This is a genomic window from Clostridium sp. J1101437_171009_A5 (assembly GCF_015547905.1).
Taxonomy (GTDB): domain Bacteria; phylum Bacillota; class Clostridia; order Oscillospirales; family Oscillospiraceae; genus Pseudoflavonifractor_A; species Pseudoflavonifractor_A gallinarum.
The window spans coordinates 114,091-168,506 of record NZ_JADMVY010000006.1 but is presented as its reverse complement, the minus strand read 5'-3'; the positions used below and the strand labels follow the sequence as shown (position 1 = coordinate 168,506).

General features: G+C 58.1%; 62 protein-coding genes, 6 tRNA genes and 1 riboswitch (3 of these 69 cut by a window edge). Of the genes, 20 read left to right on the top strand and 48 right to left on the bottom strand.

Annotated elements, in window-relative coordinates; all coding sequences use genetic code 11:
• Nucleotides 1-2, top strand: partial view of a glycerol-3-phosphate acyltransferase gene (locus tag I2C21_RS10230; RefSeq protein WP_101692942.1) — a 2-nt sliver only. It extends 709 nt beyond the left edge of the window; only 2 of the gene's 711 nt are visible here; the start codon falls outside the window, past its left edge; its stop codon straddles the left edge of the window (only 2 of its three bases are visible, at nt 1-2).
• On the top strand, nt 1-1,000 hold the 3' portion of the coding sequence (locus I2C21_RS10225) for an NAD(P)H-dependent glycerol-3-phosphate dehydrogenase (RefSeq protein ID WP_101692943.1). 2 nt of this gene lie to the left of the window's left edge; only the last 1,000 of its 1,002 coding nucleotides appear in the window; its start codon straddles the left edge of the window (only 1 of its three bases is visible, at nt 1); the stop codon is at nt 998-1,000. Before I2C21_RS10230 ends, I2C21_RS10225 begins: the two co-directional genes overlap by 4 nt.
• A gap of 72 nt (nt 1,001-1,072) precedes the next feature.
• On the opposite strand, the gene I2C21_RS10220 is transcribed toward I2C21_RS10225, so the two are convergent.
• Nucleotides 1,073-2,350, bottom strand: coding sequence for an adenylosuccinate synthase (locus I2C21_RS10220; protein WP_101692944.1), 1,278 nt, complete (start codon nt 2,348-2,350; stop codon nt 1,073-1,075).
• A 145-nt stretch (nt 2,351-2,495) separates the two neighbouring features.
• Nucleotides 2,496-3,164, bottom strand: a complete 669-nt coding sequence (locus I2C21_RS10215) for an RsiV family protein (protein WP_195279216.1) — start codon at nt 3,162-3,164, stop codon at nt 2,496-2,498.
• Nucleotides 3,165-3,355: 191 nt separating this feature from the next.
• Between I2C21_RS10215 and I2C21_RS10210 the strand changes: the two genes are divergently transcribed.
• The 9 genes from I2C21_RS10210 (at nt 3,356) to I2C21_RS10170 (ending at nt 9,169) form a co-directional block, all read left to right on the top strand.
• Complete coding sequence (locus I2C21_RS10210) at nt 3,356-3,667, top strand: YerC/YecD family TrpR-related protein (protein WP_101692946.1); 312 nt, start codon at nt 3,356-3,358, stop codon at nt 3,665-3,667.
• Complete coding sequence (locus I2C21_RS10205; RefSeq protein ID WP_195279215.1) at nt 3,654-4,406, top strand: class I SAM-dependent DNA methyltransferase; 753 nt, start codon at nt 3,654-3,656, stop codon at nt 4,404-4,406. Before I2C21_RS10210 ends, I2C21_RS10205 begins: the two co-directional genes overlap by 14 nt.
• 5 nt (nt 4,407-4,411) lie before the next feature.
• A complete protein-coding gene (hslO, locus tag I2C21_RS10200; RefSeq protein WP_186963635.1) occupies nt 4,412-5,290 on the top strand; it encodes an Hsp33 family molecular chaperone HslO in 879 nt (292 codons plus the stop codon).
• 150 nt (nt 5,291-5,440) lie between these two features.
• Nucleotides 5,441-5,516 (top strand) — tRNA-Val (locus tag I2C21_RS10195).
• Nucleotides 5,517-5,520: 4 nt separating this feature from the next.
• A tRNA-Asp gene (locus I2C21_RS10190) sits at nt 5,521-5,597 on the top strand.
• Nucleotides 5,598-5,600: 3 nt separating this feature from the next.
• Nucleotides 5,601-5,676: transfer RNA gene (locus I2C21_RS10185), tRNA-Phe, on the top strand.
• 55 nt (nt 5,677-5,731) lie between these two features.
• Nucleotides 5,732-5,807, top strand: a tRNA-Gly gene (locus tag I2C21_RS10180).
• Between the two features lie 47 nt (nt 5,808-5,854).
• Nucleotides 5,855-5,929 (top strand) — tRNA-Cys (locus tag I2C21_RS10175).
• A 651-nt stretch (nt 5,930-6,580) separates the two neighbouring features.
• A complete protein-coding gene (locus I2C21_RS10170; RefSeq protein ID WP_207730616.1) occupies nt 6,581-9,169 on the top strand; it encodes a LamG-like jellyroll fold domain-containing protein in 2,589 nt (862 codons plus the stop codon).
• A 70-nt stretch (nt 9,170-9,239) separates the two neighbouring features.
• On the opposite strand, the gene I2C21_RS10165 is transcribed toward I2C21_RS10170, so the two are convergent.
• The 28 genes from I2C21_RS10165 to I2C21_RS10030 form a co-directional block, all read right to left on the bottom strand.
• Nucleotides 9,240-9,695 (bottom strand): MarR family winged helix-turn-helix transcriptional regulator, encoded by a 456-nt coding sequence (locus I2C21_RS10165; protein ID WP_195279213.1) that lies wholly within the window; start codon nt 9,693-9,695, stop codon nt 9,240-9,242.
• A 36-nt stretch (nt 9,696-9,731) separates the two neighbouring features.
• Nucleotides 9,732-11,027 carry a M18 family aminopeptidase gene (locus I2C21_RS10160; RefSeq protein ID WP_195279212.1) on the bottom strand — a complete coding sequence of 432 codons (1,296 nt, stop codon included), beginning with the start codon at nt 11,025-11,027 and terminating at the stop codon, nt 9,732-9,734.
• Nucleotides 11,028-11,191: 164 nt separating this feature from the next.
• Nucleotides 11,192-11,268, bottom strand: a tRNA-Arg gene (locus tag I2C21_RS10155).
• Nucleotides 11,269-11,580: 312 nt separating this feature from the next.
• Nucleotides 11,581-12,321, bottom strand: coding sequence for an N-acetylmuramoyl-L-alanine amidase (locus I2C21_RS10150; RefSeq protein ID WP_193538414.1), 741 nt, complete (start codon nt 12,319-12,321; stop codon nt 11,581-11,583).
• A 51-nt stretch (nt 12,322-12,372) separates the two neighbouring features.
• Nucleotides 12,373-13,086 (bottom strand): formate dehydrogenase accessory sulfurtransferase FdhD, encoded by a 714-nt coding sequence (locus I2C21_RS10145; protein WP_195279211.1) that lies wholly within the window; start codon nt 13,084-13,086, stop codon nt 12,373-12,375.
• A gap of 248 nt (nt 13,087-13,334) precedes the next feature.
• Entirely contained in the window at nt 13,335-16,049 is a 2,715-nt protein-coding gene (fdhF, locus tag I2C21_RS10140) for a formate dehydrogenase subunit alpha (protein WP_207730615.1), read from the bottom strand.
• A gap of 17 nt (nt 16,050-16,066) precedes the next feature.
• The gene (locus I2C21_RS10135; RefSeq protein WP_195279210.1) at nt 16,067-17,941 is read right to left on the bottom strand and encodes an NADH-ubiquinone oxidoreductase-F iron-sulfur binding region domain-containing protein; all 1,875 of its coding nucleotides are present in this window, start codon (nt 17,939-17,941) and stop codon (nt 16,067-16,069) included.
• Complete coding sequence (locus tag I2C21_RS10130; protein WP_186963624.1) at nt 17,938-18,417, bottom strand: NADH-quinone oxidoreductase subunit NuoE family protein; 480 nt, start codon at nt 18,415-18,417, stop codon at nt 17,938-17,940. Before I2C21_RS10130 ends, I2C21_RS10135 begins: the two co-directional genes overlap by 4 nt.
• Before the next feature lie 187 nt (nt 18,418-18,604).
• Nucleotides 18,605-20,377, bottom strand: a complete 1,773-nt coding sequence (locus I2C21_RS10125) for a phosphoenolpyruvate carboxykinase (GTP) (RefSeq protein ID WP_193538411.1) — start codon at nt 20,375-20,377, stop codon at nt 18,605-18,607.
• 145 nt (nt 20,378-20,522) lie between these two features.
• Nucleotides 20,523-21,386 (bottom strand): 16S rRNA (adenine(1518)-N(6)/adenine(1519)-N(6))-dimethyltransferase RsmA, encoded by an 864-nt coding sequence (gene rsmA / locus I2C21_RS10120; RefSeq protein ID WP_193538409.1) that lies wholly within the window; start codon nt 21,384-21,386, stop codon nt 20,523-20,525.
• Between the two features lie 158 nt (nt 21,387-21,544).
• On the bottom strand, nt 21,545-22,078 hold the full coding sequence (locus tag I2C21_RS10115) for a nitroreductase family protein (RefSeq protein ID WP_101692959.1): 534 nt from the start codon (nt 22,076-22,078) through the stop codon (nt 21,545-21,547).
• A 135-nt stretch (nt 22,079-22,213) separates the two neighbouring features.
• On the bottom strand, nt 22,214-23,050 hold the full coding sequence (locus tag I2C21_RS10110; RefSeq protein WP_101692960.1) for a DegV family protein: 837 nt from the start codon (nt 23,048-23,050) through the stop codon (nt 22,214-22,216).
• A gap of 106 nt (nt 23,051-23,156) precedes the next feature.
• The gene (gene trmD, locus I2C21_RS10105; protein WP_101692961.1) at nt 23,157-23,951 is read right to left on the bottom strand and encodes a tRNA (guanosine(37)-N1)-methyltransferase TrmD; all 795 of its coding nucleotides are present in this window, start codon (nt 23,949-23,951) and stop codon (nt 23,157-23,159) included.
• A complete protein-coding gene (rimM, locus tag I2C21_RS10100) occupies nt 23,952-24,449 on the bottom strand; it encodes a ribosome maturation factor RimM (protein ID WP_186963616.1) in 498 nt (165 codons plus the stop codon).
• A gap of 61 nt (nt 24,450-24,510) precedes the next feature.
• Nucleotides 24,511-24,741, bottom strand: coding sequence for a KH domain-containing protein (locus I2C21_RS10095; protein WP_101692963.1), 231 nt, complete (start codon nt 24,739-24,741; stop codon nt 24,511-24,513).
• A gap of 17 nt (nt 24,742-24,758) precedes the next feature.
• A complete protein-coding gene (gene rpsP, locus I2C21_RS10090; RefSeq protein WP_101692964.1) occupies nt 24,759-24,998 on the bottom strand; it encodes a 30S ribosomal protein S16 in 240 nt (79 codons plus the stop codon).
• Nucleotides 24,999-25,066: 68 nt separating this feature from the next.
• Nucleotides 25,067-26,419 (bottom strand): signal recognition particle protein, encoded by a 1,353-nt coding sequence (gene ffh / locus I2C21_RS10085; protein ID WP_186963614.1) that lies wholly within the window; start codon nt 26,417-26,419, stop codon nt 25,067-25,069.
• A gap of 3 nt (nt 26,420-26,422) precedes the next feature.
• Nucleotides 26,423-26,794, bottom strand: coding sequence for a YlxM family DNA-binding protein (gene ylxM / locus I2C21_RS10080; protein WP_101692966.1), 372 nt, complete (start codon nt 26,792-26,794; stop codon nt 26,423-26,425).
• A gap of 188 nt (nt 26,795-26,982) precedes the next feature.
• Complete coding sequence (locus tag I2C21_RS10075) at nt 26,983-27,393, bottom strand: cytidine deaminase family protein (protein WP_195279209.1); 411 nt, start codon at nt 27,391-27,393, stop codon at nt 26,983-26,985.
• Nucleotides 27,394-27,588: 195 nt separating this feature from the next.
• Nucleotides 27,589-28,140: a hypothetical protein gene (locus tag I2C21_RS10070; RefSeq protein ID WP_101692968.1), complete on the bottom strand. Its 552-nt coding sequence runs from the start codon at nt 28,138-28,140 to the stop codon at nt 27,589-27,591.
• Nucleotides 28,133-28,576, bottom strand: a complete 444-nt coding sequence (gene bilQ / locus I2C21_RS10065; protein WP_286167264.1) for a bilirubin utilization transcriptional regulator BilQ — start codon at nt 28,574-28,576, stop codon at nt 28,133-28,135. Before bilQ ends, I2C21_RS10070 begins: the two co-directional genes overlap by 8 nt.
• A gap of 165 nt (nt 28,577-28,741) precedes the next feature.
• Complete coding sequence (locus I2C21_RS10060) at nt 28,742-29,251, bottom strand: P-loop NTPase family protein (protein WP_101692969.1); 510 nt, start codon at nt 29,249-29,251, stop codon at nt 28,742-28,744.
• Complete coding sequence (locus I2C21_RS10055; protein WP_195279208.1) at nt 29,251-30,468, bottom strand: RtcB family protein; 1,218 nt, start codon at nt 30,466-30,468, stop codon at nt 29,251-29,253. Before I2C21_RS10055 ends, I2C21_RS10060 begins: the two co-directional genes overlap by 1 nt.
• Nucleotides 30,469-30,555: 87 nt before the next feature.
• Nucleotides 30,556-30,786: an Imm17 family immunity protein gene (locus tag I2C21_RS10050; RefSeq protein WP_195279207.1), complete on the bottom strand. Its 231-nt coding sequence runs from the start codon at nt 30,784-30,786 to the stop codon at nt 30,556-30,558.
• A 282-nt stretch (nt 30,787-31,068) separates the two neighbouring features.
• The gene (locus I2C21_RS10045) at nt 31,069-31,488 is read right to left on the bottom strand and encodes a DUF2871 domain-containing protein (protein WP_195279206.1); all 420 of its coding nucleotides are present in this window, start codon (nt 31,486-31,488) and stop codon (nt 31,069-31,071) included.
• Between the two features lie 13 nt (nt 31,489-31,501).
• A complete protein-coding gene (locus I2C21_RS10040) occupies nt 31,502-32,167 on the bottom strand; it encodes a hypothetical protein (protein WP_195279205.1) in 666 nt (221 codons plus the stop codon).
• 3 nt (nt 32,168-32,170) lie between these two features.
• Nucleotides 32,171-32,623, bottom strand: a complete 453-nt coding sequence (locus I2C21_RS10035) for a hypothetical protein (protein ID WP_195279204.1) — start codon at nt 32,621-32,623, stop codon at nt 32,171-32,173.
• Nucleotides 32,624-32,692: 69 nt separating this feature from the next.
• Nucleotides 32,693-33,250, bottom strand: a complete 558-nt coding sequence (locus tag I2C21_RS10030) for a TetR/AcrR family transcriptional regulator (RefSeq protein ID WP_101692975.1) — start codon at nt 33,248-33,250, stop codon at nt 32,693-32,695.
• 140 nt (nt 33,251-33,390) lie between these two features.
• Here I2C21_RS10030 and I2C21_RS10025 point away from each other — a divergent pair, with 140 nt between their 5' ends.
• The 3 genes from I2C21_RS10025 to I2C21_RS10015 all read left to right on the top strand — a co-directional run bounded on the left by I2C21_RS10025 (nt 33,391) and on the right by I2C21_RS10015 (nt 35,062).
• Entirely contained in the window at nt 33,391-33,783 is a 393-nt protein-coding gene (locus tag I2C21_RS10025; protein WP_101693970.1) for a pyridoxamine 5'-phosphate oxidase family protein, read from the top strand.
• Nucleotides 33,784-33,918: 135 nt separating this feature from the next.
• Entirely contained in the window at nt 33,919-34,269 is a 351-nt protein-coding gene (locus tag I2C21_RS10020) for a DUF2200 domain-containing protein (protein WP_101692976.1), read from the top strand.
• Nucleotides 34,270-34,402: 133 nt separating this feature from the next.
• Entirely contained in the window at nt 34,403-35,062 is a 660-nt protein-coding gene (locus tag I2C21_RS10015; protein WP_195279203.1) for a CatB-related O-acetyltransferase, read from the top strand.
• A 93-nt stretch (nt 35,063-35,155) separates the two neighbouring features.
• Here the strand turns inward: I2C21_RS10015 and I2C21_RS10010 are convergent, their stop codons facing one another.
• Nucleotides 35,156-35,605 (bottom strand): helix-turn-helix transcriptional regulator, encoded by a 450-nt coding sequence (locus tag I2C21_RS10010; RefSeq protein ID WP_186963606.1) that lies wholly within the window; start codon nt 35,603-35,605, stop codon nt 35,156-35,158.
• 153 nt (nt 35,606-35,758) lie between these two features.
• Between I2C21_RS10010 and I2C21_RS10005 the strand changes: the two genes are divergently transcribed.
• Nucleotides 35,759-36,286: a pyridoxamine 5'-phosphate oxidase family protein gene (locus I2C21_RS10005; protein ID WP_195279202.1), complete on the top strand. Its 528-nt coding sequence runs from the start codon at nt 35,759-35,761 to the stop codon at nt 36,284-36,286.
• Nucleotides 36,287-36,346: 60 nt separating this feature from the next.
• On the opposite strand, the gene I2C21_RS10000 is transcribed toward I2C21_RS10005, so the two are convergent.
• The 16 genes from I2C21_RS10000 to I2C21_RS09935 all read right to left on the bottom strand — a co-directional run bounded on the left by I2C21_RS10000 (nt 36,347) and on the right by I2C21_RS09935 (nt 48,262).
• A complete protein-coding gene (locus I2C21_RS10000; RefSeq protein ID WP_195279201.1) occupies nt 36,347-36,805 on the bottom strand; it encodes a metallophosphoesterase family protein in 459 nt (152 codons plus the stop codon).
• 14 nt (nt 36,806-36,819) lie between these two features.
• The gene (locus tag I2C21_RS09995; RefSeq protein ID WP_195279200.1) at nt 36,820-37,458 is read right to left on the bottom strand and encodes a Vat family streptogramin A O-acetyltransferase; all 639 of its coding nucleotides are present in this window, start codon (nt 37,456-37,458) and stop codon (nt 36,820-36,822) included.
• A 13-nt stretch (nt 37,459-37,471) separates the two neighbouring features.
• Nucleotides 37,472-37,786 (bottom strand): TIGR04076 family protein, encoded by a 315-nt coding sequence (locus I2C21_RS09990; RefSeq protein ID WP_101692982.1) that lies wholly within the window; start codon nt 37,784-37,786, stop codon nt 37,472-37,474.
• The gene (locus I2C21_RS09985) at nt 37,783-38,193 is read right to left on the bottom strand and encodes a peptide deformylase (protein WP_101692983.1); all 411 of its coding nucleotides are present in this window, start codon (nt 38,191-38,193) and stop codon (nt 37,783-37,785) included. Before I2C21_RS09985 ends, I2C21_RS09990 begins: the two co-directional genes overlap by 4 nt.
• Nucleotides 38,194-38,298: 105 nt before the next feature.
• Entirely contained in the window at nt 38,299-39,870 is a 1,572-nt protein-coding gene (locus I2C21_RS09980) for a hypothetical protein (protein ID WP_195279199.1), read from the bottom strand.
• Nucleotides 39,863-40,570 carry an ABC transporter ATP-binding protein gene (locus I2C21_RS09975; RefSeq protein WP_195279198.1) on the bottom strand — a complete coding sequence of 236 codons (708 nt, stop codon included), beginning with the start codon at nt 40,568-40,570 and terminating at the stop codon, nt 39,863-39,865. Before I2C21_RS09975 ends, I2C21_RS09980 begins: the two co-directional genes overlap by 8 nt.
• Before the next feature lie 42 nt (nt 40,571-40,612).
• The gene (locus I2C21_RS09970) at nt 40,613-40,816 is read right to left on the bottom strand and encodes a hypothetical protein (protein WP_195279197.1); all 204 of its coding nucleotides are present in this window, start codon (nt 40,814-40,816) and stop codon (nt 40,613-40,615) included.
• A gap of 18 nt (nt 40,817-40,834) precedes the next feature.
• Nucleotides 40,835-41,776 (bottom strand): hypothetical protein, encoded by a 942-nt coding sequence (locus I2C21_RS09965; RefSeq protein ID WP_195279196.1) that lies wholly within the window; start codon nt 41,774-41,776, stop codon nt 40,835-40,837.
• Between the two features lie 77 nt (nt 41,777-41,853).
• The gene (locus tag I2C21_RS17600; protein WP_286167263.1) at nt 41,854-41,976 is read right to left on the bottom strand and encodes a hypothetical protein; all 123 of its coding nucleotides are present in this window, start codon (nt 41,974-41,976) and stop codon (nt 41,854-41,856) included.
• A 178-nt stretch (nt 41,977-42,154) separates the two neighbouring features.
• Nucleotides 42,155-42,619 carry an XRE family transcriptional regulator gene (locus I2C21_RS09960; RefSeq protein ID WP_286167262.1) on the bottom strand — a complete coding sequence of 155 codons (465 nt, stop codon included), beginning with the start codon at nt 42,617-42,619 and terminating at the stop codon, nt 42,155-42,157.
• Nucleotides 42,620-42,812: 193 nt separating this feature from the next.
• Nucleotides 42,813-42,995, bottom strand: a complete 183-nt coding sequence (locus tag I2C21_RS09955; RefSeq protein WP_328821074.1) for an imm68 putative immunity domain-containing protein — start codon at nt 42,993-42,995, stop codon at nt 42,813-42,815.
• Between the two features lie 86 nt (nt 42,996-43,081).
• Nucleotides 43,082-43,624, bottom strand: coding sequence for a hypothetical protein (locus I2C21_RS17595; protein WP_286167261.1), 543 nt, complete (start codon nt 43,622-43,624; stop codon nt 43,082-43,084).
• Between the two features lie 133 nt (nt 43,625-43,757).
• Complete coding sequence (locus tag I2C21_RS17590) at nt 43,758-44,561, bottom strand: glycosyl hydrolase family 79 N-terminal domain-containing protein (protein ID WP_286167260.1); 804 nt, start codon at nt 44,559-44,561, stop codon at nt 43,758-43,760.
• A 59-nt stretch (nt 44,562-44,620) separates the two neighbouring features.
• Complete coding sequence (locus I2C21_RS09945; RefSeq protein ID WP_195279195.1) at nt 44,621-45,745, bottom strand: AI-2E family transporter; 1,125 nt, start codon at nt 45,743-45,745, stop codon at nt 44,621-44,623.
• 304 nt (nt 45,746-46,049) lie between these two features.
• The gene (gene cls / locus I2C21_RS09940; RefSeq protein WP_195279194.1) at nt 46,050-47,585 is read right to left on the bottom strand and encodes a cardiolipin synthase; all 1,536 of its coding nucleotides are present in this window, start codon (nt 47,583-47,585) and stop codon (nt 46,050-46,052) included.
• Complete coding sequence (locus I2C21_RS09935) at nt 47,582-48,262, bottom strand: TVP38/TMEM64 family protein (RefSeq protein WP_195279193.1); 681 nt, start codon at nt 48,260-48,262, stop codon at nt 47,582-47,584. The genes cls and I2C21_RS09935 overlap by 4 nt, the downstream gene beginning before the upstream one ends.
• A 330-nt stretch (nt 48,263-48,592) precedes the next feature.
• A riboswitch (NiCo riboswitch) is annotated at nt 48,593-48,676 on the top strand.
• 106 nt (nt 48,677-48,782) lie between these two features.
• Here I2C21_RS09935 and I2C21_RS09930 point away from each other — a divergent pair.
• From I2C21_RS09930 to I2C21_RS09920, 3 genes are all read left to right on the top strand, one after another.
• On the top strand, nt 48,783-49,712 hold the full coding sequence (locus I2C21_RS09930; RefSeq protein WP_195279192.1) for a cation diffusion facilitator family transporter: 930 nt from the start codon (nt 48,783-48,785) through the stop codon (nt 49,710-49,712).
• Nucleotides 49,713-50,122: 410 nt separating this feature from the next.
• Nucleotides 50,123-50,698, top strand: coding sequence for a TetR/AcrR family transcriptional regulator C-terminal domain-containing protein (locus tag I2C21_RS09925; RefSeq protein WP_193538371.1), 576 nt, complete (start codon nt 50,123-50,125; stop codon nt 50,696-50,698).
• Nucleotides 50,699-50,834: 136 nt separating this feature from the next.
• Nucleotides 50,835-51,701, top strand: coding sequence for an EamA family transporter (locus tag I2C21_RS09920; RefSeq protein WP_195279191.1), 867 nt, complete (start codon nt 50,835-50,837; stop codon nt 51,699-51,701).
• A gap of 93 nt (nt 51,702-51,794) precedes the next feature.
• Here the strand turns inward: I2C21_RS09920 and I2C21_RS09915 are convergent, their stop codons facing one another.
• Nucleotides 51,795-52,823 carry a hypothetical protein gene (locus I2C21_RS09915; protein WP_195279190.1) on the bottom strand — a complete coding sequence of 343 codons (1,029 nt, stop codon included), beginning with the start codon at nt 52,821-52,823 and terminating at the stop codon, nt 51,795-51,797.
• A 230-nt stretch (nt 52,824-53,053) separates the two neighbouring features.
• Here I2C21_RS09915 and I2C21_RS09910 point away from each other — a divergent pair, with 230 nt between their 5' ends.
• Nucleotides 53,054-54,331: a radical SAM/SPASM domain-containing protein gene (locus tag I2C21_RS09910; RefSeq protein ID WP_195279189.1), complete on the top strand. Its 1,278-nt coding sequence runs from the start codon at nt 53,054-53,056 to the stop codon at nt 54,329-54,331.
• 6 nt (nt 54,332-54,337) lie between these two features.
• On the top strand, nt 54,338-54,416 hold the beginning of the coding sequence (locus tag I2C21_RS09905; protein WP_193538367.1) for a DegV family protein. The gene runs 794 nt beyond the window's last position; only the first 79 of its 873 coding nucleotides appear in the window; the start codon lies at nt 54,338-54,340; its stop codon lies off the right edge, out of view.

Here is a 54,416-nt window from a genome sequence, read left to right as displayed (position 1 = left end):
GAAGACGGCGGTATTGGGCAGCGGCGGCTGGGGCACGGCTCTGGCCATGGTGCTGCTGGAAAACGGAAATGAGGTCACGCTCTGGTCCTATCAGGAGGCCGAGTCCCGGGTCCTGCGGGAGACGGGCGAGAATCCCATGCTCAAGGGCGTGCCTCTGCCCCGGGAGCTGGCGCTGACCAGCGACCTGAACTGCGTCCGCGGATGTGCCATGGTGGTCCTTGCCACCCCGTCCTTTGCGGTGCGGACCACCGCCCGGAGCCTGAAGGGCGTCCTGGACCCCGGAACCGTGGTGGTATCGGTGTCCAAGGGCATTGAGAAGGACACCTCCCTGACCCTCACCGACGCCATCGAGCAGGAGCTGGGGCCGGACCATCCGGTGGTGGCCCTGTGCGGGCCCTCCCACGCGGAGGAGGTGGGGCGGAAGGTGCCCACGGCGGTGGTATCCGCCTCCCGGAACCAGAAGGCCGCCGAGCTGGTGCAGGATCTCTTCATGAACGAGCGCTTCCGGGTTTATACCTCTCCCGACATCGTGGGCGTGGAGCTGGGCGCCGCCCTCAAGAACATCATCGCCCTGTGCGCCGGCTGCTGCGACGGCATGGGCTTCGGCGACAACACCAAGGCGGCCCTGATGACCCGGGGACTTACCGAGATCGCCCGCCTGGGCGTGGCCATGGGCGGCCGGAAGGAGACCTTTGCGGGCCTCACCGGCGTGGGCGACCTGATCGTCACCTGTACCTCCATGCACTCCCGCAACCGCCGCTGCGGCATTCTGATCGGGCAGGGCGTCCCGGTGCAGGAGGCCATCCAGCAGATCGGCGCGGTGGTGGAGGGTTACTACGCCACCGCCACCGGAAAGGAGCTGGCCGAGAAGATGGGGGTGGAGATGCCCATTACCGAGGCGGCCTACTCCGTTCTCTATGAGGGGAAGGATCCCCGTAAAGTCATTACCGAGCTGATGACCCGAGCCAAAAAGCATGAGATCGAGGACAGCTGGCTGTAATAGCCTCCTGTGATAGAGAAGAAAAAGGCAGACAGCCTGTGGCTGTCTGCCTTTTTGATCCTCGCGTTTTGATTACTTGCGCAGGGCGATCTCGTGGCGCTTGGGGCCGGTGGAGACAATGGAGATGGGGTAGCCGATGTGGCGCTCCAGGAAGTCCACATAGTCCTTGGCGGCCTGGGGGAACTGGCTGTAATCGGTGATGCCCCGCATGTCGCACTTCCAGCCGGGCAGAGTCTCGTACACGGGCTTTGCCTTCTCCAGCAGAGCGGGCACGGGGAAATCCGTGGTGACCTTGCCGTCGATCTCGTAGCCGGTGCAGACCTTGATCTCATCCAGGTAGCCCAGGCAGTCGATGGCGGTCAGGACCACCTGGGTGGCACCCTGGACCATGCAGCCGTACTTGGTGGCCACGGCGTCAAACCAGCCCACCCGGCGGGGACGGCCGGTGGTGGCGCCGTACTCGCCGGCATCGCCGCCCCGGCGGCGCATCTCCTCGGCCTCCTCGCCGAAGATCTCGCTGACGAAAGCGCCCGCGCCCACGGAGGAGGAGTAGGCCTTGGTGACCACCACCACGTCGCGGATGGCCGTGGGAGGCACCGCGCCGCCCACCGTGCCGAAGCCGGCCAGGGTGTGGGAGGAGGTGGTCATGGGGCAGATGCCCAGGTTGGGGTCCTTCATGGAGCCCAGCTGGCCCTCCAGCAGGATCTCCTTGCCCTCGGCCAGGGCCTGGTGGACATAGGTCACCGCGTCGCCCACATAGGGCTTGAGGCCATCCCGATAGCCCATCAGCTCTTCAAAGAGGGCGTTGGGATCCAGGAGGGGCTTGTGATAGAGGTGCTCCATGAGCACGTTTTTCAGGGTGCAGATGTGCTCCAGCTGCTCCTTCAGGCGGGCCTCGTCGTAGAGATCGGCCACCTGAATGCCGATCTTGGCATATTTGTCCGAGTAGAAGGGAGCAATACCGGACTTGGTGGAGCCAAAGGCCTTTCCGGCCAGGCGCTCCTCCTCATAGGTGTCCAGCAGAATGTGGTAGGACATGAGCAGCTGGGTGCGCTGATCCACGATCACGTGGGGAGCGGGGACGCCGCCGTCCTCCAGGGTCTTGAGTTCCTTGAGAAACGCGGGGACATTCAGCGCCACGCCGTTTCCGATGATGTTGGTGGTGTGGGGGTAAAAGACGCCCGAGGGGAGCTGATGCAGGGCGAATTTACCGTAGTCGCAGATGATGGTGTGGCCGGCGTTGGCACCGCCCTGAAAGCGGATGACCACGTCGGACTTTTCGGCAAAGAGGTCGGTGATTTTTCCCTTACCCTCGTCGCCCCAGTTTGCGCCAACAATTGCTTTGACCATAATGAGCCTCCTGCCGCGGGGATTCGCGCATTGGCCTTTTCCCGCGCGCAAACGTCGCTGCCTGCGGACGTTGTCCCCAAAACAGCGGTGATATTATATCGCGTTTTTTCTGGGATGACAAGGCGTAAAAGTCGAAAAAATCACCTTATTTTTTCGTGACAGCAGCAGAAAAGGAAAAGCGCGGGGCGCCGGCCGAGGGGGCCGCGAGGGTGTCCGGCGCGAACCAGACGGTCACTCCTTCCGGGGTGAGAAAGAACTGCTCCGGCTGAAAATACCGGCGCAGCATGGCTGCGGAATCGGGGCGGAAGGGCTCACCCGAGGCGGTCCGGGCGGCCATTTGATTCGAAATCTCTTCCAGCAGTCGATGCTTCCAGCGGCGTCCCCCCGGCAGGAAACCGCGCAGGGGAAGGGGGGACCCATCCAGGAAGGACCAGGTATCCCCGTGCTGCTGGGCGCGTTGGACCCCGGACCGCTTCTCCTCCACCTGCCAGGTCAGACTGAGGACTTCCGGAGTTTGCAGGGTGAGGGTATAGTCCAATGTGGCCTCCCACGGGGAAAAGGAGGCCCCCTCCGCCAGGGCGGCCTTCTGGGCGGCGCAGGCCCGGGTATAGAGGACGCCGGTCCAGCGGCTTCGCCAGGCGTCGGAGAGCTGGCGGTAGTAGCGGTTGATCCTGCGCGCGCCCCGGCTGTCGCTCACCAGGCGGGGCAGACAGCAGGAGATGCGCAGGACGGGCGCGCCATTCAGCTTCAGCTGCTGCACAAAGCGGCTTGGCTGTATGGGGATCTGTCCGCCGTGGATGGATATGGAAGTCATGGGTCAGGCCCCCTTTTCTCATTCAAACAAACTCTGTACGCAGTATATGGGAGGAGATGTTAAAAGGTGTTTCTGTGAAAAAAATCGGAAAACCTGTTTACTTTGCCGATTCACTTTGGTAAAATACATATGGCCCTGTTGTTGAGCCGATCCGGTACGGGGCAAGCTTAAAAAAGCGGGAGGTAACCGTTTTGCCTAAAAACATGAAAAAGGAGCAGGGAGACCTGCTTTATGAGACCATTTTGTCTCTCAAGGATCTGGATGAATGCAAAAAGTTCTTCTCCGACCTGTGCACCATGGCGGAGCTGCGCGCCATGGAGCAGCGCTTTGAAGTGGCGCTGCTTCTCAGCGATGGAATGATCTACAACGACATTCTGGAGCGCACCGGCGCCAGCAGCGCCACCATCAGCCGTGTGAACCGCTCGCTCCAGTATGGCGCGGACGGCTATCAGACCGTTCTTCCCCGCGTCAAGGAGAAGCTGAAAGCCAATGGCCAGCTATGAGTTTTTGGCCGGGTGCTATGACGAGCTGACCACCGATGTGAAATACGCCCAGTGGGCTGACTATTTGGAGAAGCATTTTGCCCGTGCCGGGATCGGGATCCATACGGTATTGGATCTGGCCTGCGGCACGGGCAGTCTCACCTGGGAGCTTGCCCGCCGGGGCTATGAGATGATCGGCGTGGATCTCTCGGAGGAGATGCTGGCCCAGGCCAATGAAAAGGGCGTGGAGCAGGAAGTGGCCGAGCGGCCCATTTTCCTCCATCAGTCCATGGACCGGCTGGACCTCTACGGGACCATCGACGCCTGCGTGTGCTGCCTGGACAGCGTGAACTATGTCACCCGTCCGGCGCTGCTGCGCAAGGCCTTTGAGCGGGTCCATCTCTTCCTGATGCCGGGGGGCATGTTCATCTTTGACATCAACACGCCCGAGAAGCTGCGTGGACTGGACGGACAGGTCTTTCTGGACGAGACGGAGGACACCTACTGCGTCTGGCGGGCGGAGTACTCCAAGCGGAGAAGGATCTGCACCTACGCCATGGATCTCTTCTGCCGGACGGAGGACGGCCTCTGGGAGCGGGGCGAAGAGCTCCACGAGGAATATGCCTATGAGCCCGACGAGCTGGAGGAGATGCTCCGTGCCGCCGGGTTCCGGAAGATCACACGCTATGGAGAGCGGATCATGCGCCGGCCCCGGTCAGGGGAAGAGCGGATCTTCTTTGTGGCACGAAAGGAATTATAAGGAATATGTCAGATCAAATTGTACGGGTGCTGGCCAAAGATGCACCGATCAAGGCCAGTGCCATTTCAGCGCGGGACCTGGTGGAGCGCTCCCGGCAGATCCATAAGACCCTGCCGGTGGCGACCGCTGCCCTGGGCCGGGCGCTGATGGGCTGCTCCATGATGGGCAATCAGCTCAAGGAGGAGCACGGCACCGTCACCTTGCAGATCAAGGGCGGCGGACCGCTGGGCTCCATCACGGTCACGTCGGACAGCGAGGGAAATGTCCGTGGCTATGTCCAGAACGGTGAAGTGGAGCTGATGGAGAAGGTCCCGGGCAAGCTGGACGTGGGCCAGGCGGTGGGCGTGGACGGCACGCTGACCGTCATCAAGGACATCGGCCTGAAAGAGCCCTATGTGGGCAGCATCGGCCTGCTGTCGGGGGAGATCGCGGACGACATCACCGCCTATTTCGCGGAGAGCGAGCAGATCCCCTCGGCCTGCGCCTTGGGCGTGCTGGTGGACACCGACCAGAGCGTGCTGTGCGCGGGCGGATATCTGATCCAGCTCCTGCCCGGCGCGGATGACGAGGTCATCAGCAAGATCGAGCGGGGCGTCCATGCGGTGGGGCCGGTCACCACGGCGCTGAAGGAGGGCATCTCCGCGCTGGAGCTGGTCCGCCGGGTCCTGAGCGATTTCGAGCTGGAGGTCCTGGAGGAGTCTCCAGTGGAGTACCGCTGCTATTGCAGCCGGGAGCGGGTCAGCCGCGCCCTGATCAGCATGGGGCGGGAGGAGCTGACCGCCCTGCTGGAGGAGCAGGGGAGTGCGGAGCTCACCTGCCAGTTCTGCGATGCGGTCTATCATTACAGCCGGGAGGACCTGGAGAAACTGCTCTCTGAGATCTGACCGGACAGGCCGCCGGACGGGATTTTTACCCGGCCCGGCGGCCTGTAAAAAGGCCTTAAAAAAATATGAAAAAAGTGGTTGACATCTCGGGGAAAGCCTGCTATAATAACATCCGTCGTGTGAGGCACGACAGCGAAAGAGAATGAATGAGGGAGCATAGCTCAGCTGGGAGAGCGCATGCCTTACAAGCATGATGTCACAGGTTCGAGCCCTGTTGTTCCCACCAGTATGGCGCGGTAGTTCAGTTGGTTAGAACGCCGGCCTGTCACGCCGGAGGTCGAGGGTTCAAGTCCCTTCCGCGTCGCCATATGCCTCTGTAGCTCAGTTGGTAGAGCAGGGGACTGAAAATCCCCGTGTCGCTGGTTCGATTCCGGCCGGAGGCACCAAAACCCTCTGAGATACATATCGTATCTCAGAGGGTCCCGAAAGAGTCTGCACGATGCAGGTGTAGCTCATCTGGTAGAGCGCCACCTTGCCAAGGTGGAGGTAGCGAGTTCGAGCCTCGTCACCTGCTCCATGTACGAAAGTACATACAAAAGAGAACAGTTCCGCTGTTCTCCATATGGCGCCATAGCCAAGCGGTAAGGCAGAGCTCTGCAAAAGCTTTATTCCCCAGTTCGATTCTGGGTGGCGCCTCCAAAAAAAGAAGCACCTGCAAAGCAGGTGCTTCTTTTTTTGGATACCTGGGGAATTTGAAATGCTCGGGGCAAGTGAATTGCCCCTGCGCCAAGGTTTTGCCTGCGGCAAAACGCTTGTACGGCGCAAAAGCGCCGCCCCGCTGTGCGGGGCCCCGGTCTTGTCCGGCATCTATAGTTAACGGACAAGACAAAGAAACACCAGCCAATCGGCTGGTGTTTCTTTTTGTGCATGGGAATCTTAAAATGTTCGTTTAGCCAAAACGTTTATAAGGGACATCGGTCTGCTGACCGGTGTCCCTTGCTGTATTTTGGTGATTTGTTCCGGGCGGAAAGTCGCATGTAAAGTGGAGTGAATCAGAAGCTGCCCCCAGTTCTAGCTCTGTTTTCAAACCATGCCTTTTATTTACAGTGCGATCGAAATTTCCATTCTGAAAAATAGAAGAAAACCAAGCGGAAAAGCTGGACAAACGGCATAAAATGCGGGGGAATGCAATTCTGCGGCGGGATATGCGCCACGGCGCTGATTTTACAGGTGTTTTGCATAAGATGCGTTGTACAGTTTACACGGAGTTTTTAGAATAGTAGATGGACCGAGCCACGGGCGAGATCTCCCGGTTGGAGCGGTAATCTATAAAAAGGGATGGATAGAGACATGCACTGGAAACGCAATTTTTCTGGTATGCTGGCTGCGACTTTGCTGATCGGCACGATGCCTGCGGCGATGGCCTGGGAGGCCCCCGCGGTGGACGGCTGGCAGGAGGCCGGAAGAGAGGGCGTCGCCGCGCGCTTTTTTGTGGGCAGCGATACGCACATCGGCCGGGGCGGCGCGGATGAGAAGGTCGCCAATGCGCTGGATGTGTTTTATCAGGTAGACCCCCAGGCCGACGGAGTGCTCTTTGTGGGCGACCTGACCGACAGCGGCTCGGAGGCACAGTATGACCGGCTCATGAGCATCATCAATGAGAGCGACCTGGGCGCGGCCGGAAAAGTCGTTCTCTCCATGGGCAACCACGACATGGGCGGGGGCATTGACCGTTTTGAGTCCAAGACCGGGCAGGAGTCCAGCGAAGTGCTGGACCTGGGCGGGATCACCGTCATCAAGATGACGCCGGTGGGCGGAAGCAATTACACCGGAGATTATGACATGGTCAAGGCGGCGCTGGAGCAGGCCGATCCCGATGAGCCGGTCATCGTCATGGGCCACCACGGCATCCGCGATACCGCATATGTGACCAACGAGTGGTACGGCAACTACGGGGAGGGCACGGACCGGGACCTGACCCAGCTCTTTGAGCAGTATCCCCAGGTGATCCACATCTCCGGTCACTCCCACTCCACGCTGGAGGACGCCCGCTCCATCTATCAGGATGACGGCTATACCGCCATTCAGGACAGCACCATCGGCGCCTATTTTGAAAATGAGAGCGGCAAGGTGGACCCGGTCACCGGACAGGCCTCTACCTATCCCTACGATGCGGAGTACTCCTCGCAGGCCCTGCGGGTGGATGTGATGGAAGACGGCACGGTGGAGATCTACCGGATGGACCTGACCGAAGGGACGTATATGTACGAGTCTGAGCCCTGGGTCTTTGACGGCGGAAACGATGGCGAGCGTCCCTACACCGAGGAGCGCACGTCTTCCGCGGCGCCCTCCTTTGCGGAGGGGTCTGTGGTGACCGTCAGCGATGTGACCGGCGACTCCATGGTGGTGCATTTCCCCACTGCCGCGGAGGCGACCGGGGACAATGCAGACATGATCCATGAGTACTGGATCACGCTGACCAACACCGCCGATCAGAGCAAGGTGGTCCGCAAGGTGTTTTCCGACTACTATAAAGAGGACCGCCAGAGCGAGATGTCCGTGAAGATCACCGATCTGAATGGCAACACCACCTATTCTATCCAGGTGGAGGCGGTGACCTCCTTTGATGCCATCAGCAATCCCATCGTGGCCGAGGAGGATGTGACCACCGGCGCCGGTTATGTGCCCACCTATCCCGCCGAGGCCATCTTTGACGTGGACTTTGCAGAAAAGGACAATGGCGCCGATGCCGCCGGCCACACCCAGACCGTGTTTGGCGAGCCCTCCTACCGCGTGGATGAGGAGCTCAACCGCACCGTGGCTGTGTTCGACGGCCAGAACGACGGCCTGCGCTACTCCATGACCAGCGAGGACTACGCCAAGCTCACCAAGAACTACACGGTGGAGCTCTTCTATAAGCCTCTGGACAACAAGAACAACAACCCCATGGGCAATACGCAGGTCTCCGGCTTCTGCTTCGAGCAGAAGGGCGGCACCAACACCCTTCAGTTCTGGTCCCATATCGGCGGCAGCTACAAGACCCCCGAGGTGGATGTGGCGGCCAATGAATGGAACCACATCGTGGGTACCTATGACGGAGAGAACGTCAAGATCTATCTCAACGGCGAGCTGAAGGACTCTGTTCCCGCCTCCGGCAGCATGAAGGAGCCCCCTCACTACCTCTTCCTGGGCGGCGACACCACCTCCGGCGGCGAGCTGGAGTACCAGGCAAACTGTGAGATCGCGCTGGCCCGAGTGTACACCGGCACGATGACGGCGGAAGACGTGCAGAAGGCCTATGAGGCCGCTGTGACCCCCGTGGAAGAGCCCGAGGAGACCGCTGTGACCGTCTCGGTCAGCGGCCCGGAGAAGGCGGGCCAGAACGCCCGCGTGCCCTACACCTTCGCACTCAACGGCGATGTGACCGGGCTCAAGACCGTGCATCTGACCTTTGACATCCAGGGACAGGGCATGTTCACCGACACCCAGGCCCTGGAGGCCGCCGAGGGCTTCCAGCTGCTGGGCCAGAAGAAGACCGCTCTGGAGGATGGCGTCCGGTATGACGTGGTTCTCAGCTACGGCCTGTCCGATGCGGAGGCCATGGCGGAGCTGAAGGAGATGCTGGAGCTGTATGTCCGCACCACGGAGCAGAGCGGGGAGGTGCAGGTCACCCTGCGCAATGTTCTGGTCAACGACGGCGTTCAGGCTCAGGTGGATGCGGCTGCGTCCGCGGTACACACGGCGGTGAGCGACCTGTTCGATGTGGACGGCGACGGCGATCTGGATCTCAACGACATCGCGGCGGCTCAGGACTACTACCAGGCCAAGGAGGGCGATGCCAACTGGACCGAGGCCCAGAAGGCGGACGTCAACCAGGACGGCGCAGTCAACCTGCAGGACCTGGTGGAGCTGGCCAAGGCCTACCTGGACGTGGTGTAAGGCCTGCTTATCTCCAAGAGAACGCATAAAAGATTCCCCCTGCCGCAGTCGAGCGGCAGGGGGAATTTGTCTATGGGGCGGAGGACTGCATCTCCTCCAAAGTCTGGCAGGAGCACTCGGCCAGGATTTGCAGGGTGTGGAGCAGCTGCTCCTGGGTCTCGGGGGGGAGTTCCCGGGTCAGGGAGTCGGTCCAGTGGTCCCGCAGGCGGTAGACCCGTTCGATCAGGGGACGGGCCTGCTCTGTGACATACAGGTGGCGTACCCGCCGGTCGTGGGGGTCGGGCTCCAGATAGACATAGCCCTGCTCACTGAGCTTCTGCACGGCCTTGGTGACCGTGCCCTTGTCGAAATGCCCCAGCTTGGCCAGGTCATACATGGTAATGCCCTCGTGCTCCGCGATGCGCAGGAGAAAAAACTGCTGCCCGCTGCCGATCTGATCGGGCTCCAGGGTGAGATCAAAATACCGGTTGGTATTGCGCTGCAAGATGGAGATATACCGCAGGATGGTAATAGACTCGTGTTTCATGGATTTGCCTCGTATGGATGGAGCGTCACGGCCTGCTCAGAGGGAGTAGAGGCCGTCCCCACAGCAGGTGAAGGGACGCTGGTAGAAGGCGCGGACCGCGGCGGTCATGTGGGCGATATCCTTGGTGCCGGCCGTCTCCACGGCGGAGTGCATGGCCAGCTGGGCCAGGCCGATGTCCAGCATGGGGGAGGAGATGCTGTGGCCCTGGAGATTGCCCAGGGTGGAGCCGCCGGGCATATCGGCCCGGTTGGCAAAGCGCTGGACGGGGATCTGGACCTCCCGGCAGATCTGCTCAAAGAGGGCGGCGCTGACGGCGTCCGTGGTGTATTTCTGGGAGGCGTTGACCTTGATGACCACGCCGCCGTTCATGCGGGGCGCATTCTGGGGGTCGGACTTTTCCGGATGATTGGGGTGGATGGCGTGTCCGTTGTCCGCCGAGAGGATGAGGGAGTTGGCGGCGATCTGCCAGGCGTCCTGGGCATCCTGTCCCAGACAGTGCAGGATGCGGTGAAGGGTGTCGGACAGGAAGGTCCCCTCCGCGCCCTGGCGGCTGGAGGAGCCCACCTCCTCGTTGTCCAGCATGCCCCACACACCGGCAACAGCGGGCTGGGGCTCACTCTCCAGGAAACCCAGAAGGGTGGTGGCGGCGCACTCCAGATCATCGATCCGGGGACTCATGAAAAAGGCCCCGTCCGGTCCGATCCGGGTGGCCTTCTGCCGCACGGCCAGGCAGAGATCCCAGGTCAGGATGTCGGCGGGCGCGACGCCGGCCTCTTGGGCAATCAGCTCCAGCAGGGCCGGACAGCCGGCCTCGCCGTAGAGGGGCTGGAGATCCACCTGGGGGTCCCATTTGCGCCCGTCGTTGACGCCCCGATCAAAGTGGATGGCGACGCTGGGGATGGTGAGAAGATCCCGGTCCAGATAGACCAGGCGGCTGGCCAGACCCTCCGCTGTGCGGACCACCACCCGTCCGGCCAGGGTGAGGGGACGGTCCAGCCAGGTGCCCATCAGCATACCGCCGTAGCCCTCGGTCTCCAGCTTGGTGTACCCGGCCTGCTCCACACAGGTGTTCTTGACCCGCCAGGTGGGGGCGTCGCTGTGGGAGAGGGCAAGGCGCCAGCCGCGGATGGGCTGGACAGGGAGCCGGAAGGCCAGCACGGCCGAGCCGTTTCGGGTGACATAGTAGGAGCCGCCCGGCGCGAGGGCCCAGGGAGCGGATTCCTCCAGCCGGAGAAAACCCGCCTCCTCCAGGCGGCGGACGGATTCCGCCGCCGCGTGCCAGGGGCTGACGCCTGCATCCAAAAAGGAAAATACAGAGGAGATATGATCCATCAGTTCCAGATCCTTTCTAACAGAGAAGGTGATATCCGCTTGGGAGCGGCCCTGGAGAGGGCCGCTTTTTCTATTATACAGGGGATACTTGGAAAGAGCAACGTGTGGGCAGGGAACGGAGGATAAAACAAAAGAGAGACATGACTCACGTCACATCTCTCTTTTGGTACGGCTGAAGGGATTCGAACCCCCGACCTTTTGGTTCGTAGCCAAACACTCTATCCAGCTGAGCTACAGCCGCATACCGTTTCGCGATCACTTATCGCTGACAGCTCAATTATATTAGCACATCATTTGGAAAAATGCAAGCCTTTTTTGCAAAAAAATAAAAAAAGAAAAAGCACGTACTCCGACGTGCCCGCTGAGATGGTCTGCCCCTGCGGCGGGGAACCGCTGCTCCCCGCCGCAGGACAGTGTGAATAGAAAAGAGAGGGAAGAGAGAGGAGGAGTTTTTTCTGTGTCATTTGCTTCCTGACGAGGATATCTTACCAGCTTTGCGCGGGAAATGGATGGACAGTTTGCAAACGGTATATGAACTTTCTGTGAACGTCAATCAGACCAATGTAATGAAATCGGAACTGGCCCATCCCACCATCCCGTCAAACCGGACGGAATACCAGTCCTGCCACTGCCCCAGAACGGTGAGGGGCGCGCCGTCGTAGGCCTTGGCCAGGACAGAGGAGGCGGTGTCCGGGCGGTCCCGGATGTTGAGATAGCCCCAGTTCACATCCACCACCGCCGGTCTGGGGGGCTGCGGTTCCAGAAAGGGGAGGGAGAAGTACTCGGTCAGAGCCAGCACGATACTGCGGGCGATGGCGTCCAGATTGCCCTTGACCCAGGCCGCGTCGTCGGGGTTGTCGTGATACCCCAGCTCCAGGAATACGGAGGGGGCCCGGACCCGCCGCACTTCGCCAATGGAGGTGGTGGGCTCCGCCCGGACCTTGTTGGGGAGGGGGTAGACCGTCTTCAGGTTATCGGCAATCAGATTGGCGACCTCCTGGCCCTGGATGCTGCCGGGGAAGTAAAAGACCAGCACGCCCCGGACCTGTCCATAGCGCCCCTCCGGCGCCGCGTTGGAGTGGAGGGCCAGGTGCAGGTCATAGGTCCCGGCGTTGGAAGCGCGAATGGAGGAGAGGGCGGTCATATCCGGCGTATTGCGGACATAGCGGATGCCGCTGGCCGAGAGATAGGGCACCATGGCGTCGGCCAGACGGTTCATCCACTCCTCTTCGGTGCCCCCGGTGACATACAGGTTGTTCTCCTGGGTAGAGGGGGAGAGATAAATGATGGGCATAGGAACAGACCTCCTTTTAGCCCATCCTATGAATCGGGGGAGAAAGCGGTGCTAACGGGCGGGATCGATGCGCTCCGGGCAGGCGTAGAGGTTCATCCGCTCCCCGCGGATAAAGCCCGCCAGAGTGATCCCATGGGCGCGGGCCAGCTGGATGGCCCGGTCGGTGGGGGCCCCCTTGGAGAGCACGATGGGGATGGCGGCCCGGGCGGCCTTTTCCATCATATCGGCGGAGAGGCGCCCGCTGACCGCCAGAACACAGCGGCACAGGGGGATATGGTGGAGCAGGGCGTGCCCGATGATCTTGTCCACGGCGTTGTGGCGGGCCAGATCCTCCCGGGAGATGAGAGAACCGTCCGGGAGGGAGAGGGACACGCAGTGTACCCCGCCGGTGCGCTGGAAGAGGGCGGAGGCACTCAGGTTCCGTCCCATGATGGCGTAGGCCGCCGAGGCGGGCAGGCGGATGTCCTCCGGACGGTCCGGGACTGAGGGCGCGGCCGCGGGGGTACGCGTCACATAGGCGGTGTGCCGGTCAGGGGAGAAGGAGAGGGTATGCAGCTCCCCGGCCGACGACAGATAGCCCCGGCAGAAGAGGTTCCCGGTCACCAGTTCCTCCAGGTGGGCGGGGGAACAGGAGAGGAGGAGGGAGTCAGTCCCGTCGATCTCCACCCGAAGGGGGTGCTCGACCACCACCTCGTCCTGCCCAGGGGTGTCGGTGGAGCGGGAGACGTGGACCACGTCGCACAAAACAGAGAGAGCGTCAGTCATACAAAATCCTCGTAGAAAAAAGGGGCGGCCATGGGAACTCCCGTGGCCACCCACAGACGGTCAAAAGGTGTACTGCTGCGATCAGTGCTGCAAGAGCCTCGCAGAGTTCCGCCGTCCGCAGACGGCGGAAGAGAGTCAAATCGTGTTTTCCGGCGGCGTGTACGTCGGAAAACACTCTGCTCAGGCCACAAGTGTACGAGCGTCAGCGAGTGCATGCGGTGGCCTGTATCCCCAGGGTGGGTTGGTGGTTATGCCTTTGTGATCTGGATGGCGCAGACCTTGTACTCGGGGGCCCGCGCGATACGGTCCAGCGCCGCGTTGGTCAGCCAGTTGCAGTTCCCCTCCAGGTAGTGGAAGGGCATCCAGCACTCGCCGGGGGAGGTCTTGCCGCTGACCCGGGCCGTGGTCTCGATGGTACCCCGGCGGGAGGAGACCCGGATGGTGTCGCCGTCGGCGATGCCCAGGCGGCTGGCGTCCTGGTCGTTGAGCTCCAGGAAGGAGCCGCCGGCGATCTCCACGATCTCGGGCGTCTTGTCCGTCATGGCACAGGCGTTGTAGTGGTAGAGGATGCGTCCCGTCATCAGGAGGAAGGGATAGCTCTCATCGGGCAGCTCCATGGAGGGGACATAGGCGTAGGGGGCGAAGAGGCCCCGTCCGCGGCTGAACTGTCCCACGTGGAGGATGGGGGTGCCGGGATGCTCCGGCGAGGGGCAGGGCCACTGGAGACCCTGGCCGTGGAGCTCCTCGCTGTCCAGCCGGGCGTGGCTGATGCCGCCGTAGCTGGGCGTGAGGGAGGAAATCTCCTCCATGATCTGAGCGGGGGTGAGGTGGGGCTGGGGATATCCCATCCGGTTCATGAGCTCGGTGAAGATCCAGGTGTCGGGCTTGGCATTCCCCGGGCTGGGGACCGCCTTGCGGACCCGCTGGACCCGCCGCTCGGTGTTGGTGAAGGTGCCCTCCTTCTCGGCGTAGCTGATGCCGGGCAGGACCACGTCGGCCAGCTTGGCGGTCTCGGTGAGGAAGAGCTCATCCACCACCAGGAAGTCCAGCGCGCTCAGGGCGCGGCGGACGTGGTTGGTGTCGGGATCGGTGCGCATGGGGTCCTCACCGAAGATGAACAGGCCACGGATGGTCCCCTCCAGCATGGCGGGGAAGCAGTCGGTGGCGAACATGCCCGGCTCGGCGGGGAGGGAGACCCCCCAGGCCTGCTCGAACTTGGAGCGCACCTCGGGGTTGGTCACCTTCTGATAGCCGGGGAAATCGGTGGGGGAGGCGCCCATGTCGCAGGCGCCCTGGACGTTGTTCTGTCCGCGGATGGGATTGACGCCGCAGCCGGGACGGCCCAGCTTGCCCACCAGCATGGCCAGGTTGGACAGGGACATTACGCCCTCGGTGCCGCTGGAGTGCTCGGTCACGCCCAGGCAGTAGAGGATGGGGGCACGGTCAGCCTTGGCGTAGAGCCGGGCGGCGGTGCGCAGATCCTCGGGATCGATGTGGCAGATCTCGGCCACCCGCTCGGGGGTGTAGTCCTTGACCAGATCCCGCAGGGCCTCGAAGCCCTCGGTGCGCGACTCGATGAAGGACCGGTCCTCCAGGCCCTCCTCCAGAATGACGTGCATCATTCCATTGGCGAAGGCCACGTTGGTGCCGGGCTTGAGTTTCAGATGGACGGCGGCCTGCTTGGACAGGCCGATGTTGCGGGGATCGACGACGATCAGCTTGGCGCCGCGCTGAAGCGCCTGGCGGATCTGCATACCGAAGACGGGGTGAGCCTCCTCGGGATTGGAGCCGACGAGCAGGATCACGTCGGACTCACGGGTCACATCGGCGATGGTGTTGGTCATCGCGCCGGACCCCAAAGTGGTTGCCAGACCGGCAACTGTGGGGGCGTGTCACACACGTGCGCAGTTGTCGGTATTGTGATTACCGAAACAAGTGCGCACCATCTTCTGAAGCATGTAGATGTCTTCGTTGGTGGAGCGGGAACAGGCAAAGCCGGCCAGCGCGCCGTTGCCGTACTCCCGCTTGATGGCCTGGAACTTGGAGGCCACCAGGTCCAGCGCCTCCTCCCAGGAGGCTTTGCGGAATTCTCCGGTGGAGCGATCCTTGATGAGGGGATCGGTCAGACGTCCGTTGGAGTGGATGAAGTCATAGGAGCCGTAGCGGCCCTTGACGCAGAGGGTGTTGTGGTTGGAGGGGCCGTCCGCGGCCTCTACGCCCACGACCTTGTTGTCCTTGACCATCAGATAGTACTGACAGCCCACCGCGCAGTGGGGACAGGTGGTGAGCACTTTCTTCTTCACCTGCCAGGGGCGGTAGTTCTGCTTGCGCTTGGAGGTGAGGGCGCCGGTGGGACAGGCGGCCACACAGTTGCCGCAGGACTCACAGTTGCTCTCCCGCCAGGGCATGCCGAAGGCCGGGCTGATGACCGACTCAAAGCCGCGATCCATGGTGTCGATGGCGCCGCAGCCCACGATCTTGTGGCAGGTGTTGACGCACCGGTGGCACAGGATGCACAGGTTGGGGTCGTAGGTAAAGAAGGGGTTGGAGTCGTCCACAGGGCGGTTGCTCGTCTCACCGGGGCAGGAGGTCTCCTTCACCCCGTACTCATAGCACAGGTCCTGGAGCTTGCACTCGCCGTTGGAGGGGCAGGAGAAACAGTTGGTGGGGTGGTTGGAGAGGAGCATGTCCAGAATGCCCCGCCGGGCTTTCACCACGGCCTCGCTCCGGGTCAGGATGGCATCCCCCTCGGAGCAGTGGGCGGAACAGGCGGTGTCCATTTTGGACCGGCCCCGGTTCTGGATCTCCACCGTACAGATCCGGCAGGAGCCGTCGGGCATGAGACCCTTGATGTGGCAGAGGGTGGGGATCTTGACCCCGACCCGCTCGGCCGCCTCCAGGATGGTCGTGCCCTTTTCTACCTCGACGGGGATGCCGTCGATGGTAACGTGCAGCAAACTCATAGCAGTGATTTCCTCCCTTAATCCACGTAGATCGCACCCACCGGACAGCCGGACAGACAGGTACCGCATTTGATGCACTTGTCCGGGTCGATGGCGTGGGGCTGTTTGACCGTACCGGAAATGGCCTCCACCGGACAGTTGCGGGCGCACTTGGTGCAGCCGATGCACTTGTCCGGGTCTACCTTGTATTGCTTGAGGGCCTCGCAGACGTGGGCGGCACACTTGTGGTCCACGATGTGCTCTTCATACTCTTTGCGGAAGCGCTTGAGGGTACTGATGACGGGCAGAGGCGCGCTCTTGCCCAGGCCGCAGAGGGAATTCTTGCGGACGAACTCGGCGATCTCCTCCAGCTTGTCCAGGTCCTCCAGCGTACCCTTTCCGGCCACGATGCGCTCCAGAATCTCCAGCATCCGCTTGGTGCCGATGCGGCAGGGGGAGCATTTTCCGCAGCTCTCCCGCTGGGTGAAGCTCATGAAGAAGCGGGCCACTTCCACCATGCAGGTGTGCTCGTCCATGACCACCAGGCCGCCGGAGCCCACGATGGCGTCGTATTTTTTCACCGTGTCGAAGTCCAGGCCCACGTCCAGGTGCTCCCGGGTGAGGCAGCCGCCCGAGGGACCGCCGATCTGGACCGCCTTGAAATCGCCGCCGCCCTTGATGCCGCCGCCGATGTCATAGATGATCTCCCGGAGGGTGGTGCCCATGGGCACTTCGATCAGGCCGGTGTTGGCGATGGAGCCGGTGATGGAGAAGGTCTTGGTGCCGGGGCTGTTGTCCGAGCCGATGGTGCGGAACCAGTCAGCCCCCCGGAGGACGATGTTGGGGACATTTGCGTAGGTCTCCACGTTGTTGAGCACGGTGGGCTGCTCCCAGAGGCCGTGGTCCACGGTGCGGGGCGGCTTGGTCCGGGGCATGCCCCGGTTGCCCTCGATGGAGGCGGTCAGGGCGCTGCCCTCGCCGCAGACAAAGGCCCCGGCGCCCCGGTTCACATGGAGATGGAAGGTGACGCCGCTGCCCAGGATGTTCTCGCCCAGCAGACCGGCCGCCTCCGCCTGGGCGATGGCGTAGTGCAGGCGGGAGACCGAGTTGGGGTACTCGGCCCGGACGTAGATATAGCCCTCCGTGGCCCCCACCGCATAGCCCGCGATGGTCAGGCCCTCGATGAGCTTATAGGGATCGCCCTCCATGACCGAGCCGTCCATGAAGGCGCCCGGATCGCCCTCGTCGCCGTTGCAGACCACGTATTTGACGGGGGCCTCCGTGTGGGCGGCCACCTGCTTCCACTTGGTGCCGGTGGGGAAGCCGCCGCCGCCGCGGCCCCGCAGGCCGGAGCGGTCCACCTCCTGGATGACCTGATCGGGGGTCATATCGAAGAGGGCCTTGCTCAGGGCGTCGTATCCGCCCACGGCGATGTACTCGTCCAGGGAGACGGCGTCGATGTTGCCGCAGTGCTCCAGCACCACCCGGGTCTGTCCCGCCATGAAGGGGATGTCCTCGGGCTTGGGGCAGGTCTTGCCGTTCTGGCTCTCGTAGAAGAGGCGCTCCACCGGCTCGCCCCGGCAGACGGTCTTTTCCACGATCTCGGCGCAGTCCTCGGGCTTCACATTGACGTACTGATAGTGATAGGGCTCGATCCGCACCAGGGGACCCAGCTCACAGATGCCCTGACAGCCGGTGTTGGCGATGCCGATGTGGGGCACGTGTCCGCAGCACTCCACCTCCACATTGGGCAGATCCTGACAGAGCTTCCGCATGGTCTCGGCGATGACCTGGGAGCCGGAGGCGATACAGCCGGTGCCGGCACAGACCAGGATGCGGCAGCGATAGGCGCTCAGAGCCTGCTGGGCCGTCTCCCGGCGCTCCAGAAGGGAGTTGCGATCTTCCATCCTCATTGGGCTTCACCTCTCAGTTCCTGCAGCAGGGCCACCGCTTTTTCAGGCGTCATTTTGGGATGTACTTCGTCGTTGACGGTCAGTGTGGGAGCCAATCCGCAGGCGCCCAGGCAGGAGACCGTCTCCACCGTAAAGAGCATGTCGTCTGTGGTGTGCTTCTGGGCGCTCAGGCCCAGTTCCTTCTGCATAGCGGCCAGAATGGGCGCGGAGTGCCGGACGTGGCAGGCGGTCCCATCACAGACCTTGATGACGTACTTTCCCTTGGGCTCAAAGGAAAAGTTCTTGTAGAACGTGGCGATACTGTATGCCTTGGATTCTTTGATCCCCAGCGCGTCGGCCACATAGGTCAGAAGCTCACGGGGAATATAGCGATAGGCTTCCTGAATGTCCTCCAAGACCGGAATGATCGCGCTTGGCTGCCTGCCGTAGCGGGCAATGAGCTCGTCGGCCTTGGCAAAATAGGACTGCTCTAACATAGACGCTCCTCCTTGCTTCCGGGCGGCCCCGCTGGTTGGACCATGGAACGCCGGGAAGTCAGATTTCTCTACCCTTATACCATACAACATTTTGACGGAATTGACAACTAAAATTTAACCTCATTAGTTTAAAATAAATGGTTTAACAAAAGGCCCGCCATATGATCCATATGGCGGGCCAGGTCGATTATTTCAGCCGCGCTTCCAGGGCATCCAGTTCCTGGGCGAGTACCGGGGGGAGCTTATCGCCGAATTTGGCGTAGAAGGAGCGGATGGCCGCCACGTCCTCCAGCCACAGGTCCCGGTCCACCGAGAGCAGGCCCCGCAGGGTCTCCAGATCGACGCCCGAGTCCTCCAGATCGATGTCCTCGGGCCGGGGCTCATAGCCCAGGGGGGTCTCGTCGGCGTCCACCTCATCGAAGCAGCGCTTCATGATCCACTCCAGCACCCGCAGGTTGTCGCCGAAGCCGGGCCAGAGGAAATGACCCTCGTCATCGGTGCGGAACCAGTTGACATTGAAGATCTTGGGGAGCTTGGCGGCGTCGGTGCACTGCTCCATATCCAGCCAGTGCTGCCAGTAGTCCCCCATGTGATAGCCGCAGAAGGGGAGCATGGCCATGGGGTCCCGGCGGACCACGCCCACGGCACCGGCGGCGGCCGCCGTCGTCTCAGAGGCCATGATGGAGCCCACAAATACGCCGTGCTCCCAATCCCGGGCCTGGTAGACCAGGGGAGCGGTCCGGGCTCTGCGTCCGCCAAAGACGATGGCGGAGAGGGGCACGCCGTGGGGATTCTCAAACTCAGGGGAGATGCAGGGGCAGTTCCGGGCGGGCGCGGTGAAGCGGCTGTTGGGGTGGGCGCCCTTCTCCGAGGAGGTCTTGCCGTTCCAGGGATTTCCCTTCCAGTCCACCGCGTGCTCGGGCGGATTCTTGTCCAGGCCCTCCCACCACACGGTGTTGTTGTCCAGGTTATGTACCACGTTGGTGAAGATGGTGCCCCGCTGGGTGGTGTGCAGGGCGTTGGGGTTGGATTTCTCGTTGGTGCCGGGCGCCACGCCGAAGAAGCCGTTCTCCGGGTTCATGGCCCACAGGCGGCCGTCCTCGCCCACGCGGATCCAGGCGATGTCGTCGCCCACACACCAGACCTTCCAGCCCGCCTTCCGGTAGTGCTCGGGCGGGATGAGCATGGCCAGGTTGGTCTTGCCGCAGGCGGAGGGGAAGGCGGCGGCCAGGTAGCGGACCTCGCCCGCCGGATTCTGCACGCCCAGGATGAGCATGTGCTCGGCCATCCAGCCCTGCTTCCGGCCCAGGTAGGAGGCGATGCGCAGGGCGAAGCACTTCTTGCCCAGGAGCACGTTCCCGCCGTAGCCGGAGTTGACCGACATGATGGTGTTGTCCTCGGGGAAGTGGACGATGTAGCGGTTTTCCGGGTCCAGGTCCGCCTTAGCGTGGAGTCCCTTGACATAGTCGGGGGAGTCGCCCAGCGCCTCCAGAACGGCGTTGCCCACCCGGGTCATGATGCACATATTGAGCACCACATAGATGGAGTCGGTCAGCTCGATGCCGTACTGGGCAAAGGGAGAGCCCACCACGCCCATGGAGTAGGGGATGATGTACATGGTGCGCCCCTTCATGGCGCCGGTATAGAGGCGGCGGAGCTTGGCATACATCTCATCGGGCGCCATCCAGTGGTTGGTGGGGCCCGCGTCCTCTTCCCGGCGGGAACAGATAAAGGTGCGGTCCTCCACGCGGGCCACATCGTTAACTGCGGTGCGGTGCAGGTAGCAGTCGGGCAAAAGCTCCTCGTTCAGCTTTTCCAGCTCGCCCGTGGCGCAGGCCTGGGCCCGGAGCGCGTCGATCTGTTCCTGACTGCCGTCGATCCAGACCATCTGATCGGGCTGGGTCATTGCGGCCATATCAGCGATCCAGTCCAGGACCGCACGATTCTTCGTAGGTGCCATAGAGAATACCCCCTCGAAAATGCTTTGGTTTTATTTTACAGGATTGGGGGAGAAAAAACAAGCTCTTTTTCTCTACCGCACTAAAGAGAGTGAAAAGGGGTAGATGGAGCACCTTAAATAGTAAAAATAGATACTAAGAATTATATTAAGACTGTTTGGAATTGCTTTGCAGGCGGAAAGCCAGCTCCGCGAAGGCATCAATTCCAAGGCGTTCGCCTCGGATGGTCTCTTCCAGCCCGCATTCTGCCAAAACAGAGCGTAAGAGATCCTTAGAGTATCCTCCGCTGCTGCTTAAGCTGTTCAGTAAGGTCTTCCTGCGCTGGGCAAAGGCGGCCTTGACCACCCGGAAGAAAGTCTTATCGTCCACCAGCGTCTGGGGAGGGGCCTTCCGGGGTACCAGACGCACCACGGCGGAGGTCACCTTGGGCGCGGGGAGGAAGCACTCCGGGGGCACGTCAAAGAGGAGCTCGGTCTCAGCGTAGTACTGACAGAACACGGAGAACGCGCCGTAGTCGGAGGAGCCGGGGGCGGCGCAGATCCGCCGGGCCACCTCCCGCTGGATCATGACGGTGATGGCGGAGAAGCACCCTGCCTCCAGGAAGGAGGTGATCACCGGTGTGGTGATGTTGTAGGGGAGGTTGGCGCACACCATGGGGGTGAGCCCCGCCAGATGGGATTCCGCCAGGGCGCGCAGGTCCAGCTTCATCACATCCCCGGGGATGACCTCCGCATTTGGGAAGTCGGCCAGAGTCTCCGACAGGATGGGGAGGAGGCTCTTGTCCAGCTCAACGGCGGCCACCTTGTCGGCACGCTGGGCCAGCTGGACGGTGAGAGGGCCGATGCCGGGGCCCACCTCGATCACGCCCACCCCCGGGCCCGCACCGGAGGCCTCGGCGATCTGCTGGGGCACCCAGCTCTCGATGAGGAAGTTCTGTCCCATGGACTTGGAGAAGTGAAAGCCGTGCCGCGCCAGCAGGGCCTTGATGTCTTTCAGATTACAGAGATCCATTTGCTACCACCTTAAATTTCATTACAAACTTGCGAAAATGAGTAAGAACAGTATACCTGAGGGGAAAAGCGCCGTCAAGGCGGGGGGAAAACAGAACAGGGTCCGCCGCCTGCTCCGGTGAGCAGACAGCGGGCCCTGCGGGCATGTTTTTCTTTCGATCAGCGGTAGGAGAGGAGGGTCTCCACATCCTTGCGCTTGGGGGCGACGGCCTCGCCGTCGGGATGACCGATGGCGATCAGGGCCATCAGCTCCTGGTCCTCCGGGATCTGGAGGAATTCCTCCAGCCCCTTGCGGTCAAAGATACCCATGATCACGGTGCCGAGGCCCAGGTCATGGGCGGCCAGACACAGGGTCTGGGCGGCGATGCCGCAGTCATAGTACTGCCAGCCCCCCTCCCGGTCGGTGGAGAAGGAGCCGTCCCGCTCAAAGCCGGAGCGGTTTTTCACAAAGGTCTGGGCGATCAGGGTCTTGCATCCGCCGATGATGCGGCCGTTGAAGGTGGCATATTTCTCACAGATCGTCTGGAGGGCCGCCGGGTCCTCAATGGCGATGTAGCGGCTGATCTGCGTGTTTTTCCAAGACGGCGCCCAGGCCGCCAGAGAAATGATCTGCTCCAACAGGGCATGGCTGACCGGCTCATCGGTAAATTTCCGCACGCTGCGGCGGGTTCGGATACAGTCCTGAAGTTCCATCTGTAAAAACCTCCCGGAAAAAGTTGGTGATACTATCGTACCGTCTGTGTTTGGAAAAGTCAAGTCCCCGCCCGGGAGAAAAAGAGAGCGGGCCGCTCTGTCCCGTTCCGACAAAGCAGCCCGCTGACCGGCCGATCAATAGGCGGCCACAATGCCGCCGTCATTGGCGTAGACCGTGGAGATTCCGCCGGTCTCGCAGATGAGGATTTCACCGAATTTGCAGCTCTTCAGCGCCATCTCCTTGAGCTGGAAGGCACGCTCCAGACAGTTGCAGTGGGTGATGCAGAGGGTCCGTCCGCTGTGGGCCGGGTCCTTGGCCATGAGTTCCACCATCTTGGAGAGGGCCTGCTTCATGGACAGGGCCTGCCCGCGCTTGCAGATCTCGCCCTCCGGCGTGGCGCCCATGAGCAGCTTGATCTTCAGGGTCCCGGTGACCAGGCTCTGAAGACGGGTCAGGCGCCCGTTTTTCCGCAAGTTATCCAGGGTCTCCAGCACGAACAGAGTCTCCATCTCGTTGATGAAGCGGGAGGTCTGCTGGACCACGGCGTTGAAGTCCAGACCGGACTGGGCCAGCTCCAGCACCTTGAGGGCCACCAGCACCTCGCCGGAAGAAGCGGAGCAGGAGTTGAAGATGTGGATGCGCACCCCGGGATGATCCTCCAGGAACATGAGCCGGGCCTGCGCCGCGCTGTTGTGAGAGCCGGAGAGAAGGGCGGAGAGGGTGACCACATAGATGTCGTCCGCCCCGCAGTCAAAGGCCTCCAGATAGGCAGCGGGGGAGGGGCAGGAGGTCTTGGGGGCCTCCTCGCTCTCCTTCATCCGCCAGAGCAGGTTGGCCTGATCGAAGGTGTCGTCATCCACAAAGGTATGGGGCCCGACCTGAATCGTAAGGGGAACCTTACAGAAGGCGGAATTGTGCAGCAGCGCGGGGGTGAGGTCGCAGCAGCTGTCAACAATGATTTTAAAACTCATGTGAACCATTCCTTGATATCATTTTGAAAATTATATTTCGAAGTATGGAGCCATTGTATCACGCCGGGCGGAAAAAGTAAAGGGAAAGGAGCCGAGACTTGGCGCGCTACGCCTGGGAATCGGGCTCCGCCGGGTCTGAAGCGGTCTCCAGACGCTGGCGCTCCTCCTCGGCGATCTCCCGGAGCAGCTTCTGGTCGGCCTTGGAGCTCAGATCCAGCTTGGCGTAGAGATCAGGGCGCCGGTCTCGGGTGCGGAGGATGGACTGCTTGCGCCGCCACTTTGCGATGTTGGCATGGTGCCCGGAGAGGAGGATGGACGGAACCTTGCGGCCGTGCCACTCCTCGGGGCGGGAGTACTGGGGGTACTCCAGCATGCCGTTCCAGTGGCTCTCATCCTCAAAGCACTCGGGGTCGGCCAGCACGCCGGGGACCAGGCGGGCCACCGCGTCGGCCACGCACATGGCGGGCAGCTCGCCGCCGGTGAGAACGAAATCGCCCAGGCTGATCTCCTCGTCCACGCACTCCTCGATGAAGCGCTCGTCGATGCCCTCGTAGTGGCCGCAGACCAGGATCAGGTGGTTGTACTCCTCCTTGAGCCGGCGGGCGTCAGCCTCGGTAAAGGTCTTGCCGCAGGGGGAGAGGTAGATGGTGCGCACCGGCCCCTCACCCAGGGCCTTGGCGTGCTCCCAGCAGCGGAAGAGAGGATCGGCCTGCATGACCGCTCCCCGGCCGCCCCCGTAGGGGTAGTTGTCCACTTGCTTTTGCTTGTTGAGGGTGTAGTCCCGGATCTGGTGGGCCTCGATGCGGATGAGGTCCCGCTCCTGGGCCCGGCCCAGGATGGACTCGTTCATCATGTCGCCCACGGTCTGATCAAACAGGGTCAGGATATCGATGCGGTACATTTAGCCCTCCATCCCTTCGATCAGGTGGACCCGGACCCAGCCCTCGTCCACGTTGGTGCCCCGGAGGAAGGCGTCCACCGCCGGGATCATATAGGTCTTGCCTTCGCCCTTGACCACATAGACCTCGTGGGCGGGCGGGGTGAGGACCTCGTCAATGACGCCGATGGAGGCCCCGGTGTCGTCGTCGATCACGGTGAGTCCGATGAGGTCGGCGATGAAGTGGCGGCCCTCGGGCAGCACGATCCCGGAGCGGTCGATCTCCACGATCTTGCTTTTCAGGCGCATGGCGGCGTTCACATCCTCCACGCCCTCCAGCCGGGCCAGGACATTGCCCTTGTGGGCCCGGGCGGCGCGGACCTTCACCGGCGCGCCGTCAATATAAAAGGTATCAAAGCCGCAGAGAAACTCGGGGGAGTCGCACCAGGGGACGATCTTCACCTCGCCCTGGATGCCGTGGGTGTTCACGATCTGTCCGGCTTCGAGAAACTGGCTTTTCATGGTGGTTTTCCTCCTTGCGTTTGGATACAAAAAAACAGCGGGGGAGTCCCCGCCGTTTTTGTTAGTCGACGATCTCAACCGAGACCTTGCCGCCCTGACGCTGGGCCACCGAACGCATCAGCGTGCGGATTTCTTTGGCGATGCGGCCCTGACGGCCGATTACCTTACCCATGTCTTCCGGAGCGACCCGGAGTTCCAGGATGGTCTCGCCATCGCCCTCGTGCTCGGAGACCGCCACCGCGTCGGGGTGATCCACCAGATTACGGGCGATATAAGTGAGCAGTTCCTTCATGCGGCCAAGGACCTCCATTAAAGGGCGCCGGCTTTTTTCAGCAGGGCCTTAACGGTCTCAGTGGGCTGAGCGCCGGTCTTGATCCAAGCCTGAGCGCGCTCGGCGTCCACCTTCAGCTCGGCGGGAGCGGTCAGGGGGTTGTAGGTACCAATCTCCTCGATGAAACGGCCATCACGGGGATAGCGGGAGTCGGCGACCACGATGCGGTAGAAGGGAGCCTTCTTGGCGCCCATACGACGCAGACGGATTTTAACCATGGTAGATTCACCTCCAACATATTCTACATCTCTATATGGTCAGCGCATGTGCGCGTACCAAACGGGGATCAGAAGGGGAATTTCATCCCTTTCATCTTGCCGAACAGTCCGGCCTTGCGCTTCATGCGTCCGCCGGAGAACTGCTTGGTCACCTGCTGCATCATCTCAAACTGCTTGAGCAGACGGTTGATGTCCACCACCTGGGTGCCGGAGCCGGCGGCGATGCGCTTTTTCCGGCTGTTGTTCAGCAGGGAGGGGTTTTCCCGCTCGGCGGGGGTCATGGAGAGGATGATGGCCTCGGTCCGGGCCAGGGCACGCTCGTCCACATTGGCGCCCTCCAGCGCTTTGGCGTTGACGCCGGGCAGCATGCCGGCAATGTCGGCCAGAGAGCCCATATTTTTGATCTGAGCCAATTGCTCATAGAAATCAGCAAGGGTAAATTTGTTCTTGCGCAGCTTCTGCTCCAGCTCGGCGGCCTTCTGCATGTCGAAATTCTGCTGCGCCTTCTCGATCAGGGAGAGGACATCGCCCATACCCAGGATGCGGGAGGCCATACGGTCGGGGTGGAAGACCTCGATCTGGTCCAGCTTCTCGCCCACGCCCACAAACTTGATGGGCTTTCCGGTGACCGCCTTGATGGAGAGGGCTGCACCGCCCCGGGCGTCGCCGTCCAGCTTGGTGAGCATGACGCCGGTGATGTCCAGCGCCTCGTCAAAGGTCTTGGCTGCGTTGACGGCGTCCTGACCGATCATGGCGTCCACGATGAGCAGGATCTCGTCGGGGGAGATGGCGGCCTTCATGTCCTTGAGCTGCTCCATGAGCTCTTCGTCCACGTGGAGCCGGCCGGCGGTATCGATGAATACGATGTCGTTGCCGTGCTTGCGGGCGTGTTCGATGCCCGCCTTGGCGATGTCGATGGGATCGATCTGCCCCATCTGGAAGACGGGGACGTCCAGCTGACCGCCCACCACTTCCAACTGGGTGATGGCCGCCGGGCGGAAGGTGTCGCAGGCCACCAGAAGGGGACGCTTGCCGTGCTGCTTTTTCATGTAGCCGGCCAGCTTGGCGCCGTTGGTGGTCTTACCCGCGCCGTTGAGACCCACCAGCATGACCACAGTGGGGGGCTTGGGGGAGATATTGAGCTTGGCAGTCTCGCTGCCCATCAGGTTGGTGAGTTCCTCGTTGACGATCTTGACGATCATCTGGGCGGGGGTGAGGCTCTCCAGTACGTCGGAGCCCACCGCGCGCTCGGTGACCGTGGCGACGAACTGCTTGACGATCTTGAAGTTGACGTCGGCCTCCAGCAGGGCAACCCGGATCTCGCGCATGGCCTCCTTGACGTCGGCCTCGGTGAGGCGGCCCTTGCCGCGCAGCTTCTTGAACGCCGCGGATAGTTTTTCGGTGAGTCCTTCAAAAGCCATAGATTACTCCTGCCTGAGCTGGTCCAGGATGGACTGGATGTCGTTGCAGCTGCCCTCAATCCCGTTATCGTAATAGCGGCGCTCCTCGTTGATCTGCCGGATGCGGTCCACGGCGGTCTGAATGTCGGTGAACTGCTCCTGCATCTTGTGGAAGCGCCGGATGATCCCGGTCTTGTCCTCCAGTTCGGTCAGAATGGCCTCGGCCCGGACGATCACGTCCCGGACGCCCTGGCGGGTGATGCCGTAGTTCTCGGCGATCTCGGCCAGGGAGAGGTCTTCATTGTAATAGAGGTCATAGAATTCCTTCTGGCGGTCCGTGAGCATGTCGCCGTAAAAATCGAACAGCATCGCCATGCGGTACGCCTGGTTTTTCATTCTGTGACCTCCTTCTGAGAACCGGTTTGTAAAGGTTGGGCACTTTGTAAAGTTCGTGAGCTTTACAACACAAAAGATGATACCTGATTTTGCCCCTCTTGTCAAGGGAAATTCCAACATCCGCAATATAATTTCCGGGTGCTCCGGGATGGGTTTTCGTGCGGAATGCCGAAAGGGGGGAGGGAAGGTCAGCGCTTCCAGCCCCACCAGTCGGGGATCAGCTCTTCCAGGCGCACCGTGCGGCGGCTGGCATAGTCCACGAGGATCTCGGCGTCTCGATTTTGCGGATTGAGCTGCATCAGAAATTCCCGGCAGGCTCCGCAGGGCATCCCGCTGCCCTCTGTGGGGGGTGCCTCCCGGAAGGCGAGGACCCGCCGGATCCGCGTCTGCCCGCTGCTCAGGTACATGTGGAGTGCGGCGGTCCGTTCCGCGCACAGGTCCATGACGCCGCAGGCGCTCTCGATACAGAAGCCGGTATAGATGCATCCGTCTCCGCTCTCCACGGCGGCGGCCACATGGTGGGCGTAGAGGAAGGGGGAGAGCTGGGTGGGGTGATACTGCTCCCGTGCGGCCAGGTACATGCGTTCCCAGATATCCATAGGGGGAATGGCTCCTTTCCAAGTGGTATGGACTTCTATTTTAGGATATATGGGCGGACCTGTAAACAGGGGCGTAAATTTATTCTATCCGCCGGCGGGACGAGAAAAAGGCCTGCCAGAGCGCCCGGGTTCTGTCGGGCCCTCTGGCAGGCTTGCAAAAAAGAGAGGGGAAGAGATCAAAGAGAGGGGAGGGGATCAGTCGGCTCGCTTGTAGAGGATGGGTTCATCATACCCGAAGGTCTTTTTGCCGTTGACCTCCATGCTCTCACTGACCTCCAGGCACTGGGACGAGAAGCGCTCGAACAGGGTGAATTTCAGCACGGGGGAGAACATGCTGACGCTGCCGCCCTCCCACACGCCGTCCTTCTCCACATACAGGGCGGGGGTGAATTTCTCCGACTGCTTCAGATCCCGGAAGTCGATCTCCTGAAGGTTCTGATAGGTAAAGGTGTTTTTGTCATAGCCGGCGGGGATCTCGTAAGAGGTCAGCCGGATGCCGCCCTCCTCCTCGGTGAAGAGGAACAGGTGCGGGGTGGCGTGGGTGTTCCCCTTGGCGGTGTAGTAGCTCTCCTCCAGCAGGAAGGCCCCCTGGAAATCGGCCGGCAGGTGGGAGATCTTGTCGTTGCAGACGGTATTCACATGCCGGGCGTAGGGAAAGTCGGGCTGGTCCGCTTTTTTGGCTTCAAACTGCTCCGCATTGTCAAAGTTTCCGGACAGGAGCGCGAGAAAGGCATTGAGTTTATTCATGATTTGATTCCTCCATGTGGTGATTCATAGAAAATGTGATCTGTTTCAAAAGATCGATCAGCAGGTGTCGGCTGTTTTTGTCCAGGGGAGAGAGGACCTGTTCGTCCCACTCGGCAAAGAGGGAGCGGCTGGCCGCAAAGACCGTGCTGCCGCGCTCGGTCAGGCATACGATATTGGCTCTCCGGTCCATGGGGTTCTTGCGCTGGTCCACAAAGCCGTGCTCGATCAGCTTGGAGAGGGTCCGGTTCAGTTGCCCGGCGTCCAGCTTGAGGGACTCGGAGATCTCTTTTGGCGAGCACTGCCGCCGCTTGCCGATATAGATGAGGATGAAGAGCTGACTGTAGGTGACGCCCAGCTCCGCCATTCTCTCGGAGCAGTAGGCGACAAAGTGCTTTCGTAGTACGGAGATAGAAAAGGCAAAGGAGTCGCTGTACAAGGGATCACCTCCATTTATTTGACAAAATCAAGTATAGATCATATACTTGATAAAGTCAAGTATAAAATTTGCACAAGAAAGGGGATTCTTCGCCCCTCCAGTTAAACGACAAAGCCCCCCGTCCTGTGCCACCGGCGGACCGGCACAGGATGGGGGGCTTCTCTTTTATTTGGGGCAGTGGGGCCCAGTTTGCCGGCGAAGCCATTGGCTGGCCTCCGCTCGGCGGCGGAACACAAAGACCGTCTTTCCCGCCTGGTACCGTTCCAGAAGGGCGTAGATCTGCGGCAGCTGCGTCTGTGGGAAGTCCTCGATGCACTGCCGGAACTCCGGGTCAAAGGTCTCCTCCACCCAGGGGAGATCTTCACGGGGCATGCCGATGCGGGATGCGGCGCCCATCAGGCAGACCGAAGGGGGATAATCCAGCAGGAATACCGTGTCGCAGTGCCGCAGCCGGAGCTCCAGCGTGCGCAGATAGTTGCCGTCCACGATCCAGCGTTCCTGGCGGAGGATTTCGGACAGACGCGCGTCAAATGCGGAAGGGGAGATCTGCGTCCCATCCGGCCGGTGCCAGATCTGGTCCAGGTAGTGAAGGGGCAGGCCGGTCAGATCCCGCAGGGCCCGGGCAAAGGTGCTCTTTCCCGCCCCCGGGCAGCCGATGACCAGAATCCGCTCCATCACCTCACCGCTTCCTCATCCCCGGCCTTGAAGTTGTAGATGGGGCGGATGATTTTTACCACATCCGCGGTGGGGCCGATGTTGTCCAGAATGTCCTGCATCCCCTTGTAGGCCATGGGGCACTCGTCCAGGGTGGCCTTGCTCACCGAGGTGGTGTAGACCTCTGCCATCTGCTTTTTGAACTCGGACACGGTAAAGGACTGTTTGGCGTCCGCCCGGCTCATCAGGCGGCCTGCCCCGTGGGGGGCGGAGCAGTTCCAGTCCTCGTTGCCCTTGCCGACACAGAGGAGGCCCCCGTCCCGCATGTTGATGGGGATGAGCAGCGGTTCCCCTGCCTTGGCGGACACAGCCCCCTTCCGCAGGATCATGGCGTCGGTGTCGATATAGTTGTGGATAGTGGTGAACTGCTCCTCCACATGGAGCTTCATGCCCTTGATGATCTCATCCATGATGGCCTGCCGGTTGAGCATGGCAAAGTGCTGGACGAGCTTCATATCGTGGATGTACTGCTCAAACAGCGCCCCGGACACATAGGCCAGGGCCTTGGGAATACTGGTCTGCTTGAGATTCTTACGCTTTTTCAGCTCTTTCTGAATCTCCTTCTCCCGGCCCTCCGCCTTCATCTGGGCGACCAGGGCCTGGAGAGAGGCGTCGTCCGTGTGGTTGAGGACCTTGTAGCCCTCCTCCTGGTAGTAGCTGGCCACCTCCACGCCCAGATGACGGCTGCCCGAATGGACCACGAGATAGAGGTTTCCCTCGTCATCCCGGTCCACCTCGATGAAGTGGTTCCCGCCGCCCAGAGTGCCGATGCTCTTTTCCGCCCGCAGAAGGTCCACGTGGCGGGCACAGCACAGCTCACCCAGGTCGATCTCGCTGCAATAGCGGTGGGCCTTGTCCCGGATGGAGAAGCCGGAGGGGATCTTCTCATAGATCAACTTGTCCAGCTTTTGGAGCTCCAGCCGGCGTTCCCGGATGCGCACGGTCTCCATGCCGCAGCCGATGTCCACTCCCACCAGATTGGGCACCACCTTGTCGGTGATGGTCATGGTGGTGCCGATGGTGCACCCCGCGCCGGCGTGGATGTCGGGCATGAGCCGGATGCGGCTGCCCGCCGCAAATTCCTGATTGCACAGCTCCTGGACTTGTGCGATGGAGGCGCTGTCCACCACGTCGGTGAAGATCTTGGCCTCGTTGTATTTTCCTTTGATTTCGATCATGATAACCTCGCTGAATGGTGTTCGTTGTGATTCGATCGGTACCGCAGAGCTTGTCTGCGGCATGCGTCAACCCCGGCGGATCTGCCCTCACAGCGTCAGCAGACAGCGCCAGAGGCTGGACACGATCAGCACGATCCCCAACAGGAAAAAGATCGCCCGCCGGGAGCCGCGGCTATAGCGATGGGATTCGGGCTTGCCGGTGGGACCGCAGAGCCAATTCCAATTCAGAATGGCGCCGAGCAGCAGCAGTATGCCAATCGCCAGGGGAATCAAGTACCAATGCTCCCGCAGTATGGCTGGAAACTTCGCTCCTTCCATTTGGCGTTCCTCCTTACGCAAACAACGCTCCAGGTGCAGCAGTCAGGGCAAAGGGCATTTCTCTTGGCGAGTGGAGAAAGCCCCCCTGCCGCACGGCCGGGCAGATTTCGTTTTTTCATGACATGGGGAGGGGAATCGGAGATCCTGCTTTAAATCCATCATACATAATTTTATGGAAACCATCAACTGAAAGTTTTGTTCCTGCACCCCTGTGCTGGCAGAAAAGAGAACAGAGAGGGGGCTGATGCACCGCACCAGCCCCCATTCCAATCTTTTATGTTCTTATCCCTGCGCCGCCGGTACGCTGCGTTTGACTTGCAGAAGCAGCAGCACCAGACTGACGCCCAGCAGGATATGGCCGATCCCGGCTATGCCGGAGATGGCCGCGTTCACGCCGGAGGAAAGGGTGTTTCCCAGCACCTGGATCACACCCCGGACGGCCAGCATCACAGCGGTCAGATTCAGACCCACGTGATAGACGGCCAGTACCCGCCCGGTGGCGGCTCCCGTGAAGGAAAAGTTCTTCTCCAGCACAAGCAGCAGCAGGAAAAATACCATGCCCAGCAGGAAGTAGTGGGTATGTACCATGGAGAGGGTCGTTCTGGCCGTAAAGCCGTTGAATTTGGTAAACTCCCGATAAAATACACCGCCCACCATGGCGAGGATGGCGTACACCAAAGCCGTGTTGCTATATCGTTTCATACCGGATTCTCCTTTATTTGCACTCCTGCTTCATGGCAAAGTACCCGATGAGCACCGTCCAGACATAGGCGCAGGTCTTGGGGATCATCAGCATCCCGACCATGGGGATGGCGTCCGCCCACAGCACCACCGGGATGTAAAAGCCGAAGCTCAGCACGATGGTCAGCCACATCCAGCGGAAGGCCCGGTCCCCCTGTGCCTTGGCGCTGCGGTAGAAGAGCACGATCACCAGAAGGCCCAGCAGGGCAAAGGGGATGTTGCGGTAGATGCCCCAGGAGAGGGGCGCGTCGGCGCTGAGCCACTGGTTCTGGGGCATCATGCACAGGAAAATTCTCAGCCCTGCCAGGACATACACCGCGGCGGTGAGGCCACTCTGTCCCTGTACGCGGTACCGCTGCCGCCACACATAGTAGAGCAGGACATAGAAGATGGTCATGGTGACCGAGGTGATCCATTTGCCCAGCCCCAGCGGAACGGTATAGTGCTCCAGGCCCGTGGTGCACAGAGCCACCGCACGGGGGATCAGATGAAAGGCGTCGCCCGCGCCCAGCACCACCGCCATGAGACCGAACAGCCGGAATTGACGATTTCCCTTGCTGCCCTGGATCATCCGGACCCCGATGGTAATGACGGAGATCAGATAGACGGCATCAAACAGTGTTTCCATAATTGCCTGCATGGTTTACTCTCCTTTCTGTTCCATATGGTTTTGTGCGGGGGATGCGGCAAAGACCGCCTTGCCGAAGTTTCGGCCGAACAGCAGCCCGGCCAGCAGAAGGGCCGCGCCCAGTCCGGTATAGAAGACGGCGATAAACCGCTCCGGGGCCAACCCGCTCACGCGCAGGCCGATGCCGCCGGTCATCATCACCGCCATGATGGCGAAGGCCTTTCCGTCAAAGAATTTCAGGAAGAAGTGCCGCTCCTCCAGGTAGGAAATGATCCTGGCCGTGTGCTTTTTCACCAGCTTTCCGAAGATAAACCGCTGGAACACGACAAAAACCAGCACAGACAGCAGATAATTCACCACCGTAAGATGGGGCGGATAGGCCATCAGACCGATGCGGAGAATATTGAAGCCCGCCGCGCTCCACACCAGACAGGCGAGCAGCAGCAGCGTATTCCGTTTTACTTTCATTTGGGTCCTCCTTTTGGTGAACGATGTTCAATTTCGTGGATATAAAATTCCCACGGCAGAGTGGGAATTTTAATAGAGGGTCCTGCGGACGATCTCCAGTACCGGCGCAGGGTCGTAATCCTGCCGCAGCAGGGCGGACAGCATCAGAGAGAACAGGAGGTCCGCAAATTTCTCCGCCGTAAAGGCCGCGGTAAAGGCGTCCGGCCGGACTTTGCGATCCCGCCTCAGGACGGAACACAGCCCCTCTAAAATATGCTGCCAAGTCTGCTGCATCCGCCGTTTTCCATCCGATTTGTCCTCGCCCAGGAAGCCCAGGGAGTGGAGGGTGAAAAAACCAGGATACTCGTTGCAGCCGTATTCCATCCGCCCGTACAGCCAGGTAATGCAGGCCTGGGTGTCCTGAAACACGGCCCCGTCCTCCGGACGGTGGAAGATCTCACACCAGACGCTCTCCACCGTGGCGCCCATCAGGGCGGCCTTGGAATCGAAATAGTTGTAAATGGATCCAACCGATACTCCGCAGGCCGCCGCCACCGAGCGGATGCTGATCGCCGACCAGCCCTCCCGGCGGATCAGCTCCCGGCTGGTCTTCAGGATCTCCTCTTTGGATGTGACAATGGTATTCATCCGATCACCTCAATATGAACACTGTTCATTATAGCGGTTTGAGCGCTCTTGTCAAGGATTTTCCGTTCCGGCGCTGTCTGGGGATGTTGACGGTGGGGAAGCAGGGGTATACAATGGAGAAAAACAAGGAGGGATATTCCATGGAAGAAGTCTACAAATTCCTGAAAACCTGCGGCACTTATTATCTGGCTACCATGGACGGAGATCAGCCTCGGGTACGCCCCTTCGGCACCGTGGATCTGTACCAGGGCCAGCTCACCATCCAGACTGGACGGAAAAAGGATATTGCGCGGCAGATGCTGGAAAATCCGAAGGTGGAGATCTGCGCCTTTGATGGACAGCGTTGGTTGCGTTTGGCGGCTAAGGCTGTGGAAGTGCCCGAAGTGGCGGCTCAGGAACATATGCTGGATGCCTATCCCGATCTCCGTGCCATGTATGCCCCGGGTGACGGGAACACCATGATTTTTGCCCTGACGGAAGCCACTGCGACCTTCTCTTCCTTTACCGAGCCCAGCCGCACGGTTACCTTCTGATCATTCTCACCATCCAGCCGGCACTGCGAGTTGCAGTGCCGGTTTTTTATACTGTCCGAGGGCCAGAACCAATCTGGTTGTCAGGGGTAAGTGCGTATGGTATGATGAAAGCACAAAATGGAGGGAGGTATTTTTATGCCCCGCACCGATGTAACACAGATGCCCTTTTCCAAGCTCTATCCGCTCCTGGTCAATAAGGCCGGGAAGAAGGGCCGCAGCAGGGAAGAGGTGGACCAGGTGACCGCTTGGCTCACCGGATACACGGCCGAGGAGATTGCCCGGCTGGAGGAGTCCGACACCAGCTATGGGGACTTTTTCCGCAACGCCCCTGCTCTGAACCCCAACCGCACCCTCATCACCGGCAAGGTGTGCGGCGTCCGGGTGGAGGAGATCGAGGACCCCCTGATGCGGGAGATCCGGTACCTGGACAAGCTGGTGGACGAGCTGGCCAAGGGAAAATCCATGGAGCAGATTTTGAGAGCATGATGGTTTGACGGGCGATGCCGAACCATCCGCACAGGAGTGTACAAGAATGAAAGAAATCAGAAAAAAACGGGCGGTTGCCACCCCAGGATGCCGGAGGAAGGATGTGATCGAAACATAAGAAAGGATGACAGGCATGCATCAGATACCAGACCCCAATCAGGTCTTTCCAAACGAATATAAGACCTCCTGCTTTATCAAAAATGTGGTCAAGGCCCCCAATATCTCCATCGGGGACTACACTTATTACGACGACGCGGCAGACCCAACCGGGTTTGAACGGAACAATGTGCTCTTTAACTACCCGGAGTTTGGGGACCATCTCATCATCGGGAAGTTCTGCGCCATCGCCTCGGGCACAAAGTTCATCATGGGGCCGGCCAACCACCGCATCAGCAGCGTTACGACCTATCCGTTCCATGTGTTCGGCGGAGCTTGGCAGGAGAACACCCCACCCCACCTGGATCAGCTCCCCCGAAAAGGGGATACCGTGCTGGGCAATGACGTCTGGATCGGGCGGGAGTGCGTCATCATGCCGGGTGTCCGGATCGGCGACGGCGCGATCGTGGCCGCCTGTTCCGTGGTGGTCCGGGACATCCCGCCCTACACGGTGTTTGGGGGCAATCCGGCGAAGTTCATCAAGAACCGGTTTGACGAGGAGTTGACCGGCCTGCTGCTGCAATTCCGGTGGTGGGATCTGGAGCCGGAGGAGTTGGTGGAGGTCCTGCCCCTGCTGTGCGATCCGGATCTGGAGAAGGTCAAGCGGGAGATCCGCGCAAGAGTTCGCACGAAGTAACATGAAATAAGCCTGCGGGCGAGCCATAAAACAAGAGACTCCCTCCATCCTGTGACAGCCTATGGGCCGCACAGAATGGGGGAGTGTATTTTTTCACATCTGGCCCTTCCACACCCGGGCCAGAATGTCCTTGAGCACCAGTAAGGCGTCGGTGTGATTGTAGCCGTAGTCTACCCGCAGCTGGGTGAGCATCTCCCGCAGAGCGGGGGCATAGTCGTTGATGCGCACCCGCTGATGGTAGGTGGAGAGCACCGGGTACTTCTTGCTCCATACCTTGTTCCAGTCGATCCGGGCCTGGGCCTCGTCGCTGACGCTGTCGATCATCTGCTGGGCCTGCTGCTCGTCAAAGTCGTACTCGATCAGCTCGTCCAGGGTCATGTGGTAGAGCATGGCCAGCCCCTTGGACTGGCGGATGTCGGGCAGGGTCTCATTGGTCTCCCACTTGGAGATGGTCTGGCGGCTCACCCCCAGTTTTTCGGCCACATTTTCCTGCGACAGCCCGCTCTTTTTCCGGGCGTGGTATAAGCTGCTTCCCAAACTCATGGCATGTTCCTCCTGCGTTCCGGTTTCTGCATTTCAGTATACCGTCCGGGCGGCCAAAAATCTACCAGGGAAAGCGGTCACTTTCGCCCGGATTCCTGACATTTTCTCCAGCTGTGTGCTATACTGAAGAAAAGCAGACTGGGAGGGATGTGTATGACAGACGAGGCATATCAGGCCGCTGCCCGCTATTGGGAGGAAAAGGACGCGGTCAGCGTCCGGATGGAGCAGGGCAAACTGCGGGTCATGGTGGAGGAGTATATCCAGTCCAACAACACCTGTGCCCTGGCCACCGGGACCGGGGACTATGTGCGCTGTACCCCCATCGAATACAGCTGGCACGACGGCGCTTTCTGGATGTTCAGCGAGGGAGGGAAAAAGTTCATCGGCCTTCAGAGCAACCCCCATGTGTGCCTGGCCATTTATGACCGGTATGAGGGCTTTGGAAAGCTCCATGGGATGCAGGTGATGGGCCTGGCCGAGCTGGTGGAGCCATTCAGCGAAGCCTACAACGCCCACGCCACATGGAAAAAGCTCTCCCTGGAATTTCTGCGCAAGCTGGAGAGCCCCATGCACCTGATCCGTGTCCGGCCCACCTGCATCGAGTGTCTGTTCTCCGACTTCAAGGCGCTCGGGTGCGCCCCGCGGCAGACGCTGCTGCTGGACGGGACGATCCTGGAATAAAAATAGAGCGCCCGGAGTTTTCAAGCTCCGGGCGCTTTTTGTGTGGTCAAATGGGATTTGTCATTTCACTTCATGGGGAATGATGACCTTTTCCACCTGAATCTTCCCGTCCGTCAGCTCCGCCATCATCATGGTGATCTCCTGATGGAACCGCCGGGGACCGCAGGAGCCGGGATTGAGCCAGAGGATACCGTCCCGCTCCTCCTGCACATACTTGTGGGAGTGGCCAAAGACTACCACATCCACGCCGGAAAGGTCCGCCGGGACCTTTTTTTTGTTGTGGACCATGGCAAAGGTCACGCCGTCCAGGGTCACGGTGAGGTCGTGGGGGATGTGCTCGGCCCACTCCTTGTCGTTGTTGCCCCGGACGATGTAGAGAGGGGCGTATTGCCGCAGCTCGTCCACGATACTGGGCTTGTTGATGTCGCCGCCGTGGAGAATGGCGTCGGCGGTTTTCAGATGTTCCACCACCTCAGGCCGCAGCAGGCCATGGGTGTCGGATAGAATTGCAAGTTTCATGCGCTGTCCTCCCATCACGGCTCGATGCGGCGGATCTGCGCGAGATCACCGCTGCACAGGGCCTCCAGGTTCCGGAAGATTTTTTCCGCGTCCCAGTCCCACCAGCGGAGCTTCCGCAGGTAGTCGGTCAGCTCCGGGTCAAAGCGGGGGCGGATCACCCGGCAGGGGTTTCCGGCCGCGATGGTGTAGGGCGGGATGTCGCCGGCCACCACGGAATTGGCCCCGATGATGGCCCCGTCGCCGATGTGGACGCCGGGCAGTACAGTGACATTCTGCCCTATCCACACGTCGTTGCCCACCACGGTATCCCCTTTGAAGGGCAGCTCGTCCAGGGTGGGGGTGCACTTCTCCCACCCGTGGGCGAAGATATTGAAGGGATAGGTGGTGACCGAGGCCATGCGGTGGTTGGCCCCGTTCATCACAAACTCCACCCCCTTGCCGATGGCACAGAACTTTCCGATGATCAGCTTGTCCCCGATGAAGTCATAGTGGTGGGTCACATGGGCCTCGAAGTCCTCACCTCCGGTGGCCGCGTCGTCATAATAGGTGTAGTCGCCCACCTGGATATTGGAGCGGGTGATGACATTCTTGATATAGCAGACGCTGGGAATATATTCGTTGGGGTGGACAGCGTCCGGGTTCGGTCCAAACATCGTATGACCTCCTTTAGTCTGCATCCTCGTCCAAGGCCTCCACCAGGAAGCTCACCGGACGGAAGCCGTCGTTGCAGGAGAGCATGGCGGACTTGGGGTTCTTCATCCAGCCATCGTAAAAGTTTTCTGCGCCGTGGCTCAGGGCCAGCACAAACGGGGAGAGGGTATCCCAGGCGCTGGGACAAAAGCCCTCCGGTTTCTCCCAGCCGTTGGCGACGAAGGTCTGCCCCACCGCCATGTCACAGGCGTGGGAGATGGGGTTTTCATATTGGGCCATCAGGTCCTCATAGCGGGCGATGCGCATGACGGTGATCTTACACTTTTTCATATGAGGATGCCCTCGCAGTGGTCGATCTCGTGCTGGATGATCTGGGCCGTCCAGCCGGTAAAGGTTTTCAGCCGCTCCTGGAACTTCTCATTCTGCCAGCGCACCTTGATGGACTTCCAGCGCTTGGCCGGGCGGGTGCCGGTGAGAGAGAGGCAGGCCTCCTCCGCATCGTAGGGACCGGATTGTTTGACGATCTCCGGGTTGAACATGACCATATAGGTGCCCTCGTTGTCGAAGGCGATGATGCGCTTGTTCACGCCGATCATATTGGCCGCCATGCCCACGCAGCCCGCTTTATGGTGCTCCAGGGTCTCCAGCAGGTCGGCGGCGACGGGCAGGTCCGCCGGCGTGGCAGGTTCCGCCTTTTGGGCCAGAAAGGTTTCATCCTTGCAGATATCTCGAATCATACTTGCTGCTCCTTCTTTGCCTTATTGCAGAAATTATAGCACAGCAGGCGCGGAAATGCCATGAGGAAGGATGTGTTTGCCCCGCAGGAAGAATTCGATGGCGGCTTATGTACGCAGCCGGAAGGTCTGCGGAGCGAAGCGGTAGACCAGGATACAGGCGACCATGGAGTACAGTACGCAAAAGACGATGCAGGCCACGCCGAATACCAGTAAGGGCAGCCGGAGATCCATCATGAGATAGCACACCACATAGGTCAATACCATTGCGATGCGGTAGGTCCCGCTTTTCATCTCGGTTCCCGCTGTGTAGGGCTGTAGCAGGTAGTAGAGGGTCAGATAGTGGATGGAGAAGAAGAGGCTCATGGACAGAATGGAGGCCAGAAGCACCACATAGTTGAGGGGATTGTCCGTCCCACCGGAGGCGTAGAGGATCAGGACGAGCCCCACGCCGAGCACCAGGGCGGGAACTGCGTTGATCCTCATGATCTCCCGCAGGCGGATCTGAAAGAGCTTGAGGATCGATCCGGGCTGCTTGTAGAAGGAGTAGGTCAGCAGACTGTGGTCGCAGTTCATAAAGAGGGCCTGCGTAAAGCCGGTACCCCGGTTGATGAAATAGAGGATGAAGGCGAAGTAGGGCAGCCAGGTCATCCCGGACTGATGGATGTTGGTCTTGGCCTCTGGGAGCAGCTCCATGAGCAGCAGTACCCCGCAGCAGAGCACTGCGCAGATACCGGCGATGCGCAGAGAAGAGCGCCATAAAATCTTCCGGTGCCGCTGGATGAACAACTCGTTGAGGTACTCAAAACCCACTTTTTGGCTGGTGATGGAGGTATCCGCGGAGATGGCCTTCTCGCTGGCGGCTTTGGTGGCCTTCTTGGCCGAGTCCATCTGGGTGGGCACCTGGGAGAGAAGCTCCTGGTTGATCTCCCGGTAATACCGGAAGTTCACCACCTGGCGCAGGCTCACCAGGCCTGCCGGGATCCAGATCAGAAACAGTCCGGCGGAAACGGCCAGGGGCAGGACGAACCCGAGAGCAGGCGGCAGATAGGCCAGTACCAACAGCACTCCCGTCAGCAGCCAGACAAGTTTCTGAAGCTTATTTTCCTTGTGGACGGAGCCTTTTTTCTCATAATCCCGCAGGGAGTAAGCGGCCACGGACAGCTTGGCCCCTGCCACACAGAAGGGAAGCAGCAGGCACAGCCACAGGGGGACCCCACGCTCCAGCCCGAGCAGAAGGGTGAAGGGAAGGAAACCCACCACCGTCTTCAGGAGCGCATAGCCGTAATGGACCAGCGTGTAGGAGCGGGCGTTCATCCGCAGGAGGATCATGGCGTAATACTTGTCCCGGGTGGGCACAAAGAGACTGGTGTTCATATAGGAGCCGATCAGCGTCAGAAAGAGCAGAATGTGCAGAAAGGAGAGCGGGGACGGCACGTTCTGATAGAGAAGCCCCAGACCCCATACCATCGCCAGGAAGTAGAGGGCCTTAAAGAGAAAAATGGAGACCAGCTCCCAGAGCAGGGACAGGACATTGGCAAAGATCTTGAGTCCCCGGACCTGATACAGGGCGGCGGGGAGGAGGGATTTGAGCAGCGGGATCTGCCGCAGGGAATAGAGAATGCTGTTGACCCGATAGGTGTTTTTCAGAGAAAAGGACAGCCGCAGTGTGTTAAGCATAGGTTTCCTCTTTCAGCGCTGCAATGATTCGTTCTTTGAATTCCCGATCGTCCAGATTGGACTTCGCCACCACTTCCAGGGTTCCGTGACTGAGCAGCACGATCTCGTCACAGAGGTCCAGGGCCAGATCCAGAATGTGGGTGGAGAAAAGAGTGATCCGGCCGTCCTTCAAGGAGCGGAGCAGCTGCTTCATCTCCTCAGCCACCACCACATCCAGAGAGGTCAGCGGCTCGTCCAGCAGCAGGATCTTGGGCTGGGCGATGATGTTGACGAGCATCTGCATCTTGTTCTTCATGCCGTGGGAATAGTCCTTGAGGAGCTTATCCCGGTCCTCCGGCGCAATGCTCATCCAGTCAAAGTATTCATCCAGGGACTTGGGACTTTGGATGGAGGCCCTGTTGATGTCCAGAAAGAACTTTAAAAACTCCCGCCCGGTCAGAAATTCGGGGACCGTGGGGGTGGAGAGCACATATCCGATGTCCTCCGCCGCCACATCCCGGCGCACCCCGTCCTCCTCCAGGTAAAAGGCGCCGCCGTCTGCTTTCATATCCCGGTTGAGACAATTGAAAAGGGTTGTCTTGCCGGCGCCGTTCCGCCCCAGCAGGCCGTAGATCTTCCCCGCCTGAAAGGTAAAATCAATATCTCTCAAAACCGTTTTTAGCTCAAAGCGCTTTGAGAGGTGTTCAATGACAAAGTTCATGGATCTCTCCTCGTTCTATTGTATTCCGATCAACGGACCGATTCACTGGATGCGAAAACCGCTGGCCCCTTTCTGAAAGACATATTCCATCTTGTCTTTACGGGTGGCAAATTCCAAACGTTCATATCCCAGTTCCTCGTGAAAGGATACGATATGGTTTGTCCAGTCGATCCAGAGTACGTGAAGCTTCTGTGCTCCTGTGTCGTCGTCCATCGGGTTGTCGATCCTTCTTTCAAACTGTTTCATATGCTCTGAGAGGCCCGCTCACATGGGCACGCTGTCTACCAGGCGCGTGATTTCCTGCTGGAGACTGTCCCGCTCCGCGGTGGCCTGGTCCATCAGAGTCTGTAAATGGCCCAGTACGCCGCAGATCTGATTTCTGGTATCCTGAATCTGGGCCTGGGATTGATGGATCTGATCCAGCACGGCCCAGTCGGTAAAGAGACCGTCAAAAAAGTAGTCGGCCATCCGCAGAAAGCCGTCGATACTGACCTGAAAATCGGCGGTGATGGTCACATCGGCCAGCTCCGTCTTGAAATGGCGCAGTTGAGACTGAAGAGATTCCACAGATGCCTGGGCCTTATCCAGATGGTCGTGCTTTGCCAGGTCGGCGAACAGGCCTCCGCCCACCAGATCCCAGGTGCCCCAGCTTTCCGCGCTCTGCAGGCTGTCGGCGATCTGGTCCGCAGTGACCAGCGCGGCCTGCCCGGCGGCGCAGGCCTCTTCCAGTTCCCGCACCTGGCTCTCCAGATAGGCCGACCGCTCCTCCAGGGTCAGGATCTCTTCCGCCGTGTTGCCGCCGGCCGCTTTGACCGCCTGTGTTTTTTCCTGCCGCAGGGAGGCATAGCGCTGCTCGCAGTCCCGGAGGGAATCCAGCTCCTCCTCGGACCTGCGCAGATCGCACTCAACCCCGTCCAACTCCCGGACGGCGGCGTCGTATTTGACCCGGGCGGCGTAGGCCTCCCGCTTTTCCTGGGTCAATTTCTCATCCATTTTTCCGATGACTTGGTAGAAGAAGGCGGAAAGGCTCCGCCCTTCCAGGCGGTCCACATCCGCCTGTTCCTCCTGAAATTGCTGCTCCAGCTCCTGAGTCCGGGCGGTATACGTATCCCGCTGAGCGCGCAGCTCTGCCACCGTGGCCTCCAGCTTCTTTTTCCGGGCGCATTGGGCCTGCAAAGCGCGCAGCTGTTCGTCATAAGGACGCATACTCTTTGCCTCCTTTCCCCGATACACACAGATCTCATCTCTCATTATCAAACCCTCCCAGTTTGCAAAAAAGGGCTTCACAGCACGGTGAGGCCCTCTGTTTGGAGATGGGAGTGGATAGAAGGTGGAAGCCGCTTTTTCAGGGCGGCTTCCACGCCCAAGGACTGCGCATAAGCTGGATCGTTCCGGAGTCGTTCCATCAGACGGAGTGCCAGAATCCGCGCTTTTGTGTCCATTGGGATCACCTCGCTGTACATGGTCTCAGAGTGCTGCCCCTCTGCTTATGGGGATATTTTACCATTCCGTCGGAGGAGCAACCAGGACAGATACAGCAAAATAGGAGCGCCTATTTCCACTGCGGCAGCAAAATGGTTCCGTTTAATTTTTCTCGGTTTCCAGTCGTTCCTTGCAGGCATGGTACTGCTTGGCATCAATGGCACCGGTGGCCAGCATCCGCTCCGCCCAGAGCTGCAGCGTCTCCACTGTGATGGAGATGCGCTCCAGCTCTTTCTGGATGAAGATGAAGTCTGTCAGCTCATCCTCGCTGATCATGCCGTCCGCGGTGATCTCAATGAGCCGCTCTTTGCGCTTGTTCATGGAGTTGAGAGAGGCCAGCATTTCCAGAACGATCTGGGACAGGTCCTTGATTTTTACTTCCGGCACATACTGCTGCCCGATGGGGCACTGGTTGGCACAGTAGTAGTTGCAGAGGCTGGGCTGTTTGTACTTATCCGCCATGACCAGCACTTCATCCGGGTGAGGCAGGCAGCGCTCGTTCTCGATCTTCTCGATACGCTCGGGCGCAAGGGATTCCAAAAGTTCGCTGGCTGCTTCCCGGGTCAAATGCAGCTCCTCCCGTGTTTTGTGGTAAATATTTTTATTCTCTTTCGTGGATACTCTCGCCATAACCGTCATCCCACCCTTATATATTCTCGTGGTCATTATACGGTTTTCCGACGAGAAAGGCAATTCCGGAAAAGTATCTTCTTGAAGAAAGCTGCCGGCTGCCTCGTACAGTTCGGTCCGCAATGCCTCCCTATCTCTGTCCATCGTTTTGATCCCCTTGTCCTTGGAGGTCATACAGGGGATCTTGGGCGAAATCTGCCGTGGCGGTGACGCAAATGGGGCGGGAGTGGGTGTTATACTCGTCCAAATCATGAAGGTTTACGCTGTCGCGGACACTGCACTCCAGCCGGATAGCGGCCAGGTCTGTGATCACATCAGTGGCGAATTTCCTCTTTTTTAGTGTGCAACAAACAAAAGGTCCGGCCTATGTCGATTCATAGGCCGGACCTTACAAGTGTTTTATAGTACAAGAAAAGTACAGCTGCCCGGTGCAAGCCAAACAGTTCCCTGGGGTTGCAGATCCGGTGTAAGTTTAGGAATACCGCAGGTGCCTGAAATGGTTAATTCTTTCCCATTCAGTAGCATCGTAGAAGAACGCATCGTTTGGGCGTGCAGCGTGTAGCGCAGGGCTTCTTTGGGAATCGTCACACAAATGGTATCCGTGAGGGAATTGTTGATGATCAAATATACCACCCCGCAGGCTCCGTCTTTTCGAGAATGACAGTAAATATGGATATTTTCCCGGTTGAGCTCCCTACAATCATATACGGCAGTTCCCATCAGCCGGTTCCAGAGCAGGACGGCGAAGTAATTGGGGCGGGGTAAAAAGGTGCCGTGTTCCAGAAAACCATAGTCGGAAGAGGCCAACGTGTTGTGGAAGATAACACCATTGGTAATGGTGCCATAGCTGCCCAGTTCGTTCAGCGTACGCAGAACGTCCAGATAAGTGGAGGCCCAGGTATCTCCGCCTCCACCGGCATCGCCGGATTCTGTAACCCACATTTGCCCGCCGGGGACAAATCTGTCCCTGAGTGCTGTATGGGCTCTGGCACAGTCCGGAGCCACGGCCAGATATGCATCGCTGTGAGCCAAATGGGCGGGCCAGTGGGCGGCTGGCATGGTCCCGGCGATCCGCTCAGAGACACCATTGTAATAGTGATAACTGATAACTGAACACATCCAGAGGAATTTGAGTACCTGCCAGCAGCTCTTCTGTGGTACAGGTCTTGGTCATACTGGCGATTCCGGCCCCGAACCCTTTGTTCTCCGCACCTGCGGCAGCAGGGTCTCCGGTGGTACATGGGCCGACCAGAAGACAGTTGGGGTAATGGGAGCGAACCCATCTATATAGAATATCCTGGTCCCGGGCATAGTCCGCGGCGGTATAGCCTTGGGGCGCGCCGGACAGCTCCAGTATATTTGGCTCATTCATAAATTCCACGGCATCAATATCTACACCGTATTGATGGCTGAAGTCAAAGATCTTCTTTGCCTGGGTCAGATCCAGCGGTCCCCCGTTGGGGTGATCGCCAGTGCAGTTGCTGACCGAGATCAGCAGCTTGGCGCCGACATACGACGCAAAATCCAAAACCCCCATCCACTGTTCGCGGGTCAGGACGCTGCTATAACCATCCGGTGCCTTCCCCTTAGTCACATCCTCAAAGTCGTAATAGGTTTTGGTGGCCCATGTGCCGGACACACGGATCCAGGCAGGACCCAGTGCCTTGGTAAGCTCCCGCAGCCGCTTGTTATGCAGATCGATGGGGGGATAATACTCCATCAGCTCCGGCATGGCGGTCACATCGGTGAACGATGTGACCGAGGGAAACTCCGCTGTACCGGCAATCTGTTCCTCCGTATAGGACTTCCAGAAGGTTCCGCCGCTCACCTCTGTCATCTCAATGTTATAGGACATCAGCCGCTTGTCTAGATGGCGCATCAGATGGGACGGATAAACGGTCAAAGAGATGCTTTCTTGTGGACTTTGCTTCTCATTTTTCATACCTTTATACACTCCTTTGTTTGAGAACGATTGACATCTTCTTTGACGAGACGATACAAAGCTGCGGCCAGAGGAACGCACAGCAGCATTCCTGGAATCCCCATCAAGCCGCCGCCCAGTGTGACGGCCGTCAGCACCCAGATAGCTGGGAGTCCCAAGGAGGAGCCGACGACGCGGGGATAAATAAGATTTCCTTCCAACTGCTGCAATACAACAATAAAAATGAGAAAAATAATTGCTTTGACCGGTGAGACTGTAAGGATCATAAACGCACCTATGCCCGCGCCGATATAAGCGCCTGCCACAGGGATCAGAGCAGTAAAGGCAATGACAGCCCCCGTCATGGTGGCATAGGGAAGATTTGGAACCAACATACCAGCGGTGCAGAGCGCGCCCAGGATAACAGCTTCGGTACACTGACCCAAAATATATTTATGAAATGAGTCGTTAAGAACGGAGAGGACGTATCGCATCTTGACATAGATGCCTGGCTTTACATACCGCAGCATCAGTCGATGAAACTGGCTTCCCAGTTTTTCTTTCCCCAGCAGTAGATAAATGGAGAAAATCAGGGCAAGCAGCAGAGTTACGGCACCGGAGAATACAGAGACGGCTGCGCTGACGGCCGCACCCATGACGCTGCTGATGCCAGAGGTCAAAAAGGTGATTATCTGCTGGGCCTTTGCTCGCCAATCCACTGTTTGCAAGGAAGCCAGGATGTTCTCTGGTACTATGTTTTTGGTCTCCAGCCATGCAAGCAGGTTGTTGATGGCTGTGGGGACTTGTCCCGCCAACAGTTTGATGCAGGAAACCAGTTCCGGGATCACCAGTTTGACAATGAAAATCAGAAGAATAGCCAGGGTAAGAAAAGCTGCCAACATACATACCGGACGGCGGCTTTTGATCAGAGCGGAATTGGGGGACCGAGGAAAGTAATGTGCTTCATAGAAGCTCATCAAAATGTTAATGGCATATGCAAGAACACAACCTAGCAGCAGCGGTATGGCGGCCTGAAGCAGGTTTTGAAACAAATCAGCAAAAACAGACCAATAGGTAATACATAGGTACAAAAGAAACGCTGCGATACCGATTCTGGCACAGGACTTCCAGTCAATATACATAAGCAGCACCCCCCTGTACATTGGAAGTGAACTGAATCGGATCAAGCAGGAGAATGCCCATAATCGATTCTACGATATATAAGACAGCGTGGGCTGCACTTTCCCTGAACACATTCATAAAAAGGATTCCTCCAAATCAGAACGTTGGATGGTGAAGCAAATGTAACAGAAATTCCTGCGCCTGACCGTCAGCACAGAAACCCGAGGAAATGGATAGCTGCGTTTTGCTCCCGCTGGATTGGTAGCTTCCCGAGGTTGTGCGCCGTTTTTCTGGGGTATCAAACATGGAGAATTCTTTTCCCTGTTACATCAGCGGTGCAAACAGACGGAGAATATCCTGAAACAGATGCACAAAGAAATTGCTGCGGCAGTTTTTCTCCAGAATGGGACGGCAAGTCTGCAAAGTGGTGAGAAAATCCTGCTTGATGTCTCGGACCGCGGAACTGCCGAATAGAAGCGCTCCACACTCAAAGTGGAGATACAAACTGCGGAAATCCAAATTGGTGGTGCCAACGGTGGCAACCCGGTCATCGCATACAAAGGTCTTTGCGTGCATAAAGCCCTTTTCATATTCATAGATCCGGACCCCCGCGCAGACCAAATCCCGATAGTAGGAGCGAGTGGTCATGTGAATGGCCCACTTGTCCCAGCGGTGGGGCGTAATAATCCGCACATCCACACCGCGCTTTGCCGCCAGCGTTAAAGCGGATACCATGCTGTCATCTACAATGAGATAGGGGGTGTTGATATAAACATAGTTCTGGGCCTGATTTAGGATCTGAAGATAGACGTGCTCTCCCACATTTTCCGTGTCCAGAGGGCTGTCGGCGTAGGGCTGCACAAATCCTTCTCCCGAAACGGTACAGAGTTGTTCTGACCAGGGATAATAGATTTGAAAGTCCTCCTGCTGCCCGGTACAGATCTGCCACATCTCCAGAAACATAATGGTAAAACTCCATGCAGCCTTGCCTTCCACCAAAATTCCAGCGTCCTTCCAGTGTCCGTGCTTTTCGATAGCGTTGATATACTCATCGGCCAGATTGATTCCGCCGGTGTAGGCCACTTTTCCATCGATCGAAATAATTTTTCGATGGTCCCGGTTGTTCTGCTTGGCAGTCAGAAAGGGGCGGAAGGGGTTAAAGAGCACACATTCAATTCCAAATTCCCGCAGCTGTTGGGGATAGTTTTGCGGCAACAGGAGAAAGCAGCCAATATCGTCATAAATCAGGCGTACCTTGACGCCTTGGGCGGCCTTTTCTTTCAGAATGGACAGGATGGAGTCCCACATGTGCCCCTCCTGCACAATAAAGAATTCCAGAAAAATATAATGCTCTGCCTGTTCCAGCGCAGGCAACAGGGCCTCAAGAAGCCTTTCACCGGGTGAAAAGTAGCGTACCGAGGTGTGATCGTAAATGGGAAAGCCGGCAGTGTTCTGAAGGTATCGCACCTGAGGGAGCAGCTCTCCCAAGCATTCTTTGGCCGCATCATATCCGGTCCCGGGCAGGGCAAACTGCGCCGCATTCTCTGTTTCTGCGGTGCGGACCTTTTTAGCTAGACTGCGGGTGGGACCCTGAAAATGGAACATGAGATAGAGCAGTCCGCCAAAGAGCGGAAAGAGCAGGATCAGAAAGACCCAGGCGGTTTTATAGGCGGCCTTATCTCGCCTGGATACAATATGCAGCGCCGTTAAAAAGCTCAGGATCGTCAGTACTGCATTTAAAGTTTGTGAGATCCGCCCGCCCCGGACCAGCAGATGGATCAGAAATGCGGCCTGAGCGACCAGCAGGAGGATCACCAGAATCCGTCGGCGAAATAGTTGCCGAAACCATTTCTGATTCATACATGGCCCTCCTTTCCCTTTTGTCGCTTCAGATAGATATAGTAGAGCAGGGTCGACAAAACAGCCAAACCAACAGATAATGCCGCAGAGATCCAAAAGGCAGGCGAGGATGGATCCTGAATGCTGAGGCCCATAAAGGTGGCCAATATCATTCCTGGAAGGATTCCCAGGGTACCTCCCAGAAGATTATGAAAAAAAGGGGTGTGGGTAGCGCCCAGATACATGGTAACAAGATCTCCGGGCAGACAACTGATAGCGCGCAGGAAAAAGCAGAGAAAGAGGGAATGGTTCTGCTGTTTTTCCATAACAGTTTGAAATTTGGGATATTTCTGGGTCAGTTTGCTCACCTGACGGAGACCTAAAGCGCGGCCGATCCAGTAGGGAATGGTCAGTACGATCCATATTCCAAGGGAATTGATGACCAAGGCAGTGATGGTGGGGAAGAGATATCCAGCAGCCATTTCTAATAGGAGCAGAGGAAAGAAAATAGTTGCGCTCTTCAGTCCATAGCACAACAGAAGGAGGCCAGCGGCCAGAAGAGGATTTTTTGATGGGAAGGTTACGAGTGTGTCCAAGGAAATGCCGGAACGCAGGACCAAAACAACAGCAAGTCCCAAAAGGACCCCACCCAGGATATATGCTGCTGCATAAAACCACCGTGGACGATGTTTTCTCATGGCGGACCCCTTTTAAAAGAGGAAGGACTGCCCGTGGGCAGTCTCTCTCCAACAGGACAACCAGCCCGAAAGCGGATGAAATGTCAAGTGAAATCCTCCTATCTGTCTTATGTGAGGAATATTGTAATCATAAAATCAGATTGTTTCATTGGGCAAAGCCCTGCTTGCGTTACACTTTTCCTCAGTTCCATTGTTAGTGTTACATTTTGCGACAAAACCAGCCGTTTGTCCCATGATTTTTGGGAGAGAATTCTTGACAAAGAGCCGCTTTCTCGGTAAAGTGAAGTCACTCTTTGCACTGCATTACATTCCATTTGGAATGCAAGCTCAACAGTACAAACTGAACAGGCGATGACCAGCGGGTCATTTGCCGGGCCAGAATGGCAGCAGACATGAAGCATCTGCGGGACAGTTGTATGCCCCGCAGGTGCTTTTTATATTCACTTGGGGAAACGAGAACTTTGAATGTGTGCGGATAAGAGCAATCCCTGATCATCCACTATGAGTAGGAGGAGTTTCCATGAACACAGTAAAAAAGAAGACCGACACCGTGTCCCGCAGGAATGCCGTGGATGAAGCGGCTGCAATCCGTAAGATGTCATTTGTCAGTGTTGCCGGCAACGCAGTGCTGTCTGGATTCAAATTGTTTGCCGGGATCACAGGCAACTCCGGCGCCATGATCTCCGATTCGATCCACTCCTTTTCCGATGTGATCACCACGGTGATCGCCTGGATCGGCGTAAAGGTCTCCAAGAAAGAAGCGGATTCCGACCATCCTTATGGGCATGAGCGCATGGAGTGCATCGCATCCCTGCTGCTGGGGATCGTTTTGCTGGCGACTGGACTGGGCGTCGGCAAGGTGGGTGTGGAACACATCATTTCCGGCAGCTATGAGACCCTTGCCATCCCCAGCGCGATCGCTCTGGTGGCCGCCATCGTCTCTATTGTGAGCAAGGAAGCCATGTATTGGTACACTCGTTATTATGCCAGGCTGATCCACTCCTCAGCATTTTTGGCGGATGCCTGGCACCATCGTTCCGACGCCTTTTCTTCCATCGGCTCCCTCATCGGCATCGGCGGTGCCATGCTGGGCTTTCCTGTGATGGACTCTGTGGCCAGTGTGGTGATCTGCCTGTTCATTGTGAAGGCTTCTTACGATATTTTGAAAGACGGCGTGGTCAAACTGCTGGACACCTCCTGTGGGAAAAGCTATGAGGCGCAAATGGAACAATACATTGCTACGCAGGAAGGTGTGGTCCATGTGGATTCGCTCCGTTCCAGAATGTTTGGAAACAAGGTCTATATTGATCTGGAGATCCAGGTGGATGGGGAAAAGTCCTTACGGGATGCCCATGAGGTGGCGGAGCATGTCCATGATGTAGTAGAACAGACCTTCCCGGATGTGAAGCATATTATGATCCATTTAAATCCAGCCAATGGAGTTGGCTGATTCCCATAAGACGACTGCACAGAACAGATTGGGACACAAAGACGGATTTGTCCAAAGATGAAATGTCGAATTGAGTTGAGAATATTCCGGCGATATGATATACTTACCACTATGTAAGGGAGTAGTCAGCACTTTGGTGTGGTGATACCAACATACTGGAACTTTCCTGGTATTATCTTAAATGACGAGACTTATCTGTTTGGGCAGGTAAGTCTCTTTTTTTATCTGCCGGAAGAATTTCTTTTGGTCGGTAACCCTGTGAGAATCGGGAACCCATGACAATTTTATCGGTCATTACTTTGGTGCCAAATACAAATCAAATTTCGAACCGGCAGACGGAATCATATTGTTTCTCATAGGAGCTTTGATTTTGGTGGAGCATTTTCGGATGTGATGAAAGGAGACTGTGTATGGCAGATTCCAATATTACAAAGCGGGCATTGGCGGCTTCTTTGAAAGAACTGATGATGGAGCAGCCCTTTGATAAAATCAATGTGGCGCAGATCTGTGAGCGCTGCAACATGAATCGAAAGAGCTTCTACTATCATTTCAAAGACAAGTATGATCTTGTAAATTGGATTTTTGATACAGAATTTATTGAACTTCTCAAACATGAAAATTTGAGTATCAGTTATAGGGAACACTGGGTTTTTATCGAGAAGATTTGCGGGTATTTTTACCAGAACCATTCATTTTATCGTAAAGCGCTACAGATCAAGGGACAAAATTCCTTCAGCGATCATTTCCAGGAGTATATGCGGCCGTTTATAGCGGAGCGCATTTCCAGTTTGTTTGGAGGGGAGCAAGTAGACGAATTTACTTTGGATTTTTTTGGCGATGCGGTGATATGTACCATGGAGCGATGGCTGCGGACCAAAGAATGTATGCCGCCGGAGCAGTTCGTGGAAAAAGTAAAGCGGCTCACAGAAAAATGTGCGCATTTTATCTGTCAGGAGATGTCTCAAATGGAACAAGCCCCTTTTTGATGGAGGAGCATAAGAATGCAAATAAATATCTCTTGACCAAAAGGGAAGTGACAGAAGATACCTTATCACCCAAGCAGATTACGATCGCCACCACAGACCGCTCGTCGGATATAAAATATAATTGGAGGAAAAGGGAATGTGGTTAGTGGCAGCAATTTTATCATCCGTTTTTGCAGGATTAACTGCCATTCTTGCAAAATGTGGGATCAAAAAAACAGACTCTGATATTGCAACCGCTATACGGACCGTGGTTGTACTGGTGTTTTCTTGGCTGATGGTTTTTGTGGTCGGTTCTGCTGGTACCATCACACAGATCAATTCAAGTTCATTGTTGTTTTTGATATTGTCCGGGGCTGCAACGGGTGCTTCTTGGATATGCTATTTCAAAGCACTGTCTATCGGCGATGTAAACAAGGTCCTTCCCATTGACAAATCCAGCACGATCCTCTCTGTCCTGCTGGCAATCATTTGTTTTGGGGAGACAGAACATCTCCTCATGAAATTGATCAGCACGTTCCTACTGGGTGTGGGGATCATTTTGATGGTGGAGAAAAAGAAAACCAACCGTGAGGTCACAGATCATACATACATTTTCTATGCAATTGGCTCAGCGGTGTTTGCTGCACTGACATCCATTCTGGGAAAGATCGGCATAACTGGAGTGGAATCGAATCTGGGGACAGCAATCCGAACGGTCGTTGTTTTGATCATGGCATGGGGAATTGTCTTTATGAAGGGCAAGCAATCCCAACTCCGGCATCTTGATCATAAAGAATTGGTCTTTTTGTTCTTTTCCGGTATTGCAACGGGCGCTTCGTGGCTGTGTTATTACTATGCCATTCAAAACGGAGTGGTAAGTATTGTTGTTCCTATTGATAAAATGAGCATCCTTCTCACAATTGCATTTTCCTATTTCGTGTTTGGAGAGAAGCTGAGTAAAAGAGCTGGAGTTGGTCTTTTTCTTATGACAGTTGGAACGCTGACGATGACCTGCTTCGGATAGCGTTTAAAAGAGGTACGAATAGGAAAACAAGCGGTTTTCTTCGGACAAAGAGAGAGCGCATCGCATGGATATTGCGATGCGCTCTCTTTTCTCTTATCGAGAGGATGCCGGTACAGATTTGGGATAGGCTTGCCGAAGAAGGGCGATCAGCCCCTCCTGGAACAGATCGCCGAAGGGGGCGCGGTCGGGATGATCCAGAGCAAACAACTGCCCTTTCTCATCAAAGAATGCACAACAGGAGTCATCCGAGATAATCTCGTCCAGATTTTGGGTGTCGCAAGAGAGTTCCCAAGGGACGGTATGATAGGATTGTCCCTTTCTCACTTGTATGGCCGCCTGATGGGCCAGATGCTGAATGTTTACCGGGCAGCCCGGCTTAGCCGCCAGTGCGGTGAATAGGGGATGCAGCTGCTGGGCCTCATTGAACAGATCTCCATTCAGGATGAATTGCAGATCTTTCTGTGAGTAGGGGTAATAGACCGAATAGGGCAGCTGAGCATTTCGCAGCATCGTACAGGCCTCATCGGCTCCATCCTCCCACCGAACCACAGGCATGAGGTGCTTGAGGGGGAGGATTTCATCCAAAATCGCATGGTTTATATCTTCCGACCGACAGAAAAGGAAAAACGCACTGTTAGGATGGCGCTCGATCAGGGGGAACAGCTCCAGTGGATCGCTGTGAGACAAGAAAATCCAACTGTAAATTCCAAGCTGCTCTCCCTCTTGGATGGCGAGGTCATATTGAGGGAGGTGAGTGGAATAGGGATCATCCATTAGAAAGAGCACCGTCCAGGGGATGTTGAAGCCCAGGCGCTTTTCATTCATGCGGATGCGCTGGGCACCCCAGGTGCAGCTGTTATAGCCCAGGTTCATGCCGAACTTTACCAGGTGTTCTGTCTCGATGTGGTTGACGGCATCCTCAATCAGTGTATAGTATGCGCTTTCCTCATGCTCCAGCATCGTGCGGGCTGTCTGAAAAAAGTGGCTCTGAAATCGGCCGTCTGAAAAGTGCAGTGCCATATCCACTAAGTTCCGAATGCTCCGTTTGGGGTTTTCTTTCAGTCCCTTCAAGGTTTGCCGGACGGTGGTCTCAATTAAGATGCGGGACATGCTGTTTTCCATAGATGGGTCTCCTTCCCGGATAGCTGTATATGACTAAGAGATAAAAAAAGCTTAGTGCCACATGAGCGCAGGAACAAGGGACAATTGATACACTTTGTCCCAAAAAGTAACGGCGGCTATGGGATGTCGTAATTTTTGACTGGCAATGTATTATGTCCCGTGACTTTTCGTGGTGATTCCCTATAATGTGCCTTAACCAGCCGGAATTAGGCAATGAAAGGATGATTCATATGAACGTGAAAGACAATATGCAGAACTTTGCCATTCATCAGGCATTGAAGTACATTGAAGGGAACCCGGAGGAGAACATCCCAAAGCTCATGTCCTTGGTGGACCGGTTTACACCGGAGGGGTGGTATCAGAGCCAGCGGGATGCCATCCGTCAGGTCATTGAGGAAAAGAACAACAGCCTGAAGGGCAGCGCTACCCAAGATGAGGTCAAAGCCCGTGAGAATTGCAATGTTCCCTGGGCCATTCTGCTAGACCCCACCTCTGCTTGCAATATGCACTGCACCGGCTGCTGGGCGGCTGAGTACGGAAACCAGCTCAATCTCAGCCTGGAAACCATCGACTCCATCATCCGTCAGGGCAAGGAACTTGGCACCTATATGTATATCTATACCGGCGGCGAGCCCATGGTGCGGAAGTCGGATCTTATCAAGCTGTGTGAGATGCACCCGGACTGCGAGTTCCTCGCCTTCACCAACGGAACCTTGATCGACGAGGACTTCTGTAAGGAGATGCTGCGGGTGAAGAATTTTGTCCCCGCCATTTCTCTGGAGGGCTTTGAGGAGGCCAACGACTCCCGCCGGGGCAAGGGTGTGTATCAGAAAGTCAAACAGGCCATGACTCTTTTGAAGGAACATCATCTTCCCTTCGGCATCTCCACCTGCTATACCAGCCGGAACTATGCGGATATTACCAGCGAGGCGTTCTTTGACTACATCATCGACAGTGGCGCCCTGTTTGTCTGGTTCTTCCACTATATGCCCGTGGGCAATGACGCAGCCACCGAGTTGCTGCCTACCCCGGAGCAGCGGAAAGAGGTATACCACCGAATTCGGGAGTTCCGCCAGAGTAAGGCCATCTTCTCTATGGATTTTCAGAACGATGCGGAATATGTGGGTGGCTGCATCGCCGGCGGCCGGAACTACCTGCACATCAATGCCAAAGGCGATGTGGAGCCCTGCGTATTCATCCACTACTCCAACTGCAATATCCACGACACCAGTCTGCTGAACGCCCTCAAGAGTCCGATCTTCATGGCGTACCACGACAACCAGCCGTTCAATGAAAACATGCTGCGGCCTTGCCCCATGCTGGAAAATCCCGAGGCGCTGCGGGCTATGGTGAAAAAGACCGGCGCTGTGAGCACCGACTACCAGAGTCCGGAGAGCGTGGACCACCTCTGCGATAAGACGACGCCCTATGCGGAAAGCTGGAAGGGCACGGCGGAGGAGCTTTGGAAAGGATGCGGCAGCTGCACTGCCTGCGGAAAAAAGGAGTAACGTAAGATGGCTCCCTATCAGATCTTTACCGATGCAACGGCGGATTGCAGCCCCCAATGGCTTGCATCACTGCCCCCTGTCGGTA

Excerpts from the sequence above, each read along its gene's own strand:
- I2C21_RS10220 (WP_101692944.1), bottom strand. The coding sequence starts at position 2,350 with ATGGTCAAAGCAATTGTTGGCGCAAACTGGGGCGACGAGGGTAAGGGA.
- I2C21_RS10215 (WP_195279216.1), bottom strand. The coding sequence starts at position 3,164 with ATGACTTCCATATCCATCCACGGCGGACAGATCCCCATACAGCCAAGC.
- I2C21_RS10205 (WP_195279215.1), top strand. The coding sequence starts at position 3,654 with ATGGCCAGCTATGAGTTTTTGGCCGGGTGCTATGACGAGCTGACCACC.
- hslO (WP_186963635.1), top strand. The coding sequence starts at position 4,412 with ATGTCAGATCAAATTGTACGGGTGCTGGCCAAAGATGCACCGATCAAG.
- I2C21_RS10170 (WP_207730616.1), top strand. The coding sequence starts at position 6,581 with ATGCACTGGAAACGCAATTTTTCTGGTATGCTGGCTGCGACTTTGCTG.
- I2C21_RS10165 (WP_195279213.1), bottom strand. The coding sequence starts at position 9,695 with ATGAAACACGAGTCTATTACCATCCTGCGGTATATCTCCATCTTGCAG.
- I2C21_RS10160 (WP_195279212.1), bottom strand. The coding sequence starts at position 11,027 with ATGGATCATATCTCCTCTGTATTTTCCTTTTTGGATGCAGGCGTCAGC.
- I2C21_RS10150 (WP_193538414.1), bottom strand. The coding sequence starts at position 12,321 with ATGCCCATCATTTATCTCTCCCCCTCTACCCAGGAGAACAACCTGTAT.
- I2C21_RS10145 (WP_195279211.1), bottom strand. The coding sequence starts at position 13,086 with ATGACTGACGCTCTCTCTGTTTTGTGCGACGTGGTCCACGTCTCCCGC.
- I2C21_RS10135 (WP_195279210.1), bottom strand. The coding sequence starts at position 17,941 with ATGAGGATGGAAGATCGCAACTCCCTTCTGGAGCGCCGGGAGACGGCC.
- I2C21_RS10130 (WP_186963624.1), bottom strand. The coding sequence starts at position 18,417 with ATGTTAGAGCAGTCCTATTTTGCCAAGGCCGACGAGCTCATTGCCCGC.
- I2C21_RS10125 (WP_193538411.1), bottom strand. The coding sequence starts at position 20,377 with ATGGCACCTACGAAGAATCGTGCGGTCCTGGACTGGATCGCTGATATG.
- rsmA (WP_193538409.1), bottom strand. The coding sequence starts at position 21,386 with ATGGATCTCTGTAATCTGAAAGACATCAAGGCCCTGCTGGCGCGGCAC.
- I2C21_RS10115 (WP_101692959.1), bottom strand. The coding sequence starts at position 22,078 with ATGGAACTTCAGGACTGTATCCGAACCCGCCGCAGCGTGCGGAAATTT.
- I2C21_RS10110 (WP_101692960.1), bottom strand. The coding sequence starts at position 23,050 with ATGAGTTTTAAAATCATTGTTGACAGCTGCTGCGACCTCACCCCCGCG.
- trmD (WP_101692961.1), bottom strand. The coding sequence starts at position 23,951 with ATGTACCGCATCGATATCCTGACCCTGTTTGATCAGACCGTGGGCGAC.
- rimM (WP_186963616.1), bottom strand. The coding sequence starts at position 24,449 with ATGAAAAGCCAGTTTCTCGAAGCCGGACAGATCGTGAACACCCACGGC.
- I2C21_RS10095 (WP_101692963.1), bottom strand. The coding sequence starts at position 24,741 with ATGAAGGAACTGCTCACTTATATCGCCCGTAATCTGGTGGATCACCCC.
- rpsP (WP_101692964.1), bottom strand. The coding sequence starts at position 24,998 with ATGGTTAAAATCCGTCTGCGTCGTATGGGCGCCAAGAAGGCTCCCTTC.
- ffh (WP_186963614.1), bottom strand. The coding sequence starts at position 26,419 with ATGGCTTTTGAAGGACTCACCGAAAAACTATCCGCGGCGTTCAAGAAG.
- ylxM (WP_101692966.1), bottom strand. The coding sequence starts at position 26,794 with ATGAAAAACCAGGCGTACCGCATGGCGATGCTGTTCGATTTTTACGGC.
- I2C21_RS10075 (WP_195279209.1), bottom strand. The coding sequence starts at position 27,393 with ATGGATATCTGGGAACGCATGTACCTGGCCGCACGGGAGCAGTATCAC.
- I2C21_RS10070 (WP_101692968.1), bottom strand. The coding sequence starts at position 28,140 with ATGAATAAACTCAATGCCTTTCTCGCGCTCCTGTCCGGAAACTTTGAC.
- I2C21_RS10060 (WP_101692969.1), bottom strand. The coding sequence starts at position 29,251 with ATGGAGCGGATTCTGGTCATCGGCTGCCCGGGGGCGGGAAAGAGCACC.
- I2C21_RS10055 (WP_195279208.1), bottom strand. The coding sequence starts at position 30,468 with ATGATCGAAATCAAAGGAAAATACAACGAGGCCAAGATCTTCACCGAC.
- I2C21_RS10050 (WP_195279207.1), bottom strand. The coding sequence starts at position 30,786 with ATGGAAGGAGCGAAGTTTCCAGCCATACTGCGGGAGCATTGGTACTTG.
- I2C21_RS10045 (WP_195279206.1), bottom strand. The coding sequence starts at position 31,488 with ATGAAACGATATAGCAACACGGCTTTGGTGTACGCCATCCTCGCCATG.
- I2C21_RS10040 (WP_195279205.1), bottom strand. The coding sequence starts at position 32,167 with ATGCAGGCAATTATGGAAACACTGTTTGATGCCGTCTATCTGATCTCC.
- I2C21_RS10035 (WP_195279204.1), bottom strand. The coding sequence starts at position 32,623 with ATGAAAGTAAAACGGAATACGCTGCTGCTGCTCGCCTGTCTGGTGTGG.
- I2C21_RS10030 (WP_101692975.1), bottom strand. The coding sequence starts at position 33,250 with ATGAATACCATTGTCACATCCAAAGAGGAGATCCTGAAGACCAGCCGG.
- I2C21_RS10025 (WP_101693970.1), top strand. The coding sequence starts at position 33,391 with ATGGAAGAAGTCTACAAATTCCTGAAAACCTGCGGCACTTATTATCTG.
- I2C21_RS10020 (WP_101692976.1), top strand. The coding sequence starts at position 33,919 with ATGCCCCGCACCGATGTAACACAGATGCCCTTTTCCAAGCTCTATCCG.
- I2C21_RS10015 (WP_195279203.1), top strand. The coding sequence starts at position 34,403 with ATGCATCAGATACCAGACCCCAATCAGGTCTTTCCAAACGAATATAAG.
- I2C21_RS10010 (WP_186963606.1), bottom strand. The coding sequence starts at position 35,605 with ATGAGTTTGGGAAGCAGCTTATACCACGCCCGGAAAAAGAGCGGGCTG.
- I2C21_RS10005 (WP_195279202.1), top strand. The coding sequence starts at position 35,759 with ATGACAGACGAGGCATATCAGGCCGCTGCCCGCTATTGGGAGGAAAAG.
- I2C21_RS10000 (WP_195279201.1), bottom strand. The coding sequence starts at position 36,805 with ATGAAACTTGCAATTCTATCCGACACCCATGGCCTGCTGCGGCCTGAG.
- I2C21_RS09995 (WP_195279200.1), bottom strand. The coding sequence starts at position 37,458 with ATGTTTGGACCGAACCCGGACGCTGTCCACCCCAACGAATATATTCCC.
- I2C21_RS09990 (WP_101692982.1), bottom strand. The coding sequence starts at position 37,786 with ATGAAAAAGTGTAAGATCACCGTCATGCGCATCGCCCGCTATGAGGAC.
- I2C21_RS09985 (WP_101692983.1), bottom strand. The coding sequence starts at position 38,193 with ATGATTCGAGATATCTGCAAGGATGAAACCTTTCTGGCCCAAAAGGCG.
- I2C21_RS09980 (WP_195279199.1), bottom strand. The coding sequence starts at position 39,870 with ATGCTTAACACACTGCGGCTGTCCTTTTCTCTGAAAAACACCTATCGG.
- I2C21_RS09975 (WP_195279198.1), bottom strand. The coding sequence starts at position 40,570 with ATGAACTTTGTCATTGAACACCTCTCAAAGCGCTTTGAGCTAAAAACG.
- I2C21_RS09970 (WP_195279197.1), bottom strand. The coding sequence starts at position 40,816 with ATGAAACAGTTTGAAAGAAGGATCGACAACCCGATGGACGACGACACA.
- I2C21_RS09965 (WP_195279196.1), bottom strand. The coding sequence starts at position 41,776 with ATGCGTCCTTATGACGAACAGCTGCGCGCTTTGCAGGCCCAATGCGCC.
- I2C21_RS17600 (WP_286167263.1), bottom strand. The coding sequence starts at position 41,976 with ATGGAACGACTCCGGAACGATCCAGCTTATGCGCAGTCCTTGGGCGTG.
- I2C21_RS17595 (WP_286167261.1), bottom strand. The coding sequence starts at position 43,624 with ATGTGGGTTACAGAATCCGGCGATGCCGGTGGAGGCGGAGATACCTGG.
- I2C21_RS17590 (WP_286167260.1), bottom strand. The coding sequence starts at position 44,561 with ATGCGCCATCTAGACAAGCGGCTGATGTCCTATAACATTGAGATGACA.
- I2C21_RS09945 (WP_195279195.1), bottom strand. The coding sequence starts at position 45,745 with ATGTATATTGACTGGAAGTCCTGTGCCAGAATCGGTATCGCAGCGTTT.
- cls (WP_195279194.1), bottom strand. The coding sequence starts at position 47,585 with ATGAATCAGAAATGGTTTCGGCAACTATTTCGCCGACGGATTCTGGTG.
- I2C21_RS09935 (WP_195279193.1), bottom strand. The coding sequence starts at position 48,262 with ATGAGAAAACATCGTCCACGGTGGTTTTATGCAGCAGCATATATCCTG.
- I2C21_RS09930 (WP_195279192.1), top strand. The coding sequence starts at position 48,783 with ATGAACACAGTAAAAAAGAAGACCGACACCGTGTCCCGCAGGAATGCC.
- I2C21_RS09925 (WP_193538371.1), top strand. The coding sequence starts at position 50,123 with ATGGCAGATTCCAATATTACAAAGCGGGCATTGGCGGCTTCTTTGAAA.
- I2C21_RS09920 (WP_195279191.1), top strand. The coding sequence starts at position 50,835 with ATGTGGTTAGTGGCAGCAATTTTATCATCCGTTTTTGCAGGATTAACT.
- I2C21_RS09915 (WP_195279190.1), bottom strand. The coding sequence starts at position 52,823 with ATGGAAAACAGCATGTCCCGCATCTTAATTGAGACCACCGTCCGGCAA.
- I2C21_RS09910 (WP_195279189.1), top strand. The coding sequence starts at position 53,054 with ATGAACGTGAAAGACAATATGCAGAACTTTGCCATTCATCAGGCATTG.